Source organism: Bacteroidota bacterium (assembly GCA_036522515.1).
Lineage (GTDB): Bacteria > Bacteroidota > Ignavibacteria > UBA10030 > SZUA-254 > VBOC01.
Genome location: DATDFQ010000005.1, coordinates 1 through 57,671, shown reverse-complemented (window position 1 = coordinate 57,671; position 57,671 = coordinate 1). Strand labels below are relative to the sequence as shown.

53 protein-coding genes (1 of these 53 running past the window's edge) are annotated in these 57,671 nt (G+C 60.2%); 19 read left to right on the top strand and 34 right to left on the bottom strand.

All coding sequences use genetic code 11. The features are described from left to right. From VI215_00655 to VI215_00625, 7 genes are all read right to left on the bottom strand, one after another. Window positions 1–1,032, bottom strand: the 5' portion of a protein-coding gene (locus tag VI215_00655; GenBank protein HEY6190815.1) for an aminotransferase class I/II-fold pyridoxal phosphate-dependent enzyme. It extends 414 nt beyond the left edge of the window; 1,032 of the gene's 1,446 nt are visible here — the first part of the coding sequence; the start codon lies at window positions 1,030–1,032; its stop codon lies off the left edge, out of view. A 29-nt stretch (window positions 1,033–1,061) separates the two neighbouring features. Further along, a complete protein-coding gene (locus VI215_00650) occupies window positions 1,062–1,505 on the bottom strand; it encodes a TPM domain-containing protein (protein HEY6190814.1) in 444 nt (147 codons plus the stop codon). A 5-nt stretch (window positions 1,506–1,510) separates the two neighbouring features. Further along, window positions 1,511–2,272, bottom strand: a complete 762-nt coding sequence (locus VI215_00645) for a TPM domain-containing protein (GenBank protein ID HEY6190813.1) — start codon at window positions 2,270–2,272, stop codon at window positions 1,511–1,513. 2 nt (window positions 2,273–2,274) lie between these two features. After that, the gene (locus VI215_00640) at window positions 2,275–2,880 is read right to left on the bottom strand and encodes a LemA family protein (GenBank protein ID HEY6190812.1); all 606 of its coding nucleotides are present in this window, start codon (window positions 2,878–2,880) and stop codon (window positions 2,275–2,277) included. A gap of 350 nt (window positions 2,881–3,230) precedes the next feature. Next, on the bottom strand, window positions 3,231–5,198 hold the full coding sequence (locus VI215_00635) for a GspE/PulE family protein (GenBank protein ID HEY6190811.1): 1,968 nt from the start codon (window positions 5,196–5,198) through the stop codon (window positions 3,231–3,233). Between the two features lie 278 nt (window positions 5,199–5,476). After that, window positions 5,477–6,019 (bottom strand): hypothetical protein, encoded by a 543-nt coding sequence (locus tag VI215_00630; GenBank protein ID HEY6190810.1) that lies wholly within the window; start codon window positions 6,017–6,019, stop codon window positions 5,477–5,479. Between the two features lie 54 nt (window positions 6,020–6,073). Further along, window positions 6,074–6,832, bottom strand: a complete 759-nt coding sequence (locus VI215_00625) for a dienelactone hydrolase family protein (GenBank protein ID HEY6190809.1) — start codon at window positions 6,830–6,832, stop codon at window positions 6,074–6,076. Between the two features lie 200 nt (window positions 6,833–7,032). Here VI215_00625 and priA point away from each other — a divergent pair, with 200 nt between their 5' ends. Next, window positions 7,033–9,390 (top strand): primosomal protein N', encoded by a 2,358-nt coding sequence (gene priA, locus VI215_00620; GenBank protein HEY6190808.1) that lies wholly within the window; start codon window positions 7,033–7,035, stop codon window positions 9,388–9,390. Between the two features lie 30 nt (window positions 9,391–9,420). Here the strand turns inward: priA and VI215_00615 are convergent, their stop codons facing one another. Continuing rightward, window positions 9,421–9,624 carry a cold shock domain-containing protein gene (locus tag VI215_00615; protein ID HEY6190807.1) on the bottom strand — a complete coding sequence of 68 codons (204 nt, stop codon included), beginning with the start codon at window positions 9,622–9,624 and terminating at the stop codon, window positions 9,421–9,423. An 86-nt stretch (window positions 9,625–9,710) separates the two neighbouring features. After that, window positions 9,711–9,911, bottom strand: coding sequence for a cold-shock protein (locus VI215_00610; GenBank protein HEY6190806.1), 201 nt, complete (start codon window positions 9,909–9,911; stop codon window positions 9,711–9,713). Between the two features lie 520 nt (window positions 9,912–10,431). On the opposite strand from VI215_00610, the gene VI215_00605 reads away from it, so the two are divergent. The 9 genes from VI215_00605 to VI215_00565 all read left to right on the top strand — a co-directional run bounded on the left by VI215_00605 (window position 10,432) and on the right by VI215_00565 (window position 20,165). Then, the gene (locus VI215_00605; GenBank protein HEY6190805.1) at window positions 10,432–10,917 is read left to right on the top strand and encodes an adenosine-specific kinase; all 486 of its coding nucleotides are present in this window, start codon (window positions 10,432–10,434) and stop codon (window positions 10,915–10,917) included. 6 nt (window positions 10,918–10,923) lie between these two features. Next, entirely contained in the window at window positions 10,924–12,609 is a 1,686-nt protein-coding gene (gene hutU / locus VI215_00600) for a urocanate hydratase (protein ID HEY6190804.1), read from the top strand. Between the two features lie 113 nt (window positions 12,610–12,722). Continuing rightward, entirely contained in the window at window positions 12,723–13,856 is a 1,134-nt protein-coding gene (locus VI215_00595; GenBank protein HEY6190803.1) for a DUF5700 domain-containing putative Zn-dependent protease, read from the top strand. A 209-nt stretch (window positions 13,857–14,065) separates the two neighbouring features. Next, window positions 14,066–15,250, top strand: coding sequence for a hypothetical protein (locus VI215_00590; GenBank protein ID HEY6190802.1), 1,185 nt, complete (start codon window positions 14,066–14,068; stop codon window positions 15,248–15,250). Further along, window positions 15,247–16,554, top strand: coding sequence for a hypothetical protein (locus VI215_00585; protein ID HEY6190801.1), 1,308 nt, complete (start codon window positions 15,247–15,249; stop codon window positions 16,552–16,554). Before VI215_00590 ends, VI215_00585 begins: the two co-directional genes overlap by 4 nt. A 255-nt stretch (window positions 16,555–16,809) precedes the next feature. Beyond that, window positions 16,810–17,265, top strand: coding sequence for a GNAT family N-acetyltransferase (locus tag VI215_00580; protein HEY6190800.1), 456 nt, complete (start codon window positions 16,810–16,812; stop codon window positions 17,263–17,265). Between the two features lies 1 nt (window position 17,266). Next, window positions 17,267–18,514 carry an imidazolonepropionase gene (gene hutI, locus VI215_00575; GenBank protein HEY6190799.1) on the top strand — a complete coding sequence of 416 codons (1,248 nt, stop codon included), beginning with the start codon at window positions 17,267–17,269 and terminating at the stop codon, window positions 18,512–18,514. Then, complete coding sequence (ftcD, locus tag VI215_00570) at window positions 18,511–19,509, top strand: glutamate formimidoyltransferase (GenBank protein HEY6190798.1); 999 nt, start codon at window positions 18,511–18,513, stop codon at window positions 19,507–19,509. The genes hutI and ftcD overlap by 4 nt, the downstream gene beginning before the upstream one ends. A 23-nt stretch (window positions 19,510–19,532) precedes the next feature. Continuing rightward, window positions 19,533–20,165 (top strand): cyclodeaminase/cyclohydrolase family protein, encoded by a 633-nt coding sequence (locus VI215_00565; GenBank protein ID HEY6190797.1) that lies wholly within the window; start codon window positions 19,533–19,535, stop codon window positions 20,163–20,165. 207 nt (window positions 20,166–20,372) lie between these two features. Here the strand turns inward: VI215_00565 and VI215_00560 are convergent, their stop codons facing one another. The 23 genes from VI215_00560 to VI215_00450 all read right to left on the bottom strand — a co-directional run bounded on the left by VI215_00560 (window position 20,373) and on the right by VI215_00450 (window position 44,009). Further along, a complete protein-coding gene (locus VI215_00560) occupies window positions 20,373–21,104 on the bottom strand; it encodes an RsmE family RNA methyltransferase (GenBank protein HEY6190796.1) in 732 nt (243 codons plus the stop codon). Between the two features lie 8 nt (window positions 21,105–21,112). Continuing rightward, window positions 21,113–22,453, bottom strand: a complete 1,341-nt coding sequence (locus VI215_00555; protein ID HEY6190795.1) for a BamA/TamA family outer membrane protein — start codon at window positions 22,451–22,453, stop codon at window positions 21,113–21,115. After that, complete coding sequence (gene rnc, locus VI215_00550; GenBank protein HEY6190794.1) at window positions 22,450–23,217, bottom strand: ribonuclease III; 768 nt, start codon at window positions 23,215–23,217, stop codon at window positions 22,450–22,452. Before rnc ends, VI215_00555 begins: the two co-directional genes overlap by 4 nt. A 12-nt stretch (window positions 23,218–23,229) precedes the next feature. Then, entirely contained in the window at window positions 23,230–24,495 is a 1,266-nt protein-coding gene (gene fabF / locus VI215_00545; GenBank protein HEY6190793.1) for a beta-ketoacyl-ACP synthase II, read from the bottom strand. 39 nt (window positions 24,496–24,534) lie between these two features. After that, a complete protein-coding gene (locus VI215_00540; GenBank protein HEY6190792.1) occupies window positions 24,535–24,771 on the bottom strand; it encodes an acyl carrier protein in 237 nt (78 codons plus the stop codon). Between the two features lie 53 nt (window positions 24,772–24,824). Then, complete coding sequence (fabG, locus tag VI215_00535) at window positions 24,825–25,553, bottom strand: 3-oxoacyl-[acyl-carrier-protein] reductase (GenBank protein ID HEY6190791.1); 729 nt, start codon at window positions 25,551–25,553, stop codon at window positions 24,825–24,827. Window positions 25,554–25,575: 22 nt separating this feature from the next. After that, window positions 25,576–26,556: an ACP S-malonyltransferase gene (fabD, locus tag VI215_00530; protein HEY6190790.1), complete on the bottom strand. Its 981-nt coding sequence runs from the start codon at window positions 26,554–26,556 to the stop codon at window positions 25,576–25,578. Next, window positions 26,526–27,548, bottom strand: a complete 1,023-nt coding sequence (locus tag VI215_00525) for a beta-ketoacyl-ACP synthase III (protein HEY6190789.1) — start codon at window positions 27,546–27,548, stop codon at window positions 26,526–26,528. The genes fabD and VI215_00525 overlap by 31 nt, the downstream gene beginning before the upstream one ends. Then, window positions 27,545–28,564 (bottom strand): phosphate acyltransferase PlsX, encoded by a 1,020-nt coding sequence (gene plsX, locus VI215_00520; GenBank protein ID HEY6190788.1) that lies wholly within the window; start codon window positions 28,562–28,564, stop codon window positions 27,545–27,547. The genes VI215_00525 and plsX overlap by 4 nt, the downstream gene beginning before the upstream one ends. A gap of 105 nt (window positions 28,565–28,669) precedes the next feature. Further along, entirely contained in the window at window positions 28,670–28,852 is a 183-nt protein-coding gene (rpmF, locus tag VI215_00515; GenBank protein ID HEY6190787.1) for a 50S ribosomal protein L32, read from the bottom strand. Window positions 28,853–28,873: 21 nt separating this feature from the next. After that, window positions 28,874–29,398, bottom strand: a complete 525-nt coding sequence (locus tag VI215_00510) for a DUF177 domain-containing protein (protein ID HEY6190786.1) — start codon at window positions 29,396–29,398, stop codon at window positions 28,874–28,876. 333 nt (window positions 29,399–29,731) lie between these two features. Next, window positions 29,732–30,040 carry a DUF3276 family protein gene (locus VI215_00505; GenBank protein ID HEY6190785.1) on the bottom strand — a complete coding sequence of 103 codons (309 nt, stop codon included), beginning with the start codon at window positions 30,038–30,040 and terminating at the stop codon, window positions 29,732–29,734. Window positions 30,041–30,128: 88 nt separating this feature from the next. Beyond that, window positions 30,129–32,411 carry a two-component regulator propeller domain-containing protein gene (locus tag VI215_00500; protein HEY6190784.1) on the bottom strand — a complete coding sequence of 761 codons (2,283 nt, stop codon included), beginning with the start codon at window positions 32,409–32,411 and terminating at the stop codon, window positions 30,129–30,131. Window positions 32,412–32,438: 27 nt separating this feature from the next. Beyond that, window positions 32,439–32,918, bottom strand: coding sequence for a 6,7-dimethyl-8-ribityllumazine synthase (gene ribH / locus VI215_00495; protein ID HEY6190783.1), 480 nt, complete (start codon window positions 32,916–32,918; stop codon window positions 32,439–32,441). Between the two features lie 43 nt (window positions 32,919–32,961). Continuing rightward, window positions 32,962–33,789 (bottom strand): PHP domain-containing protein, encoded by an 828-nt coding sequence (locus VI215_00490; protein ID HEY6190782.1) that lies wholly within the window; start codon window positions 33,787–33,789, stop codon window positions 32,962–32,964. Between the two features lie 57 nt (window positions 33,790–33,846). Continuing rightward, window positions 33,847–34,572 carry a Crp/Fnr family transcriptional regulator gene (locus VI215_00485; protein HEY6190781.1) on the bottom strand — a complete coding sequence of 242 codons (726 nt, stop codon included), beginning with the start codon at window positions 34,570–34,572 and terminating at the stop codon, window positions 33,847–33,849. A 180-nt stretch (window positions 34,573–34,752) separates the two neighbouring features. Further along, entirely contained in the window at window positions 34,753–35,610 is an 858-nt protein-coding gene (locus VI215_00480) for a PEGA domain-containing protein (protein ID HEY6190780.1), read from the bottom strand. After that, the gene (locus VI215_00475) at window positions 35,607–36,761 is read right to left on the bottom strand and encodes a PQQ-binding-like beta-propeller repeat protein (protein ID HEY6190779.1); all 1,155 of its coding nucleotides are present in this window, start codon (window positions 36,759–36,761) and stop codon (window positions 35,607–35,609) included. Before VI215_00475 ends, VI215_00480 begins: the two co-directional genes overlap by 4 nt. A gap of 2 nt (window positions 36,762–36,763) precedes the next feature. Then, entirely contained in the window at window positions 36,764–39,607 is a 2,844-nt protein-coding gene (locus tag VI215_00470) for a BamA/TamA family outer membrane protein (GenBank protein HEY6190778.1), read from the bottom strand. 268 nt (window positions 39,608–39,875) lie between these two features. After that, on the bottom strand, window positions 39,876–40,928 hold the full coding sequence (locus tag VI215_00465; protein ID HEY6190777.1) for a bifunctional phosphoglucose/phosphomannose isomerase: 1,053 nt from the start codon (window positions 40,926–40,928) through the stop codon (window positions 39,876–39,878). Window positions 40,929–40,974: 46 nt separating this feature from the next. Continuing rightward, complete coding sequence (gene ptsP, locus VI215_00460) at window positions 40,975–42,747, bottom strand: phosphoenolpyruvate--protein phosphotransferase (protein HEY6190776.1); 1,773 nt, start codon at window positions 42,745–42,747, stop codon at window positions 40,975–40,977. A gap of 2 nt (window positions 42,748–42,749) precedes the next feature. Continuing rightward, window positions 42,750–43,016: an HPr family phosphocarrier protein gene (locus tag VI215_00455; GenBank protein HEY6190775.1), complete on the bottom strand. Its 267-nt coding sequence runs from the start codon at window positions 43,014–43,016 to the stop codon at window positions 42,750–42,752. Window positions 43,017–43,022: 6 nt separating this feature from the next. Beyond that, window positions 43,023–44,009 carry a polyprenyl synthetase family protein gene (locus VI215_00450; protein ID HEY6190774.1) on the bottom strand — a complete coding sequence of 329 codons (987 nt, stop codon included), beginning with the start codon at window positions 44,007–44,009 and terminating at the stop codon, window positions 43,023–43,025. Between the two features lie 204 nt (window positions 44,010–44,213). On the opposite strand from VI215_00450, the gene VI215_00445 reads away from it, so the two are divergent. Further along, complete coding sequence (locus VI215_00445; protein ID HEY6190773.1) at window positions 44,214–45,881, top strand: hypothetical protein; 1,668 nt, start codon at window positions 44,214–44,216, stop codon at window positions 45,879–45,881. A 4-nt stretch (window positions 45,882–45,885) separates the two neighbouring features. Then, window positions 45,886–46,710, top strand: coding sequence for a hypothetical protein (locus VI215_00440; protein ID HEY6190772.1), 825 nt, complete (start codon window positions 45,886–45,888; stop codon window positions 46,708–46,710). Window positions 46,711–46,716: 6 nt separating this feature from the next. On the opposite strand, the gene VI215_00435 is transcribed toward VI215_00440, so the two are convergent. Continuing rightward, window positions 46,717–47,361 (bottom strand): outer membrane beta-barrel protein, encoded by a 645-nt coding sequence (locus tag VI215_00435; GenBank protein HEY6190771.1) that lies wholly within the window; start codon window positions 47,359–47,361, stop codon window positions 46,717–46,719. 100 nt (window positions 47,362–47,461) lie between these two features. Beyond that, window positions 47,462–49,168: an NFACT RNA binding domain-containing protein gene (locus VI215_00430; protein HEY6190770.1), complete on the bottom strand. Its 1,707-nt coding sequence runs from the start codon at window positions 49,166–49,168 to the stop codon at window positions 47,462–47,464. 169 nt (window positions 49,169–49,337) lie between these two features. Between VI215_00430 and VI215_00425 the strand changes: the two genes are divergently transcribed. The 7 genes from VI215_00425 (at window position 49,338) to VI215_00395 (ending at window position 57,182) form a co-directional block, all read left to right on the top strand. Beyond that, window positions 49,338–50,207, top strand: coding sequence for a YicC/YloC family endoribonuclease (locus VI215_00425; GenBank protein HEY6190769.1), 870 nt, complete (start codon window positions 49,338–49,340; stop codon window positions 50,205–50,207). Window positions 50,208–50,223: 16 nt separating this feature from the next. Then, the gene (locus VI215_00420; protein HEY6190768.1) at window positions 50,224–50,550 is read left to right on the top strand and encodes a DNA-directed RNA polymerase subunit omega; all 327 of its coding nucleotides are present in this window, start codon (window positions 50,224–50,226) and stop codon (window positions 50,548–50,550) included. Window positions 50,551–50,685: 135 nt separating this feature from the next. Next, a complete protein-coding gene (gene coaBC, locus VI215_00415) occupies window positions 50,686–51,900 on the top strand; it encodes a bifunctional phosphopantothenoylcysteine decarboxylase/phosphopantothenate--cysteine ligase CoaBC (protein HEY6190767.1) in 1,215 nt (404 codons plus the stop codon). A gap of 70 nt (window positions 51,901–51,970) precedes the next feature. After that, window positions 51,971–52,714: a uracil-DNA glycosylase gene (locus VI215_00410; protein ID HEY6190766.1), complete on the top strand. Its 744-nt coding sequence runs from the start codon at window positions 51,971–51,973 to the stop codon at window positions 52,712–52,714. After that, window positions 52,714–55,449: a replicative DNA helicase gene (locus VI215_00405; GenBank protein HEY6190765.1), complete on the top strand. Its 2,736-nt coding sequence runs from the start codon at window positions 52,714–52,716 to the stop codon at window positions 55,447–55,449. The genes VI215_00410 and VI215_00405 overlap by 1 nt, the downstream gene beginning before the upstream one ends. A 56-nt stretch (window positions 55,450–55,505) precedes the next feature. Beyond that, window positions 55,506–56,327 (top strand): N-acetylmuramoyl-L-alanine amidase-like domain-containing protein, encoded by an 822-nt coding sequence (locus VI215_00400; GenBank protein ID HEY6190764.1) that lies wholly within the window; start codon window positions 55,506–55,508, stop codon window positions 56,325–56,327. Between the two features lie 474 nt (window positions 56,328–56,801). Further along, window positions 56,802–57,182 (top strand): hypothetical protein, encoded by a 381-nt coding sequence (locus VI215_00395; protein ID HEY6190763.1) that lies wholly within the window; start codon window positions 56,802–56,804, stop codon window positions 57,180–57,182. Window positions 57,183–57,671: the final 489 nt, after the last annotated feature.

The window sequence follows — 57,671 nt, the reverse complement described above, 5'->3', positions numbered from 1 at the left end:
AGAAAGCTCGTTATCCGACCGGCGGGCGTCCTGGAGATAATTCGCCTGGTACCAGAACGCGTCGTACAGGCTCTTCCTCTCTCTCACGAGGACCGCTCCCGAACCGTACGGGAGAAAAAGCCCTTTGTGGGGATCCATGACGAGAGAATCCGATTTCTCCATCCCTTTCAGGATTCCGTTCGCCTCGTCGCTCAGCACGAAAAATGCCCCGTAAGCGCCGTCCACATGGAACCAGAGTTTCCGCGCATTCGCGATCCCGGCGATCGCATCGAGCGGATCCACCGCGCCCGTATCGGTTGTTCCCGCCGACGCGATGACGAGCCACGGGTGCAATCCCTGTTGACGGTCTTCCGCGATCGACCGTTCGAGGCTGGCGGCGTCCATCCGGTGTTGCCGGTCGGTCGGCACGTGACGGAGGAGGCATTCTTTCAGGCCCGCGATCCGGATCGCCTTGTCCACCGAGTGATGCGCCTGTTCCGTCAGATAAATCGTCGAGCGTTCGAACTCTTTCGATTTCAGGCCCGACGCTTCCCTGGCGGCGACGATCCCCGCCAGATTGGCGATGCTCCCGCCGGATGTGAGATTCCCGCCCGCCCCCTTCGGATACCCGACGATTTCCGCCATCCAATCGGTCAGGAGATTTTCGATCAGGACCGCGCCGGGTCCGGCGAACATGATGCCGGCATAACGGTTTGTGACGTCGGCGAGATAATCCCCCAGCGCGGAAAGATAAATCCCGCCTCCGGGAATATAACCGAGGTGCCCGCCCGAGGCGGGGTTCAAACCCGGACGGTCGACGTGGTTCCTGAGGAGTTCGAGCAGCGCGTCGATCTTGAGAGGACTCTCCGAGATCGGTGAATCCAGGATGCCGGCGTCGTTGCCGTCCGGGACGACGTACGCGGGAAGATCGTAGATCGAATCGAGGAACCGGTCGGCGTATTGGACGACTGCGTCGACGAGGGTCGATCTCTCCTCGCCCCGCGGTTCGAGCCTGCGGGCGATTTCTTCCAATCGGGCTATCTGGTCGGGCATGGTATCGGGCGGGGTCGTTCGGTGTGTGATTAGTTTTCGAGGACGTCGTTCGCCAGATGGCCTCCGCCGCCGGCCGCGGGAGGAACATGTTCCGCAAGCACCCCTCCGACGCGGTCGATTGCGCTGGCGATTCCCTCGCGAAAGCCGCCTTTCCTGAAGTAGCCCGACATCTCCGAGGCGATCGAATCCCAGGTGCCCTCCTGCACTCTGGAGTGAATTCCCTCGTCGGCGATGATCTGGAACGCCCGCTCGGAGAGGAGGAGAAGAATCAGAACTCCCGTCCGTCCCGGCGTCCGGTCCATCAGCAGCCGGCGGAATTCTCCCAGGGCGAGGTCATGGAGCGACAACGAGCGTTCCTTCCAGCGGCGGCGGTGCCGCACGACGACCCGAATTTCACCGGAGGTCTTCGATTCCGCCGCGGCTATGCGCTCCGAGAGGAACTGCAGGTCGTCTTTGGTCAGATGGTTTCTCATGAATTCTACCAGCTTCCGCTCGCCCCCCCTCCGCCAAAGCTTCCGCCCCCTCCGCTGAAGCCGCCGCCACCGCCGCCGGATCCGCCGCCCCCGAACCCCCCGCCTCCGCCGAACCCTCCGAACCAGAAACCGCCGGAACGATATCCCCGTGATCCGACGTAATGTCTCCGTCCCGCACCGAAGATTCGATTGAGAATTCCGAACACGATAAAAATGAGGACGAAGAGAAGCGGCGTGAAACGCCGGATATCGGGCCTGTCCCCGGGGCTGCCCTTAAACTCCCCCTTTGTCGCCTTCATGATCGCCTCGATGCCGGCATCGATTCCTTCCGCGAATTTGCCCTGCCGGAACTTCGGCGCGATGACGCGGCGTATGATCTGGTCGCAGAGGGCGTCGGTGAGCACGCCTTCGAGTCCGTATCCGACTTCGATCCGCATGAGGCGGTCATCCTTGGCGATGATCAGAAGGACCCCGTTATCCCTTCCCTTTTTCCCGAACTTGTTCCGTTCCGCGACCCGCATCGAATACTCCTCGATGCTCTCCCCGTTCAGGGAAGGGACGATCAGGACGGCGATCTGGTTGGAGGTTGCCTGTTCGAATTCAGAGAGGGAACCTTCGAAATTCCGCGCCTCCCCCTCGGAGAGCGTCCCGGTCAGATCGGTGATCCTGCGGTGAAATTCCGGGACGGGAAGCTCGTTCTGCCGGGCGCGCGCGGAACCGGACGGAAGCGCGAAAAAGAGTATTGCAAAAAAGAGAACGGCTTTCACGCTCAGAACGTTACCTTCGGGACCTTCTCGGCCCCCGGTTCGGCCTGGAAGTAGGCCTTCTGGCCGAAGCCGGTCAGCCCCGCCATGAGGGAGGTCGGAAAGGAGCGGACCCGGACGTTATAGTCCTGCACCACCTCGTTGAACCTGCGACGCTCCGTGGCGATCCGGTTTTCGGTCCCCTCGAGTTGCGACTGGAGCTGGAGGAAATTCTCGTTTGCTTTCAGCTGGGGATAGTTCTCCGCGACGGCAAGGAGCCGGGAGAGCGCCGAAGTGAGCCCGGCCTGCGCCTCCTGGAACCGCTGGAAGGTCTGCGGGTTGTTCAAAATCTCGGGAGTCATCTGGAGTTTCCCGACGCTCGCGCGGGCCTCGGCGACATCGGTGAAGACCTGGCTCTCGTGCGCCGCGTACCCCTTCACGGTCTCGACAAGATTGGGGATCAGGTCGAGCCTCCGCTGATACTGGTTCTGCACCTGCGCCCACGCCTGGTTGACCGACTCGTCCATCTTCACGAGCGAATTATACATGCCGGTGGCCCACGCGACGAAGCTCAATCCGATAAACAGGATGACCCCGACGATAACAAGAATGACGATCGTTTTTCTCTGCATTGGAGCCCTCTCAATCGTAAAATGGTGTTGGAATGGCGATATCCGGAAGAAGGATAGGTAAATATAAGAATTTTTGGATTATCGTGACCCTCTTTAAAGTAGCGCCTCGTGTCCCTTGTACCACCCCCAATTCCGTCATGCTGACATGCTTCAGGTCAGCATCTTAATACGCTTTTAGAAAGATCCCGACCTAAAACATGTCGGGCTGACGAGCAGAGATGAAGATGACACACAGCCTGCCTCCTGTGGAAACAAAAAACCCGCTCCGGTTGCCCGGAGCGGGTTTATCGTGATGGAGTCTGGGAGGGTCGCTTGTCTACGAAGCGTCCAGAAACCATTTGCACGAACTCTTATTCTTCGAGGATGATTCCCTCGACGTTTTCCAGGGAAGTGATGCCCTGACGCACCAGATCCATGGCGGAATCCCGAAGCGTGCGCATCCCGCTCTGCAGCGCGAGGTTCCGGAGCGCGTCCTCGTCGATGAAGTCTCTCGACTTCAGGATGACTTTGCGGAGCTCCTTGTTCATCGCGAGGGCTTCGAAGATTCCGAGCCGGCCGCGATACCCGCGGATGCAATGCACGCACCCGACCGCCTTGTAGAACGACACGTTCGCGATATCCTCTTCCGTGAAACCGCAGTCCTTGAGCAAATCGACGTCGACATTGTCGTCCACCGTCTTGCACCGGTCGCACAGTTTGCGGATCAGCCGCTGGGCGATGACGATATTCACCGTATACGCCAGCAGGAACGGTTCGATCCCCATGTTGTACAAGCGCGTGATCGCGCTGACCGAGTCGTTTGTATGGAGCGTCGAAAAGATCAGGTGTCCGGTGTTGGCGAGCTTCACGGCGATCTCGGCCGTGATGCGGTCTCTCATTTCACCGACCATGACCACGTCCGGATCGTGGCGCAGGAGTCCGCGCAGCGCGCCCTCAAAGTCGAGCTTGTGGTTCAGCTTCACCTGCCGGCATCCTTCGATGAGGTATTCGACCGGATCCTCGATCGTGACGATATTGATGCCCGGGTCCATGATCGTCGAAATCGCGGCGACCTGCGAGGTCGTCTTTCCGCTTCCCGTGGGGCCCGTAAAGATGACGATGCCCTGGGGCCTGCGGATCGCCTTCATGAAGGCGTCTTTGGTCGCGTCCGGCATTCCGAGCCCTTCGACCCCGGTATTCTTGTCGCCGCTCCGGAGAACACGAATCACGATCGATTCAAGCTTGCTGCCCAGATCTGCGCTGTGGATCGGCATCGTCGAAAAACGGAACCTGATCGATTTGTTGTCGATCGTGCGCTGGGCGAATCCGTCCTGGGACAGAAGCCGTTCAAACCTGTCGAGGTTCTTCCCGCGATCCTTGACGACCGTGATGACCGCCTCGGACCGGACGTCGGTGATCGCGCTCCAGAGCGAGAGGCGTCCGTCGATACGGAAATGGAACTCGGTCCGGTGCGACGCTTTGGGAATGACGTGGATATCGCTCGCGCCGGTGCGCACGCCGTCGGCGAGGACTCCTTCGATCAGCTCGTTGAGCCTCCCGCGCCCCATCTCGTCCTCGAGGGTCTTCTCGATTTCCTTTTCGGTTTCCTGCCGGTCATAATCGGAGAACCCGTCCTCGGGCTCCACCCCGACCTCTTTCGCGCTCTGGTCGAACGCGAGCTGTCGCCAGAGCTCGGACCAGGCCGGCGTGGGGACATGCTTGATTTCGTACTTCAGAAATTTGAACGCCCGTGCGATGGTATGGACGGACGGATGGGTCGTGTCAGGAGTGATGATCGTAAGCTTGTCGTGGCCGTTGCTGAAGAGCTCGAACGGAAGGACCTTCAGCTTGACCGCCAGTTCGTAATTTGCCGGGGAGAGCCCGTCCAGGTGTTGCCGGATGAACTGCAGCCGGTCCTTGTTGCCGAACATCGGAGAGGGATCTACCGACTCGAACGAATAGAAGCGGGCGACGGTTTTCAACACCAGTTCGCGGTCGGCACCCAGGTCGTCGATCAGGATCTCGATGAACCGTTTCTTGCCCGCGCCTTTCCCCTGCGTCTCCAGTGCGGTTGCGATCTGCTCCTTGGTCGCGACGCCCTCGTCGAGGAGCGTCTGGATCAGGCGCGTAGCCCCCGGTTTCCTGGAGACAGCCTCTTCGGCCCCGTCCGGGCCTTTCGATACGGTAGCGCGCTTGACGGGTGTGCCCTCTCCTTCCGGAAGATTCTCAGAGTCGAACAGAACAGACTCGGTCTCTTCTTTCTTCTGACCCGTGAATTTCACAGACACCAGACCCCTCAGTGTGTTGTCTTTCTTTCCAGCTGTGTGTTGTGTAGACATAATACCCTCATTTCTGATCGTTACTTAATGTTAGGATGACATATTTCCTGCTTACAATGATAGCAACTTACCTCTCCCCAATCATGTGTACCGTGATGGGGGACACCGGATGTGACACGGGATAAGCGTTTCGCGCTATTTTTTTGGGATTCTGCGCAGAAGTCGCGGAAAGCCGGCCATTTACGCCAGGACACTTCTACCCGTGCGAGGGGGAGATATGCCCGATTTGGGCGGGGAAAGGGGGGTTACAGTGAGGGGGGGTGAATGTCTTCCCGGCGTTATTCGCCCGAAGATTCCTGCATTTCCAGGACGGAAGCGTCGATCATCTTTTGGGTCTCGTAGGCCTGGAGATCCCGGATCGTATGATGGATCCGCTGCATTGCGCCGTCGATCCGGTCGAGCCACCTCAGGATTTCCGTATCCTCCTGAAACCTCCGACGGATCTCCTGCGTGGTGACGCCGATGATCGCGAGAGGATTATTCACGTTGTCCTGGAGAAGCATTGTGATATCGGTGGCGAGCTGGCTGTAGATTTGCTGCCGGTCGAGGACGCGCTCCATCTTCCGGCGATGTTCCTGTTCCTTCTTGTACGACTTGCGGAAGCGCTGGACCTGTATCAGCGCGGCTGCCGCCGCCCAGAGGAAAATGAGCGAATCGAATTGCATGATATAGTCGAACCAGGTTTCTCCCGCATGGGAGTGCTTGAAAAAATTGACCGAGGTCAGAAGATAGTAGAGATAAATAATCACGCCCGCGATGACCACCGGGTAGGTTTCACCGAGAAATCTGATCTTGGCCCATAGTTTCAGGAGCAACTTCATGTTCAAACCCTGTAGGAGAGTGGACGATTAGTTATTCGAACCGGCATCGGCCGATCAGTGCTGCAATGTCCGGACAAAAAAAGCGTTGATCTTCGACCAGCCATCCTTTGCCGCATCCGGACGGAAGCCCGGCTTGTTCGTGTTGGCCGGATTCATGAACCCGTGTCCGGCGCCCGGATACTCGGTGGTGGCGATGTCTTTTCCCGCCGCCTTCGCGGCGGCTTCAAAATCCCTGACCATCTCCGGTGTTATTCCCGGATCCTCCTGCCCGAAGAGGCCGAGGACCGGGCAGGGGATTTTCGCCACCAGGGACGAATCCGTGACGAGCCTGCCATAACAGATGACGCACGCGGCGAGGTCGGGAATATTCAGGGCGGCCGCAAGGGAGTACCCGCCTCCCATGCACCAGCCGATCGAGCCGATCTTTTTGGGATCGACGTCCCCCCGCCCCTTGAGGTAGGCCGCCGCCGCGACCAGGTCGCGCGCCGCCCTGTCCTCCGGAAGTCCGCGCATCAGCTCGTGCGCGAGCTCTGGATCCGCCGCAACCTTCCCGCGGTAGAGGTCGACTGCGAGCGTCACATAGCCCCGGGAGGCCAGGTTTTTCGCGTTCTGTTTCACCCAGTCGGTGAGTCCCCACCATTCATGAATGACGATGATCGCCGGAAACGGTCCCTTTCCCGCCGGGACGGAGAGGAGAGAAATAACGGAATCTTTTCCGCTTACATAGCGTACGCTGCTTGAATTGACCTTCGGGAAGGCAGGGCCCGCGGCAAGCGCCGTAATCAAAAGAAGACCAAAGAGTGTGTTTTTCATACAAAAAACTCCGATTGTTCGTTCAGGATATTCATCAACCCTTCCCGAAAAGGTCGTGAAAATCAAAAGAGAATACAAATTGCGGGGTTGAAATGCAATAGGTGTTGTGATCTGCCCGATACCCCCTGTTGTTTGCTTCTCCCCCCATTTTTCGCGACATTTTAAGGACTTTTTCCTCAAGAACCCGGTCCACCGATACCGTGCCAGAGCTTTACGCCGACCTCGCAATTCCGGTTGCGGTTGACAAAGTATTCACCTACCTCGTCCCCGACGATCTTCGTCAATCGGTCCGGCCTGGTATGCGGGCGCTTGCTCCGTTCGGAGCGCGCGCCGTCACAGGCGTCATCATCCGGGTGGGCCCTTCGCCCGGAGTATCCCGGGAGACCCCGGGCCGGTACAAGTACATCCGCGAACTCCTCGATCCCGAGCCGGTCGTGAGCGACGATCTCCTGAATCTCTCCTCCTGGATCGCGAACTATTACATGGCGCCGCTCGGCGAGGTCCTCCGCTCCGTGCTGCCCGTCGATGCGACGAGGGGCCGGCCCCGAACGGAACCCGTCATACGGATCGACGAGAAGAAGAGGGCGGACTGGAGCCGGTGGCTTTCGGAAACCCCGGCCCGGCGTCTCGAGCGGCAGAAGGCCATCATCGGCGAACTCCTTTCAACGGAGACCGGAGAAGAAGTCGTCCGGGTCCGGAGCGTCCTGGAAAAAGCGGGGGCGTCGGGGCCCACTCTCAAGATCCTGGAGCGGAAGGGGCTGGTTTCGCTGGAACGGCGCGAGGTTTCCCGGATTTCAACCTATGATCTCTACCCCTCCTCCCTCGGCGCGCAACAAATTGTCCTGAATGCGGATCAAAGCGAGGCGATCGGGACGATCGGCTCGAGCGTGGCCCAGGGGGAATTCAAGACGTTTCTTCTCTTCGGAGTCACCGGGAGCGGAAAGACGCAGGTGTACATCGAAGCGATCCGCCCGGTCCTCGAACTCGGGAAGACGGTGATCGTGCTGGTGCCGGAAATCGCCCTCACGCCTCAAATCGTGCGGCGGTTCAAGCACCAGTTCGGGGAGCGGGTGGTCGCGCAACACAGCCGGATGTCGGCCGGTGAACGCTCCGATGTCTGGAGCGCGGTGCGCAGGGGAACAGTCTCGATCGTGATCGGTCCCCGCTCCGCGGTCTTCGCTCCGCTCAAGAACCTCGGCCTGATCGTCGTCGACGAGGAACAGGATTCCTCCTACAAGCAGCACGATCAATCGCCCCACTATAACGCCCGCGACGTGGCGATCATGCGCGCGAGCTTTTCCGGCGCCGTGGTCGTGCTCGGGTCGGCAACGCCCTCCTTCGAGTCGTACTCCAACGCGGCCCAGGGCAAGTACGGGCTTCTCCGGCTCCCGGAGCGGGTGGATAACGCCCGGTTGCCGGAGATCGAGATCGTGGATATGACGTTGGAGCGGAAGGCGAAGTTTGCCGCCTACCGGGCGGACCGGAAATCGGATTTCGTGCGGGACCCGGTCGACGCGCGGTTGAATCCCCGGAAGTTCCTGATGGGGTCGCTCTCCGGAATCCTCCGGGAAAAAATAGCCGACAGGATCGGCCGGAGGGAGGGGATCATTCTTCTGCAGAACCGGCGGGGCTTTTCACCGCTGATGGAATGTTTCAGCTGCGGCCACGTGGAGGTCTGCCCGAATTGCAGCATCTCGTTGACCTACCATGCCCAGGGGAAGACTCTTCGCTGCCATTATTGCGGGGTGGAGAAGCCGGCGCCCGATTCCTGCCCGAAGTGCGCGTCGGCCGATCTCGAGCACCGGGGATTCGGGACCCAGCGGGTGGAGGAGGAATTGCGCGAGCTGTTTCCCGGGGCCGTGCTCATGCGAATGGATAGGGATACGACGACGGGCCGGAACTCCCACGATCTGATTCTGCGAAAGTTCTCGGACGGGGAGGCCGACATTCTTCTCGGGACGCAGATGGTCGCGAAGGGGTTGGATTTTTCGCGCGTGACGCTCGTCGGCGTGATCTCCGCCGACACCCAGATGCTCCTTCCCGACTTTCGCTCGTCCGAGCGGACGTTTCAGCTTCTTGCCCAGGTGGCGGGACGCGCCGGACGGAGCAAGCTCCGCGGCGAGGTCATCATACAGACCTACCTGCCCGGGCACCCGACGCTCAGGCACGTCGTCGCGCATGATTTCACTTCATTCTACGAGAGCGAGGTGGGAGCGCGGGAACAGCTCGGGTACCCCCCTTTTTCACGCCTGGTGCTGATCGAATTCAAGGGGGAGGAGGAACGGGAAGTTCTCAGGAGGGCCGCCGGGGTGGCGGAATCATTGCGCCGTCACAGGCGCCACGTGATCACCCTCGGGCCGGCGATTCCACCGATCGCGCGGCTGAAGGGGTTGTTCCGGTGCCATGTTCTGATGAAAGACTTGAAGAAACAGGATCCGTCCGGCCGGGCGTTTCGCCGGGCGCTAGCGGATGCTCTGGGAGAATACGAGAAATCGGCGGGGGGGAAAAACAGCTCGGTGAAAATGACTATCGATGTCGATCCTGCCGGGATGATGTGACGTCGGAGACCTGACCGTGCCCCGGTGCGTTTAGACGCGCACGATGTTGTAGGCCCGCTTCCCTTTTTGTTCCTGCTTCAGCTCGAACTGGACATTGTCTCCCTGAACCAGAACGTCGCGAAAACCCGTATTCTTCACGTTGCTCTTATGAAAGAAGATTTCTTCTCCCTGTTCCGTCGTAATAAAACCGAAGCCCTTTGTCGGATTAAAAAACTTCACGGTGCCTTGTGTCATACGCCCATGCTCCTTCTCAATAGAAAAAAGTAGAAAAAACCCCAGTCGGTTTTGAGGCCGGCTGGGGTTGATGCTATGGAGTTACATCAGATCTTCTGTACGTTAGCAGCCTGTAACCCCTTGGGTCCTTTTTCGACGTCAAACTGGACTTTGTCGCCTTCGTTCAGGGTCTTGTACCCCTCGCCGACGATCGCCTTGAAATGGACGAATACATCTTCGCCATTCTGACGTGAAATGAAGCCATAACCCTTGGCTCCGTTGAACCACTTCACGGTTCCTTGCTCCATGAATAGTACCCTTTCAAGAAAGAGTGATTGGATAATGTACCCGAGGCTCCGCTCCGATAGCGTCCCGAGACGTGACACTCTCCGGACGCTCGGCTTAACCAGATCTTTTTGGCTTTTTACGCATCCGCCCCATTGCAGGTGTGGCAACCATCGCTCCGAGTGTTTCTCATCGGCACCTGATCACCTCACAATGAAGCTTTTACTTGCGATGACGAATCTCGTGGTACGTTCAATGGAGATTGAACCGTTCACGGGGATTACATCTGCAGCTACAACGTAAAAGCGTGGCATTGCCACCCCCTTCCGAAAAAACCAGACTTCGGGGGCAAAAACGGTGTACTGTTAATTGGCACTACAAAGATAAGGAATTTCCCGGACTGAGGCAACTTTTTTCTTACCGCGCCATCCCCCCGGCCGGCCTGGGATTGTGCCGAAATTCCCTCAAATGCTTGATTTTTGGGCAAAAATATGCGTAACTTGATCTAGCGAACCGCTCAGGGAACCGCCCAGAGGAACGATCATGGAACTGAAGACCGTAGTCATCGACAAACCCGCCGACCTCAATTGCATCCTCGGCCAGTCGCATTTTATCAAGACCGTTGAGGACCTCTACGAGGCGATCGTGAACACGAACCCGGCCATGCGATTCGGGCTCGCGTTTTGCGAGTCGTCGGGCCCCGCGCTCGTCCGTTCGGTGGGCAACGAGGAGCGGCTCCTCGACCTGGCGAAGCGGAACGCAATGGCCCTCGGGTGCGGCCACGTTTTTATTATTATGATGGAGGGGGGCTTTCCGGTGAATATTCTGAACGCGATCAAGAGCGTCCCCGAGGTCTGCCAGATTTTCTGCGCCACGGCAAACCCTCTCGAGGTGGTCGTCGCGGAAACGGAGCAGGGAAGGGGAATTCTCGGGGTGATCGACGGCATAAAACCGAAAGGACTCGAGTCGGACGCCGACATCCGGACGCGGATCGAGTTCCTGAGAAAAATCGGCTATAAACTGAGTTGATGCGATATGAATGAAGAGACGACGGTGCTGGCCCCGGTTCAGAAGCGGACGATCCGCGCGCCGCGCGGAAGCGGGCTGAGTTGCAAGGGATGGCTTCAGGAAGCGGCGCTGCGCATGCTGATGAACAATCTCGATCCCGAGGTCGCTGAGAAACCGGACGAGCTGATCGTCTACGGAGGGACCGGAAAAGCCGCGCGCAACTGGGAGTGCTACGATGCCATCGTCCGCAGCCTCAAGGAACTGGAAAACGACGAGACGCTTCTCGTCCAGTCGGGAAAACCGGTCGGGATCTTCAAGACGTACCCCGACGCGCCGCGGGTCCTGATCTCGAACGCGATGCTGGTCCCCCACTGGGCCACCTGGGACGAATTTCGGAGGCTCGAGGCGCTCGGACTGACGATGTTCGGACAGATGACCGCCGGGAGCTGGATCTACATCGGGACACAGGGGATCCTCCAGGGGACGTACGAAACATTCGCCGCCCTTGCGAACAGGGATTTCGGCGGCTCGCTGGCCGGCAGGTTCCTCGTGACGGCGGGGCTTGGCGGCATGGGGGGAGCCCAACCTCTTGCCGCAACGATGAACGGTGCCGCCTGTCTTGTCGTCGAAGCCGACCGCTCGCGCATCGAGAGGCGTCTCAAGACCGGTTACGTCGACGAGATGGCGGAGACGCTCGACGAGGCGCTCCTCTCGCTGATGACCGCGAAGGAATTGAAGGAAGCCCGCTCAGTCGCCCTCCTCGGGAACGCCGCGGAGGTGCTGCCGGAGTTGTTCGCCCGGAACATCCCCGTCGACATCCTGACGGACCAGACTTCGGCCCACGACACGCTTCAGGGATATGTCCCGGCGCATCTTCCCTATGAAGAAGCCCTGCGCCTCCGCGTCTCGGACCCGGCGGAATATCAGCGGCGCGCGCGCGAATCGATCGCCGAGCATGTCGGCGCCATGCTGAAATTCCGGAAGCGCGGCACGGTCGTGTTCGATTACGGAAACAACATCCGGGGGGAGGCCCTCGCCGGGGGCGTCGCCGGCGCGTTCGACATCCCCGGGTTCGTGCCCGAATTCATACGCCCGCTGTTCTGCGAGGGAAAGGGTCCCTTCCGGTGGGCGGCGCTCTCGGGGGATCCGGAGGACATTTACCGCACCGACCGGGCGGTGGTGGAGGCATTTCCTGAAAACAAGCCTCTCTGCCGCTGGATCGAAAAGGCGCGAACACAGGTCAGGTTCCAGGGTCTCCCGTCGAGGATCTGCTGGCTGGGGTACGGAGAACGGGCGAAGATGGGCCGGATCTTCAACGATCTTGTGGCGCGGGGGGAAGTGAAAGCGCCCATCGTCATCGGAAGAGATCATCTCGATTGCGGCTCGGTCGCGTCTCCCAACCGCGAAACGGAAAAAATGATGGACGGAAGCGACGCGATCGCCGACTGGCCCATCCTCAACGCCCTGTTGAACGCGGTCGGCGGCGCGAGCTGGGTCAGCGTTCACCACGGGGGCGGCGTCGGAATCGGCATGTCGATTCATGCGGGAATGGTGATCGTGGCGGACGGGACGAAGGAAGCCGGGCGGAGGCTCGAGCGCGTCCTCACCTACGACCCCGGATCGGGAGTCCTCCGGCACGCGGACGCGGGGTATGACCGCGCGATCGAAGTCGCGTCGCAACACGGGCTGAAGATTCCTCTTCCCCGCAGATGATCGCGTGGACCAGCGGTCGCTCACTTTGTGACTGTCATCCTGAGCGCAGCGAAGGATCTCCATTGGTTCGGAGTCCAAGAAACAAGATCCTTCGGTCGCTACGCTCCCTCAGGATGACAACCAATAGGAGTGTCGCTGTTTCATTTCTTATAGGTCTTGCGGTATGCGCTTCCCACGTCCCGCTCCTCTCGCAGACAAATCCCAAATTCAATGTCTCACTCCGTGTCGACTACACTGCCGCCCAGCAGATGCTCGACCTCTTCAGCGATGAGCCCGTCAATACCACCTCTCTCGCCGCCCTGCGGGGGAATCTCATCGCCGCCTCCACCACCGGCCTGATCGCCGACCGGGGAGGCGTCGCCGGCCTCCTCCGGAATTATCTCGACTCGCTCCGGTATCACCAGATCATCCGGGACGATGTCTATCACCTCGAGAGCGCGCGGAAGAGCGCGCCCGAGATCAGGAGCCTCCTCGTGGAGATGCAGAAGGGGACCTTCAGCCGCAGGGTCATCGCGACCGTCGAGCAGATCTTCCCGGCGGAGGCGGAGGTGTCGATCGACATCCCGCTCTACGCCGTCGCCCTCGGGCATGAGAACGTCGACGCCTACGTGCGTCGCATCCGGTGGGAGGGGGACGTGCCGAAATTCGTGGGGGAGGGAGAAGGGGAGCTGACCATCGTGGTCAACCTGTCGCAGTCGGTGAAATACGGCCCCGATCTTCAGGAACGGTATCTCACTCTCCTCGGCGTCGTCGCGCACGAAGTGTTCCACGCGGCGTTCGGCGCCTACAAAGACGGGTCCCGCTCCTGGCGGCGCTACCAGCGGACCCACACCCGCCCCTTCGACGCCCTTCTCGACCTCACCCAGAACGAAGGGATCGCGTATTATCTCTCTCTCGACCAGCGGGGGCACGGGTATCTTCCGCGTGATTGGTCCGCGAAGATGGGGGAAACCTTCAAGACATTCAACGAGAATGCGGCGGAATTGCTCTCCTCAAGCCTCCGGCCGGAGCGTGCGGCGGAGTTGATCCGGAACGCGAACCTGAGCGGCTACTGGGAAAGTTACGGAGCGATGACCGGCATGTTCATGGCCCGTGAGATCGATCTGCGGCTCGGGAGGGGAGCTCTGATTCAAACGATTTCAGAGGGTCCTCTCGACATGCTGGCGAAATATGCCGGCCTGACCGACCGGGACGACAGACTCCCGAAGCTCTCGGATCAGATAATTCGGGAAATAGCCCGAAAATAAGCTGAAAACAGGTTGATTTCAGCGGTTTCACCCTTCCCCTTCAAAACCCTCCCGTAAGCGTATTTTTCTCACCTGAAAAGAAGAGAAATGTGGACTTCGAGGAAAATTTTAGTATATTCTCTTCCAATATAACCGTACAGAGGGCTTGAGGCTTATACAGGTTTTTTAAAGTGAAACAGTAGCCACGTCAACCAAAAGTGAGTAACTCATTGGCAAACATAAATCTCTTCCAAAAAGACGAAGATAGGCTGAAACTTGGCCTTCAGGGGGTCTATCCCGATCGGCTCATAGAACCCGTCAAGGGGAAAGGGGATTCCCACCACCCCGTGAACGAGGCGATGACGCGCCCATGGCTCAAACATTATTTCATCATGCAGGTGCTTCGCGACACGAAGTCGCAGGATGAAACCATCGCGCGCGACAACAACCTGATCGAGATCCTCAAATCGACGCTCCCGCTCCCCGAGAACTCGTTCACCGAAAGCACGATGAGTTCCTGGCAGATGTTTCTCGGGAGCACGTTCCGGGACGCCGATACTCCGTGGTATAACGGCATCCGGAAGGTGCTCGTGCCCGACCGCTTCTACTCGGCGATCGAGCAGCTCGAGCTGGAGATTCCCTCGTCGAATCCGGGGCACGGTCATCAGTTTCTGGATCATACCCGGACGGTGAGGAAACTCCCCCGCGTCCCGATCAAGCTCTTCATCGCGCTCGGGGGAAACGAGAAGGAGCTGTTGATCGAGATCCTCCGGCAGGTGGTGATGAACAATCCCCATAACACCGACGCGGCGCTCCTCGTCTATTCGTTCCTGAAGGCGTGGAACCGGAGCCCCGAGTTCCTCGAGCTGGCGCGCCAGGAGGGGAGAGCGGAGCTCGAAGAATGGTACTACTGGATCGAAGGCGACATGAAGAGCCTCGGCGCGCTCCGCCGGGAAGCGGGCGACCACACCACCTCGTTTTTCATTTATGACCGGGCGTTCCTCACCGCCCCGGAGTACAAGGAAATCGCCGACTGGTTCCTGAAGGAAAGCGAATTCAAGTCGGCCTACCATTTCTATTTCAAGGCCAAGGAATTTGAGACCTCCCTCGAGCTGCTGCAGAACATCAGCCCGAAGGAATTCGGCGAGCTGACGAACCTCCGGCGGCTCTCCAGGGGCGAAAAGACGATCGAGGCCGGGGCCGATATCTCCCGGTTCGCGGCACTCTACGAAGAAGAAATGGAAACGCTCCGGGGATTCGCGAGAATCCGCTCCGCCGAGACGTACAAGCAGATCACCGTGAAGGCGCGTCAGCATTTCGACCGCGAGACGATTGAAACCAAATACGCGTTCGGCGAGCTCTCTGACAACGAGTATCACCGCCTCATCGACCAGCTCGCGGAGCGGAAGCAATGAGCGACCACATGTCCGAAAAGCTCGGCATGGAGCGCTGTATGAGCTGCGACCACCGCTGGATCGATTACGAGCGCGTCCGCGGCACCTGCTATCTCTGCGGAAGCACGAACATCTCGGAATGCGTTTCGCTCCGCGACGTGCGCGATGCGATCGCGTCGCTGCGCAAGGAGGACAAACGCTACCTCGACACCCACGCGAAGCGCACGATCATCCTGAAACAGCGGTACCGCGAGATCGCCGAGCTCTCGCTGCAGCGGGCGCAGGAAGTGTACGGCAAGGTGAAGGAGCATTACGAGAAAGGCAACCTGTCGGACAAGGTCGTGGACCAGCTCATCATCGCCTTCCGCCTCTTCTCGGAGCTGGGCCTGCATAAGTCCGCCGCCTCGGTCGCGTACATGGCGGCGATGGGCTACGCGCAGCGGGGCGTGGAGAAAGAGGTCCGGGTTGTGGACGATCTCACCGATCTTGTCGCGGCGAGGCAATGGTTCATGCGCCTGGGAGCGAAGGACTGGGAAGCCGCGATCAATCTTCACATCGGCGAGAAGGCGCTCTCGACCATCAGCAACGACCCCAACCTTCTGCAGATGATGACGCAGGTGTCCCTCTGGCATTTCTACAAGGCGAGGGATTTTTTCTTTGAGCGGCACAATCCGAGGATGGTCGAGAGGATCCAGTTCGACCTCGAGCGGGCGGCGCAGCTCCTGAACACCTATTCGCAGGAGGTGTCGCAGATCGAGGCGGCGAAGATCGGCGCCCGGTCGACCCTGAAGCACGGGGAACACCTCCGCAGGGGGCTCGAATCGATGGGTCAATCGGTGCACGACGGTTTGCGCGCGCTCGGCGAGCATATCGAGAGTTACGGGGGAAGCGTCGGCAGGGCCCTGCAATCCTCCTCCGCCGCGTTCGGGGCGAACGTCACGAACGCCATGTACACGATCGCTGCCTCGGGCAAGTCGCGCGGCCGGTCGCTCGACCGGCGGATGTCGGAGGTGGGGCAGCTGATCTCCACCACCGCGCGCGAGGTCCCCGAGGGATTTTTCCAGCCGGTGAGGGAGCTCGGCGCGAAATTTGCGATCGGGGCGGTGGGAGCCGGGCTTTCGAGCGATTTGACGCACGAACCGACTGTCATCAATCTCGCGGAGAGCGTCCTCTCCGAGGTCAAAAAGTCCCAGGAGAGCTTCAAGCACCTGGACGAACCGGCGATCAAGCTGACGGGCACGCTCCTCGATACGCTCGTCTCGAAGGGCATCACGAAAGTGGTCGAGCAGCTCGAAGAGGCCAAGGCCGGCCAGAAAAACCCTTAATTGTCATCCTGAGCACAAAGTTGTCATCCTGAGCGCAGCGAAGGATCTCAAGAACAACTCCCAAACGCACCAGGGCCTCTGCGCTTCCTGCGTCCACGCACGGCGAACCGGCAACGCGAAGGGCCCGGGCTTTATCCTGTGCGGCCTGTCAAAGAGTGATCCCTCATTTCCCAAGTATCCAAGGTTGCCCGTCATGAAGTGCCCGGGATTCGAACGCCTGACCCCCCCGAACGAAGAGCCCCGCCGGGATCCCGCATGAACCGGACCGTCATCCGGCCCCTGAGCCGCCCGCACGGCAAGGCCTTCCTCTCGCTCGTCAACGCGCTCGCCGACTACGAAAAGCTGAAGCGGCCGGGCCGCGCGGCGCAGTCGCGCCTCCTGAGGGACGCGCTCGGGAAGAGAAAACGCTTCGACGCGTTTCTTGCGTTCGCGGACGGTAGGGCTGCGGGCTACGCGATCGTCTTCGAAACGTACTCTTCTTTCCGCGCGCGGCCGACGCTCTACCTGGAAGACCTCTTCGTCCTCCCGGAATTCCGCAAGAAGAAAATCGGCTACTCGCTCTTCCGGAAATGCCTCTCCGAAGCGAAACGGCGGGGGTGCGGACGGATGGAATGGATGGTGCTCGACTGGAACACGCCCGCGATCCGGTTTTACAGGAAACTCAACGCAACCTGGATGAAGGAGTGGATGCTGTTCCGCATCGACCTGTAGCATGAAGCTCGCGCTCATCAATATAAAACAGCTCGTCACCGTTTCCTCGGAAGGCCGGCGCTTCAACGCAGGGAAAGAGATGGGATCCCTCGGCTGCATCGAGAACGCCGCCGTCCTCATCGAGAACGACGAGTTCAGCTGGATCGGCCGGATGGAGGACCTGACGATGAGCAGCCTCGGCGAATCGGACGTCCTCGATTGCCTCGACTGCGTCGTGATGCCCGGATTCGTGGATTCGCACACCCACACGGTCTTCGCCGGAAGCCGCGAGGAGGAATTTGCCATGCGATCGGCGGGAGCGACCTACCGCGAAATCGCCGAGCGGGGCGGGGGGATCCTCAGCACGGTCCGGAGCGTCCGCGAGACGTCGAAGAAAGAGCTGAAGAAGAACGCGCGGAAATGGATGAACGCGATGATGATCCACGGAACGACCACGGTGGAGATCAAGAGCGGGTACGGCCTCGACACCGATAATGAAATCAAGCTCCTGGAAGCCATCCGGGAGCTCGACAAGGAAGAGGTGATGACCGTTGCCTCCACATTCCTCGGGGCCCACGCGATCCCGCCCGAATTTCTGGAGGACAGGCGGGGGTACGTCGACATGATCCTGAGCAAGATGCTCCCCTATGTCGGATCGAAGCAGCTTGCCACTTTCTGCGACGTCTTCTGCGAGGAGGGATACTTCGACCCCGGAGAATCCCGGTCGATCCTCCTCCAGGGAAAACAATTCGGCCTCCTGCCGAAAATCCACGCCGACCAGCTCTCCGGCCGGGGAGGGGCGGAGCTCGCGGCCGAGGTGGGCGCTGTGTCGGCGGATCACCTCGAGCGTGTCAGCGACGCGGGCATCGCGGCCCTCGCGCGGGCGGAAGTCGTCGCGGTCCTTTTGCCCTGCGTCTCGTTTTTTCTTAATGAACCCTACGCGCCCGCCCGCAGGATCATCGACGCTGGAGTCCCGGTGGCGCTTGCGTCGGATTTCAACCCCGGATCGTGCATGACCTACAGCATGCCGCTCGTCATGACCGCCGCCTGCACGCACATGAAGATGTCGCCCGAGGAGGCGATCACGGCGTCGACCCTGAACGCCGCGGCCGCGCTCAACCTGTCGCGCGAGCGGGGCAGCATCGAGATCGGCAAGAAGGCCGATGCGGTCGTCCTGAGAATTCCCCATTATCGCTATCTCCCTTATCACTTCGGCGAGAACCACGTCGAAAAGGTCGTCAAGAACGGCGTCGTTCTGGAGCTCCGATGACCCGGCTCGTTGAGTGCGTTCCCAATTTCAGCGAAGGGCGGAACCGGGATTCGATCGAGGCGATCTCGGCGGCCATCCGCGCCACAGGCGGCGTCAAGCTGCTCAGCGTGGAGCCCGACAAGGACTACAACCGGTGCGTCGTGACGTTCGTCGGCGAGCCGGAGGCCGCCGTGGAAGCGGCGTTCGCGGCGACGAAGAAGGCGGGGGAAGTGATCGACATGAGGCAGCACAAGGGCGAGCACCCCCGGCTCGGCGCCACCGATGTCGTCCCGTTCGTCCCCGTCTCCGGAGTCACGATGAAGGAATGCGTCGGGCTGGCCCGGGCGTACGGGAAACGGGTCGGAGCGGAGCTCGGGATTCCGGTCTACCTCTACGAGGAGGCGGCCTCGGCGCCGGAACGAAAAAACCTGGCGGACGTGCGGAGGGGGGAGTATGAAGGGTTGGCGGAGAAGCTGAAGGATCCCGCCTGGAAGCCGGATTACGGCGGGACAGACTTCAATGCGAAGTCGGGGGGAACGGCCGCGGGCGCCCGGTTTTTCCTCATCGCGTATAACGTCAACCTCGGGTCCGACAGAAAGGACATCGCCCACGAGATCGCCCTGCGAATCCGGGAGAGCGGAAGAACCCTCAAGAACGAATCAGGGGCCCCGGTGCGGATCGCCGGCTCGCTGAAGTCGGTGAAGGCGATGGGTGTGCTGCTCGAACGGCTGAACATCGCCCAGGTGTCGATCAACCTCACGAATTTCAACGTGACGCCGCCGCACGTCGCCTTTGAAGCGGTGAAGAAGGAGGCGGAGACGCTCGGCACCGGCGTGACGGGGAGTGAAATTGTCGGATTGGTCCCGAAGGAAGCGCTCCTTCTGGCCGGCTCCCACTACGCCGACGGCCTCCCTCTCAATGAGTCGCAACTGATCGGACGGGCGATCGAGCGGCTCGGATTGAACGAGATCGACACGTTCGATCCAAAAAAGAAAATCATCGAATTCATGATCTAACGCCCTTAACCGGAGAAACATCTATGCTCACTGAAAATACGGTCTCACGATTTCTGGAAGAACTCGCTTCAAATTCACCCGCTCCCGGCGGCGGAAGCGCCGCGGCGCTGGCCGGAGCCGTCGGGGCCGCGCTCACCTCGATGGTCTGCCGCCTGACGATCGGCAAGAAGAAATACGAGAAGGTCGAGCCGGAGATGAAGAGTCTCCTGAAAAAGGCAGAAGAGTCGCGGCTCTTTCTCACGCGCATGATCGACCGTGACGCGGAAGCGTTCGACAAGGTCATGGAGGCGTACGGGCTCCCGAAGGAGACGGAGGACCAGAAAGCCCTCCGCTCCGCCGCGATTCAGGGAGCGACCAAGGAAGCGGCGCTCGTTCCGCTGGAACTGATGAAGCACGTGATCGACGCGTTCGCGCTGGCGCGCGCGGCGGCTGAGAAGGGGAATTCAAATTCGGTGAGCGATGCGGGGGTGAGCGCGGTGATGCTCCATGCCGCCTGCGAGAGCGCGGCCCTCAACGTGCAAATCAACCTGAGCGCCATCACCGACACGGAATTCGTCGGCTGGAGAACCGAGGAAGTCACCACCCTCCGTCGCACGAGCGCGGGGCACCTCGAGCAGATCCTCGCGATCGTCTCCCGAAGGATCGCAGGGGGCTGATTGTCATCCTGAGTCCCGCCTGCGCGGGATAAACTCCGCGAAGGATCTCCCCGGTCTGACGAACGGGATCCTTCGGTCGCTACGCTCCCTCAGGATGACAATTAATCTCGTTCCCACGCTCTGCGTGGGAACGCATGCCGCGGCGCTCTGCGCCGCAACGAGGTATCTAGCGTAGGTAGCCGCAGGCTTTAGCCTGCGGACCGCGACCTAAAGGTCGCGGGTACCCCTGCCTCTTCCAAGAATAGCCAGCGTCGCAAGGGCGATAGCCGCCGTTTCGGTTCGCAACCGGCGGTCTCCCAGATAGACCGGCTTGAATCCCTCCCCAACACAGAGTTCGACCTCGGCTTCGCTGAAGCCCCCCTCCGGACCCACGAGGATCAGCGTTGGTCCCGGTCCCGTCAGGATGGGCCCGGGTGGAGCCGGCGATGCAGGCGCTTCGCTATGCGCGATGATTCTACTCTGAAACGTCGTTGCGGTTCGCAGAAGGTCTTCGAGCCCGGTCAATTCATGAACCCTCGGAAGGCAGGAGCGTCCGCTCTGCTTCATCGCCGCAAGCGCCAATTTCTGCCAGCGGTCGGTCTTCGCGTGATTCGGGATCGTCCGCTCCGTCCGGAGAGGAATGATTCCGACAACGCCGACCTCCGTCGTCTTTTCCACGAGAAAATCGAACTTGGAGGGATTCTTCAGGATCGCGACGGCGAGCGTCACCCTGATTTCCGTCTCATGATAATTCCGGAACGACTTCCGGATCGCGCCGCGGGCGGAATGCTTCGTGACCTCTTCGAGGATCACATCATGTGCGTTTCCGTTCCCGTCGACCACCATCACCTCATCCCCCGCCTTCTTTCGCATGACATGGACCAGATGGGCGAGCTCTTCCCCGTCGATGATCACCGACCTGCCGTCGATCCGCCCGGGGGGTGCGTAGAAGTAGTCCATCGTCCGGGTTAGAAGGATGCGCCGAAGTCGAGTATGAACTCGCCTCGCCGCACCTCGTTGAGAGCGTATTCTAGACGGAGGACAGCGCTGTAAGGAAGGAGGAAATCGATCCCCGCGCCGTAACCTTTCACAAACCGGTCGAGCGCCACGGGGGTTCCGCGGAACCAGACCGTCCCCGCGTCCCCGAAGAGGGCGGCGGTGATTCCGAACCGCCAGACGGAGAATTCTGAGGGGAGGGCGTGGACGCGGAAATAGACCGGCGATAGGAGCGTGTAATGGAGCTCGGTTGAGAACCCGAGCATGCTTTCCCCCTCGTACACCTCCTTGAAATGCCCCCGGATGCGCTCGCCGTAACCGAAGTAGACATGGTTGTAACTCGGAGTCCTTCCCCCGGCGGCGAGGTCGGTAAAGAGTCTTGCCGCGAGCACGACGTCCCGCGCCACGGGCTGGTATCCCCGCACGTCGGCCGCATAGCGCACAATATCCAGGTCGGCTCCCGGCCAGCCGATCTTGCTGATCGTCGCGCCGGCGAATGCACCCGACCCCGGATACTCTCCGATATCGCGCGAATCGTAGGAGTACCCGATCCTCCCGATCGGAAAACGGTCGATCCCTTCCGGCGAGATGGTGGGGATCGGAAGGTAGTTGCCGATATCGACGACCTGGTACCCTGCCTCGATCCAGAGCGTGTGATAGATGTCGAAACGCCTGCCATAGCGTCCGGAAACCGCATAGTGGCGCTCGTCGAAGTTGTCCGTTCCCGCCTGAGCGAGGATGCTCCGGTTTCTGACCTTGCTGTAGGAGAGCTGGCCTTCGATGAATTGGGTCCCCTCCGCGTTGAGAAACGGGTTGCGGTAGGAGAGGCCGACCGAGGGGTCGAAGCCCAGGATGAGCGAGGCGTTCAGTTTTTCATTCCGTCCGCGGAAATTCGTGTGCACGATCCCGACCCCAAAAAAGATCCTCCCCCAATCCCTGTCCCTGATTCCGAAAATGGGGTAGGGGAAAATGTACCACCGTTCGCTGACCTCGATCACGAGATGGGCGAACCCTGCGGCCGACGGCTCGACCCGCATCTGGACCTCGTTGAAGAGGCGCAGGCTGTAAATCCTGTTCCTGTCGTACTCGAGAAGGTTCCGGGTGATCGCGAGCCCCGGCTTGAGCGTCATCTCCCGCAGGATCACAAAACCCTTCGTATGGACGTTTCCGACGATCCGCACCGTATCGACGGTCCAGATCGAATCGGGGACCTCCTGGAGGGGAATCGATGCGAGGCTGTCCTGGGCCCGGCCGGTGGAAATGGCGCAGCAGAGAAGGAGAAGTACGAAAGGGAGAGCGGCCGATCCGGTCACGGTGGATTCAATTGTTGGAGGGCCTTCTCCGCCGCGGCCTGCTCGGCGTCTTTCTTGTTTTTGCCGGTGCCGGAGCCGTAGGAGGTTTTGCCGATGAACACCTCGACGGTGAACGTCCGGTCGTGATCGGGGCCCACCTCGGTGACCGTGATGTACCGCGGGACGCCGAGGCTGCCGGCCTGGGCCTGCTCGAGGAGCTGGCTCTTGAAGTTCTCATCCTCGGTTCTCACGAGCCCCTCCTCGAGGGCCTTCAGGATCGTGCGTTCGACGAACCGGCTCGCGTGATCGGAACCCCGGTCGAGGTAGATGGCCCCGATGATCGCTTCATAGGCGTCTGCCAGGATCGTCTCCATTCCCTTTTCGGCGACCTGGAACGCGCTCGGGCTCATCAGGATGAAGTCCGCAAGGTGCAGCTGGCGGGCGTAGACGCCGAGGGCCTTCCGGTTGACGAGACGCGACCGGATCTTCGTGAGCTCGCCCTCCGCCGCGCCGGCGTGGTGGCGGTAGAGGTAGACCGCGGCGGCGAGGTTCAGGACCGCGTCGCCGAGGAACTCGAGGCGTTCGTTGGAAGGGGTGTTCTCATACCCGCTCACCTGCAGGAACGACCGGTGGGAAAGCGCCTGGAAAAAGAGACGCCGGTCGCGGATGGAGTAACCGAGGATGCGTTCAAGCCCGCGGTAGTCGACTCTCGAATCGGGAGTATCTGCCCCGGAAACTCTCCCGGAAAATCCTATCCACCTCAGGAGATGGCGCAGTACTGCCATAAAATGCCGGAGCTAGTTTTTCTGGTATGCTCTGAAAAGTAACGAAGCGTTGTGTCCGCCGAAGCCGAACGTGTTGCTGATTGCGATGTTGACGGTCGCCTGAACGGCCTTGTTCGGGACGTACTGCAGATCGCACTCGGGATCGGGAAACTCATAGTTGATCGTCGGAGGGACGAGATTGTGGTAGGTCGTCAGCACCGTGATGATCGCCTCGATCGCTCCCGCGGCGCCCAGCAGGTGGCCCGTCATCGATTTCGTGGAGCTGATCAGGAGCTTTTGGGCGTGCTCGCCGAACACGGTCTTGATGGCCTGCGTTTCCGACTTGTCGTTGAACGGGGTCGAGGTGCCGTGCGCGTTGATATACTCGACCTCCTCGGGGCGCACTCCGGCGTCCCTGAGGCAGAGTCGCATCGAGCGGATGGCGCCTTCGCCGCCGGGCGCGGGCGCGGTGATGTGGTACGCATCCCCGGTCAACCCGATGCCGCACAGCTCGCCGTAGATCCTCGCGCCGCGGTTGAGGGCGTGCTCGAGCTCCTCGAGAATCATCATCCCCGCCCCCTCGCCCATCACAAACCCGTCGCGCTTGGCGTCGAACGGACGGCTCGCCTTCTGGGGCTCGTCGTTCCTCGTCGAGAGAGCCTTCATCGCGTTGAAGCCCCCGACTCCCATCGGGCAGATTGCCGCCTCAGAACCGCCCGTAAACATCACCGAGGCGTCTCCCCGCTGGATCAGCATGTAGGCGTCGGCGATCGCGTGGGAGGAGGTGGCGCAGGCGGAGGTTGTGGCGTAGTTCGGACCCTTGACCTGGAACCGCATCGAGATGTAACCGGCTGCGATATCGGCGATCATCATCGGCACGAAGAAGGGGCTGATCCGGTGGGGCCCGCCCGTCTCGTACATCGTGTGCATCTGCCGGTGCCAGGTCCACATCCCCCCGATTCCGGACCCGAAAATGACCCCGATCTGCTCGCGGTCTTCCTTCTCGAGGTTGAGGCAGGAGTCCTTCACCGCCATCTCGGCGCACGCCATGGCATACTGGGTGAAGAGGTCCATCCGGTTGATGGTCTTCTTGTCGATGAACTCGAGAGGGTTGAACCCCTTGACCTCGCAGGCGATCTTCGTGTCGTACCCGCTGGCGTCAAAACTGCTGATGATCCCGGCGCCGCATTTTCCGGCGACCGAATTCTCCCAGAATTGCTGCGCGCCGATCCCGATCGGGGTCACGGCCCCCATCCCGGTCACAACGACGCGCCGGCGTCTGTCGCGGTTCGTGTTCATCTTGGCTCCCTGTTGAATCGCATCATCATCCTGCGCGCATTAATGCGCCTTCGGAGTCAGATACCGGATCGCGTCTCCGACGGTCGCGATTTTCTCCGCGTCTTCGTCGGGGATCTGCAGATTGAAGGCCTTCTCAAACTCCATGACGAGTTCGACCGTGTCCAATGAGTCCGCACCGAGATCGTTGGTGAACGACGCTTCCGGTGTGACCTGCGAGGCCTCGACCCCGAGCTTGTTCATGATGATCTCTTTGACCTTCGCTTCTACATCTGCCATTGTGGTGCTCCTTTTGAGTGGTGGATGCGTTGAGTGTGTCCGTTCGCGGGCGATTACAGGGCCAGCCCGCCGTCGATGCAAATCACCTGGCCTGTCATGTACTGCGCGTCGGGAGAGGCGAGAAAGCTGACGACTCCTGCGACTTCCTCCGGACTCCCGGTCCGTTTTAACGGGATGCTCTCGGCCAGCTTCTGACGTTGCGCGTCGTTCAGCTTGGCCGTCATTTCTGTTTCCACGAATCCCGGGGCGACGGCGTTCACCTGAATGTTGCGCGAGCCGACCTCCTTTGCGAGCGATTTCGTGAACCCGATGATGCCGGCTTTCGAGGCCGCGTAGTTGGCCTGGCCCGCGTTGCCGGTGATGCCCGCGATCGATGTCACATTAATGATCCTGCCGGAACGCTGGCTCATCATGGGATGCAGCGCCGCTTTCGAAAAATTGAACACGCTCTTCAGGTTCGTTCCGATGACGTCATCCCAGTCGCTCTCGCTCATCCTCACAAGCAACCCGTCCCGCGTGATGCCCGCGTTATTGACCAGAATGTCGAGCCGCTTGTGCCGGGCGACGATTTCGTCCACGATCTTCTTTGACGGCTCGAATTGCGCGGCATCCGACTGGTAGGCCGCCGATTCGCGGCCCAGCGCCTTGATCCCGTCGACCACTTCCTGCGCGCCCGCGCCCGAGCTCCTGTAGGAGATCATCACGTGCGCGCCCTCCCCGGCGAGCCTGAGCGCGATCGCGCGGCCGATGCCCCGCGATCCGCCGGTGACCAACGCGATCATCTGGTCGAGTTTTCCCACCGGCTCAGGCAGGAACGGTCTGTCGGGCGTCGGCGATCGTCTCGATTCCGCTTACATTCACAGATCCGTCGATCCGTTTCACCAGGTTCTGGAGGACCTTTCCCGGGCCGATCTCGACGAATGCCGCGGCCCCGTCCCCGATCATCCGGACAACCGATTCCTCCCACCGCACGGGGGAGGTGAGCTGCTCCTCGAGAAGCCGTCTGATCTCTCCGGCCTGCTGCACCGGGCGGGCGGAGACGTTGGCGTAGACCGGAACCTTCGCGTCGCGTATCGCCGACGTTTCGAGGGCGGTTCTTAATCCCTCGCGGGCTCCCTCCATGAGGGGCGAATGGAACGCCCCGCTCACGACAAGCTCTTTGACGAGTTTCGCCCCGCGCGCTTTGGCCAGCTCCATCGCCTTTTTCACCCCCGCCACGGAGCCGCTGATGACGATCTGTCCCGGAGAGTTGAAATTGGCGCACTGCACGACCCCTTCGGCTTCCGCTTCACGGCAAATTGCCGTAAGGATCCCGGGCTGGAGCCCGACGACCGCCGCCATCGTGCCGCGGTCCCTCTCGCCGGCCTGCTGCATCAGCTCGCCGCGCAGCTTGACGAGGTTCAAACCGTCTTCGAAGCTCATCGCCCCCGCATAGACCAGCGCGGAGTATTCGCCGAGCGAGTGGCCCGCGGCCATCGCCGCGTCCGGGTGTTCCAACAGCCGGCTGAGGACGACGCTGTGAAGAAAGATCGCCGGCTGGGTCACGTTCGTTTGCTTCAACCGCTCCTCTGGTCCTTCGAAAGAAATCGCGCTCAGCGAATAGCCCATGAGCTCGTCGGCCCGCCCGTACAATTGCCGCGCGACGGAGCTCTGCTCGAACAGGTTTTTTCCCATTCCGACGTACTGGGACCCCTGGCCCGGAAAGATGTATGCGGTTTTTGCCATGTCGGTGTGCCGGCCGCCGGAACGGCCGCTCAGGAATTGCCCGGATGATTGATTCCCCATCGCAAGAGCACGGCTCCCCAGGTGTAACCGGCTCCGAAACTGGAGAGGATCACGGTATGCCCGCGCCGCAATTTTCCGCATTGCCACCATTCGGAGAGGCAGAGGGGGATCGTCGCCGCGGTCGTGTTGCCGTACCGGTCGATATTGATCATCACTTTCGAGGCGTCGAGCCCCATCCGCTCGCGGCACGCGTCGATGATGCGCAGGTTCGCCTGATGCGGGACGAGGAAATCGACGTCGTCGCCGGTCAGGTTGTTCCGTTTCATGATTTCCTCCGAGACGTCCGCCATGCCGAGCACCGCCACCTTGAAAACGGACTTGCCGTCCTGGAAAAGGTAATGCATTTTCCGGTCGACGGTCTCGTGGGTCGGCGGGTTGAGGCTCCCTCCCCCCTTCATGTGGAGGGCGGGTCCGCCCGATCCGTCCACGTAGAGCTTGTGGTCCAGGATGCCGATCGACTCGTCTTCGCTCGGTTCGAGAAGCACCGCTCCGGCCGCGTCGCCGAAGAGGATGCAGGTGTTGCGATCGGTGTAGTCCGTGATCGAGCTCATCTTGTCGGAGCCGACCACGAGCACTTTCTTGTAGGCGCCCGACCTGACCAGCTGCTCGCCGACGACAAGCGCGTAGAGAAAGCCGGAACAGGCGGCGGAGAGGTCGAACCCCCACGCGTTTTTCGCGCCGATCTTCTCCTGGATGAGGCACGCGGTCGAGGGGAAAAACATATCCGGAGTCACGGAGGCCACGACGATCACGTCGATTTCCTCCGGGCCGATTCCCCGGTTCTTCAGCGCATTCTCGGCGGCGCGCGCTCCCATGTCCGAGGTGGCGCCCGTCTCCAGGATCCGGCGCTCCCGGATCCCGGTGCGCGTGACGATCCATTCGTCGGTCGTGTCGACCATCGTTTCAAGGTCCGCGTTCGAAAGGACGCGTTCCGGAACGTAGTGGCCGACCGCGGTGATCGCCACCCGGGTCAGTTTGTTTCCGTTGTTCATCGGGCCGCCGCCACCGACTCGCGGATGGTCCCGGTAATGTTCTTGCGCACCATTTCTTCAGCCTTGAGGATCATGTTTTTGAACGCTTTCGGAGTCGATTTGCCGTGGCCGATGATCGAAACGCCGTTGACTCCCAGGAGCGGCACTCCCCCGTACTCCTGGTAATCGAAGTCCTTCATCACCGACCGGAGCGTCCTGCTCATCATGCCCACCCACACTTTCTGGAACACGTTCCGGGCGGCGAGGTTGCGAAATTTTGTCTTGAGAAGGCGGGGAACCGACTCGGCGAATTTCAACAGGACGTTCCCCACAAACCCGTCGCACACGACGACATTCGCTTCTCCCTTGAGGATGTCCCGCCCTTCGACGTTGCCCACAAAGTTCAGACGGCTCCTGGAGAGAAGCTCATAGGTTTCCAGGGTCAGGGCGTTTCCCTTTGTGCTCTCCTCGCCGATGCTGAGGAGCCCCACGGTCGGGTTCGGAAGCATCAGCATTTCGCGGGCGTAGATGCTCCCCATGATCGCGAACTCGTAAAGGTGCTGGGGCTTGCAGTCGATATTCGCTCCGGCATCGAGAAGGAGGCAAACGCCCCGTTCGGAGGGGAAGAATGCGCCGATCGTCGGTCTGCCGATGCCCTCGATGCGGCCGAGAATCAACGTGGAGGCCGACATGACGGCCCCGGTGTGGCCGGCGCTCACGAACGCGTCCGCCGCCCCGTCTTTGTTCAGGGAGACCCCGACGGCGATGGAGGAGTCCTTCTTCTCTCTGACCGCCGACATCGCTCCGTCGCTCATTGTGATGACCTGGGGGGCGTCGATAATCCTGCACCGGTGCCCGTTTTCGCCGAGGCCGTGGAGCTCATCCCTCAGGATCGATTCGGGTCCGACAAACAACACGTCGAACCGGTTCCCCGATGCCCGCAACGCTTCCATGGCGCCGGCGACGACGTTGTGCGGCGCGAAGTCGCCACCCATGGCATCGACGGCGATTCGTATGTGTGACTGTGCTGTGGCCAAAAACCTCTAGGCGGAAACCCGGGAAGCGGAACTTCTCCTGCGAAAGGAACGAACCGCCGCTTCAGCCGCGGCAGGAACACCGAAGGAGAGCTGCATCGGCGCTACTTATGACTCTTTCGGAATAATAATCGAGCGTCCATGGTAGTACCCGCAGTTCGGGCACGCACGGTGGAGGAGTTTTTGTTCGTGGCAATTCGGGCACTCGGCGACGGAGGGGGCCGTTGCCTTGTAATGCGTGCGCCGTTTGGCTCCGCGGGATTTCGAATGACGACGTTTTGGATTTGGCATTTCTATTCTTTCCGTGTATGATCAATGATTCAATAATCCCTCGAGCCCCCGCCATTGCGGGTTGTCCGTCTCTACGCTGCAGTCGCACGTGTTGAAGTTGCGGTTCGTGCCGCACCGGGGACAGAGCCCTTTGCAATCTTCCTTGCACAGCAACTTCAACGGAACCGATAACACGACCACCTGCCGCACGTCTTCCGCCAGATCGATGCTCGAAGTGTCCACGCCTATGACCTGAACTTCGTCAGGAGGGTACCGGGAGGATTCGAGCTCGTCGAAGACGTACAACATGTTATACCTCGACGAGAGAGGCTGACTGAAATCTTCAAGACACCGGTCGCACTGGAACACCCCGCTGCTTTTCACTTCCGCCCTGAGGTTGAGCTGCCGGGCGGTTTTGTCGAGGACCGCGTCCACCTCCACATCCGGGCCGAAATTCGAATCCAGGCCGATTTCCGCGGTCCTGGCCTTCAGATGGTATTCGTGGAGTCCGTTGGAGAGCTGCGAAATTCTGATCTTGAGCTCGGCTCCCGATTTCGCCGGTTTCATAGGGACTCCAATTGCCTCGGGGCTCTCGAAATTAGGGGTATTCAAGAAAACTGAGAATAATATAGATAATAATAGAGCGATAGTCAAGAAATCGAAGGCGCGGAGGCTTGAATTCAGCGCGTTTTGAAGCATTCGAAGGAGAGGGTGGAGGGAGGCGATGTGGTCGTTGTTGTAGGGGCGGCGCATGCGCCGCCCGGACAGGCGGTTACCTCGTTCCCACGCTCTGCGTGGGAACGGGATCCGCGGCGCTCTGCGCCGCAACGAGGTTGGGACGCGGAGCGTCCCGTTATGCATTCCGCCGCAGAGCGGCGGAACGAGGGGTTCTACCGGTCCTCAGGCAGGCGCGCCGACTTCCAGAACGGCCGACGGGGATTCCTCCGGCCGCCCGATCTTCTCGAGCAGTTCGTTCTCGACATGCGTGACCGTTTCCGTCAACGCGTCGGCAAATTTCTTGAAGTCCTCTTTGTAGAGGAAGAGCTTGTGCTTTTCATACTTCTCCTCCCCGACGCGCCGGCTCTCGGTAATGATGACGTAGAAATCCTTGGCCGACTTCGTCGCCTTCACATCGAAGAAATAGGTTCGCTTCCCGGCGCGCACCCTCTTCGTGAAGACGTTTTCATTGCTGGTATCAACATTATCCATATGCACATCCCTCTCCGATAAAGTTGGTTTGTCGAACAAAAAGCGGTTTTGATGTCGAACTCGTGGAGCGCTTTCCCCGGTCCCCGATTCACCTCCTTATGACTGCCACCTTGCCGGTGGCGACTTGAGATCCTGCGTCGGAATACGCGACCACAAGGTAAATCCCGGTCGAGACGAGTTGACCCCGGCAGTCGGTTCCGTCCCAGAAACCCACCCTCCCTCCGGGTGTCGCAACCTCGCGAATGAGATGGCCGTCGGCGCTGAGAATCTTGAGCAGAGAGCCGGCCGTCAGGCCGTCGACGACGAGAGAGCGGGCCGAGGGGAGGTAAAACGGATTCGGGGCGAACGCCAGCGACTCGTACTCGGATTTCGGGGCGGCGGCGGCTGTCCCGAGGCTCGAGAGCCCCTTTTCCGTGCCGAAGTAGACCGTTCCGTTGTTTCTGTCGATCGCCATCGAAGCCACGTCGTCGTCGAGCAGCTTCCCGCCTGTGCTCGAGACGGTATAATGCGCCAGGATCGACGTCCCGTCGGGCGAAAAGACGAACACCCCGTTCCTCGTGCCCAGCCACTTGTTGTTCAGAGGGTCCACGACGATCGCCTGGATCACCTGGTCGCGGACCGCCGGGTAATAAGGGGCAATATGGGGTTTCGGGTCGCTCGGATCGAAGATAATCGTCACCCCTTCATCGGTCCCGATCCAGAGGTCGCCGTCGTTATCGATCGCTTCCGAATAGACTTTGTCGCTGGTCAGGCCGTCCGAGATGACGATCCTTCCCCATCCGTTGCTCGTCCCCGGGATCTGCAGCCCTTCGTTATAATAGTAATACCCCGAACCCCGGTTTGCGACGAACGGCTCGAACCTGCTCGTATTCGTGAACCACTTTGTTCCGTAAAAATCGATGACGACGTCGGTCAACGTGATCACCGGATTCCTCGTGGACAATCCGAGCGCGTAGCTCAACGACGAATCCGGATTGAATTTCACGACCGCGGTATCGCCGGCGGGGGTCCGGACGGTGATCCATGTGACTCCGGCCTGATCGGTCGCCGCCCCGCCCGTCACCGCGAACGGAGCGTTGGGAGGGACAGTCGGAAGCGCCGCCGGAATTCCGGAAGCGCCGTTCAGCACCTTCTTCACATTCCCGGCTTCATCCACGAGCGCGATCCCCTGGCCCCAGTTGCTGACCCACTTGGCGCCGTTGCGTCCGAGACTGACCTTATAATAGTTGTCGCTTCCGAGCCGCGCGTCCTGCTCCGCCGTATAGGAACGCCATCTCTTTCCGTCGTAGCTCATGAATCCCTCGCCTCCGGAGATTCCGGTCCCCGACCAGACGACGCCGTTCCGGTCCACAGCCAGTCCGACGAACTCATTCGACGGGGGTCCGGGAGGGGTGATCGCGGCCGGCGTGAAACCGGTCCTGAAAATGATCAGGCCGTTCGCCGTCCCGAGAAACCTGTTTCCGCCCATGGCGACGAGAGCCGACTGGAATCCCGTCGCGACGGCATAGGGAGCGGTACCGGGGGAGTAGGCCATCAGGCCGGAGTTCGAGATGAAATAGAGGCTGGAGCAGTCGACGCAGGGCTGGCGGCCCGTGGAAAGATCCGCAACATTGATCCCGGCGGTGCCGCCGACGATATTCCAGGACGGGCCCCCGGAGGAGGCGAGCCCGGAACCGGTCGCCGCGAAGAGGGAGTCGAACGCGACCGCGAGCCGGCGCACGCTGTTGGAGGGGAGTCCCTGGGCCGTCGTCGTGACCAGCCATGACTCCGGCGCGGACGGATTGGGATTTGAAACGGGGGTCGATGCCAGCCCGCCGAGAGTCGAAACCCAGAGGTTTCCCCCGAATTCGGCGAGATCGGTGGCATTTCCGACGAGGACGTTCGGGCCTGCGCCGAACCGGGTGTAGGTGTCCTCGAATTCCATTCGCCCGATTGAAAAGAGGCTGACGCCGATTTCGGAGAGAATCACCAGGGTGTCGCCCATGACCTTGAGCCTGTTGACGGACTTCCGGGGGACCTGTTTGATGAAAAGATCGGTGACGTACTCCCATGTGTCCGTGGAGGGGCGGTACCGGTGGAGATAACCGTTCGACGCCCCCACCCAAACCGTGCCGCTGCCGTCGACCGCGACGGCGGTCAGATCGTTGGTCCGCAGTCCTTCGGAGGTGGTAAACTCGCGAAAGCTCTGATCCGCGTCCCGGTAGGAATACATCCCTCCCCCCGTGACGACCCAGACGACCTGCCGGCCCTGGTCCCACGCGAGGTCGCGGATGTCGCGCTTCGCGGTGAAGGTCTTCCAATCGCCCACGCCTCCGGACGCCAGACAGATACCCGTGCACACCAGCACCATCACCCGCAGCACACCCGCCACGCTACCTCACAATCCGAATGACCGAAGTTATTTTTTCTTACCGGAGATTTTTTTCTGCAGGTCAGCAAGCTCGATCGCCGCAAGCGCGGCGTCCCAGCCTTTGTTGCCTCCTTTGGCTCCCGCGCGTTCGACCGCCTGCTCCAGCGAATCGGTGGTCAGCACGCCGAAGACGATCGGAAGCCCCGTTTCCATCGCCGCGCGGGCGATTCCGCCCGTCACGGCATACGCGATGTACTCAAAATGTGGGGTCTCGCCCCTGATGATGCAGCCGAGGCAAATGACCGCATCGAATTTGCCGCTCTTCGCGAGCTTCGCCGCGATCCGGGGGATCTCGAACGCCCCGGGGCAATAGACGACCTCGATTGATTTTTCGCGGGCCCCGTGCCTGCGGAGGCAGTCGAGAGCGGCGTCGAGGAGCCTCGTGGTGATGAATTCGTTGAACCGGCTGGCGACGATCGCGAACGAATAGGGCGATGCCGAGAGCGTTCCTTCATGGATGGTAGCCATTGCCGACGAGGAGGTTCTGCCGTAGGGTGAAGGCGTCCGGGGCTCAGTTGGCGAAGAGCCGGCGGCGCATGATATCGACGGCCGCCGAGGAAATGCCGAAGCGCCCGATAATCTCATCGTCGCCTTTCAACCCCCCGTGAAAATCCGATCCTCCGCATTCCATGAGGCAATACTCGTTCACGATTCCGCGGTAATAGCTGACAAGTTCGGGAGTGTGGCTCGGATGGATGACTTCGATGCCGTCCAGGCCAGAGTCGATGAGCCGTGCGAGAAGCGTGTCGTTCAGCGAGCGGCCCGGGTGCGCCAGGAAGGAGAGTCCCCCCGCGCTTGCGATCAGCCTCACGGTCTCCTCGGGCGAAAACTCTTCCTTCCGCTCGTAGGCGGGCCGTCCGTCACCCAGGTATTTGCTGAACGCCTGGCGGTACGATTCCGCGTGCCCTTCGTTTACCATCGCGGTCGCGATATGAGGGCGCCCGATCGCGTTTCCCGCGGCGTTCGCAAGGACCGTTTCGATGTTGAGGGGAATATTCATCCTGTTGAGTTTTCCGACGATCCGCTCGGCCCGGCGCAACCGTTTCTCGCGGAAGACGGCAAGCGATTCGAGGAGGGATTTGTTGCGGTAGTCCATGAAATAGCCCAGGATGTGGACCTCGAGTTGATCGAGGTTTGCGCTCAGTTCCATCCCCGGGATGACCTCAAGATCGAACTCTTTCCCGATCGCCACCGCCTCCTCGATCGCCCCGACGCTGTCGTGGTCGGTGATGCTGATGATGTCGAGACCGGCGCCCCTGGCCTTCTTGATCAACTCGTAGGGTGAGAGCGCGCCGTCCGAATAGGTGGTATGTAAATGAAGGTCTGCCTTTGTTTCCACGATTCCCTCCCGGGTCGAATCGGTCCGGAGTAAGTGAAGTGCCGGTTCAAAAAGCTCTCAGATGTAGAGGTTCTTGAACTTCTCGTAGTCGTTGATGATCAGCTTGTTGCCCTGGAGCTCCAGGTGGGCCTTCTTGATGAACATGTGGACCACACGGGAAATAGTTTCCCGCGAGGTGCCCGCCATGTTCGCGAGGTCCTGCTGGAGCGGGAGCTCATCGATTTCCACGCGACCCTTGCGGATCGTCCCGATGTCGTCGGCAAGCTGAAGAATGACGTTCGCTACCCGTCCCGCGGCATCTTTCAGAGAGAGGCTCTTGATCTGCGCATCCGCTTTCCGGAGCCTCATCGTCAATTCTTTCAGCAGGGAGATCGCAACCGCCGGGACATCCTGCATCAATTTCAGGAAGTCCCTCCGGTGGATCATAAACAACTCCGCTTTGGTGATTGCCACGACGCTCGCCGAGCGGGCGAGTCCGTCGAGGATGGACATCTCTCCGAAGAAATCATTCTCCCCCAAAATGGAGAGAATGACCTCGCGCCCGTCGTCGTCGGTTCTCACAATCTTCACTTTGCCGGAGATGATGACGAACAGCGCGGCGCCGGTCTCTTCTTCGAGGAGGATGATGCTCCCCTTCTTGTACTTCTTGCGCACGCCGACCCGGACGATTTTTGTCAACTCGGCCCCCTCGATATCGCTGAATATCGGCACGTTCCGGATAAACTCCATGGCTTCCCCAAGATCCGCCGGAAGCTGAGGCTGCGCGACGCTCGGCAGGTTCATAAACGGACCCGCGAGGGATGTGGGTTGATGGCCTTCATACTCTTGGTTCTCTCCAAATGTGCCAAATAATATAGTGTGGATGGCCTTGAAAGTCAAGTCTAAACGGCAGATCAGGCAGGGTGGCAGCTTCCGCTAAAATCGGGTATAATGAGAACCTGAGTGCCGTTGGCTGACTTTCTGTCAACGCGCGAGGAGAAAATAGGCAAGCGTCACCAGGCTCAACTCGCTCGCCGCCAGGGAGATCCCCGACGCCAGGTCGAGACGGTGCACCTGATCGAGGCTACCCTGATTCCCCGTGCGGGAGTAGTCATCGTAGTAGTTGTCGGCTCTGATCTTGAAGTACGCCGCCGCCGCTCCGGTCAGAACGGTCGCGCCCGTGGTGAGGAAGATGGGAAACGAGCTCTTCGACCGCTCGCCGGACAGGTAGACCAGCTGCTGGTCTGCGAGAGTCGGGCCGCCGGCCCCGTTGCCGGGCCCAATGCGCGGATGCAGGAGAATATGGACCGACCGCTCGCCCCCCGTGAAGGCCACGGCCGCCTCCTCATACCCGGGCCTGGCCACGGTGATCAGGTCCCGGGTGGGTGTCAGTTGGAGATCGACGGGTGTTTCGCCCACCGGGATTCCGTTGCGGCGGACCGTCGCGCCGTATGGTTCGGTCGCGATATGGTAGAGAGGAGCGAACTCAACCGTGCGGACGAGGTGGTCGCCCGGATGGACCATCAATGTTTCAAGCACGGCCGCCGAGAGCCACCGGTCGGCGTCCGGCGGGACATAGTGAAACGTGTGCATCCCCTCGGAAAGTCCCGCCGCCGGAAACGGCGTTGCTCCGAGGTACTGGCTGTCGGCGTAGACGCGGACGCCCGGGACGGATGTCCGGATTTCCACGGTGGAGTGCGAGACGGCTGTCGTGTCGGTCTGCAGTGTCGAGTCCGCCTGCCGGGAGGCGTCCGCCTGCCCCGAAGTGTCCTGGCCCCACGCGGAGGCCATCAGTCCGGTGTGGAGGATTGCAACGAGCAGGATGGCTCGGGCGAGTCTCACCGGGTCTCCGATTGTTTGAACGCGAGGACCGACCTGTCTTCCGCAAGGACAAACAGCATGTCCTTCCATGCGACCGGCATGGTTTTAATCCGCCCCTCGGTCTGATATTTCCAGAGCAGCTCTCCGGTGGCGGCGGCGTACGCATACAACGTCTTGTCGAGGCATCCGATGTAGACGACGCTTCCGGAAACGAGCGGGGGAGAATTCAGCACGCTGTTCGTAACAGACCGCCAGACGATGCTTCCGGTTTCCGCGTCCAGGCAATAAACGTACCGCCCCGCTGTGCCCACAAAGACTGACCGGTCGTTGACCGCCTGGGAAGTAAATATCCTGGCCCCGAGGGGCTGCTTCCAGACGCGTTTCCCGGTCTCAGCATCGAAGGCGTAGAACGAGTTATCGAGGGAGCCGACAAAAACCTTCCCCCTGGCGACAGAGGGCGACGCCACGATGCTCCCGTCGGTCTTCGCGCTCCACCGGAGTTTTCCGTCCGCCGCGCCGACGGCATAGACCTCCCCGTCGTCTCCTCCGAAGATGACGGATGTTCCGTCGCTGGCCGGGGAAGAGCGGATCATTCTCGTCCGGACCCGCGGCGGGAGCTTGAATGTCCATTCGACCTGGCCGTTGGCGGCCTGCACGCTGGAGAGCGTCCCTTCCGTCGACGTGACGTACAACCTCCCGCCCATCAGGAGGGGGGAGGATTCGATATCCCCGACCTTCGCGCGCCAATCGATCGTCCCGGTCACAAGGTTGTAGCCGAGAAGACTCTCCTCGCTGCGGGAAACCGCGACATACATCTCGCTATGGTCGATCACCGGCGTGCCGATCAGGGAGGTTCCAAAATTGTAATTGCCCGCGGTTTGGCCGGTACGGAGATCGATGGCCTGGACCTCCCCGTGGAGGGTCCCGACAAACAGGTAATCTCCGGCGATCGCCCCGGAGTAGGGTCCAAACCCCGCGGATGCGTCGTTTTCCCAGAGCATGGTGAGCGGGGGATTGACCTCGGCGCGCGACGCATTCGTGCGGCCGATGGTGCCGCCGTACATGGTCCAGTCATCGGCGGACGGGACCGGGCCCTGCTGAAGGCGGAGGTAGCTGCAGCCCGCGAGGCCGATGAAGCACGAGAGGAGACCGAGCCGGAGGGAAATTCGCATGGTCAGAAGTCCCATCCGAAAAAGAATTGGTGGAACAACCCGGTTTGCAGCTTTGTGAAGTTCTCTTCGATCCGTTTTCCAAGATCATACCGCAGGACCAGCGCCCCGCCGAGGTTCAGGCGGGCTCCGGCGCCGATGCTTCCGAGCGTCTGCAGGTACTCGTCGTCCCACGCGTTTCCCGCGTCGAAAAAGAGCGCTCCCCGGATCCCCACCAGCGTCAATCCCCCGAACGGGAACCTGATCGCGACCTGATCGAGGAACGGGAATCTCAATTCGTTGCTCGCCAGCCAGAGCTTCTTGCCGCGGAGGGAGAACCGGTCGTACCCCCGGAGGTCCCAGCTTCCTCCCATGAAGAATCTGCGCGCCTCCTTTCCGTCGTTGTAGAAGAGCCAGAGCCTGAGCGCGTAGGCGGAGCGCTCGGCGAGGCGGAAATACTGCCGGTAGTCGAATATGACCGAATAGTAGTTCGCGTTCGAGTACTGGATGTCGGTCGTGTAGCCGAGCGTGACGTTGAACCGGTTCCCGTCGAGCGGCCCGCTGGGGCCCCACAGGGAATTATCGTGCGTGAACGAGATCGAGTTCGAAAGGAACAGCGCGTGCCGGGCGAGGTCGAGGTTTGACTGCTCGACGCCGGCGATCCCCAGGTCCGACGCGTCCTTCTGCGAGTTGCTCAGGCTGATGTCCGCGGCGATTCGTTTGAACCGGGAGATCGGATAACTCAGCGTGAAGTAGCCGCCGAAGACCCGCTCGAAAAAGAACTGGTCCGGGTCGGTGAGATCGTAGCGCCGCCCGCTGAACCGGTAGATCCCGTACGCGAAGCTCGTGCGCTGCTGGAGGGAAATTCTTGAAATGGCGATATTGAAGCTCGAAAGAAGCTCATCCGAGGCCTGGGCGGTATTATAGAGGAGGAAGTAGTACTGCTCGTTCCCGAGAAGGTCGCTGAGGGCGAGGAACGCCCCCCCGTTCGTCCCGAACACGGGGTCGGTCGCGATCTGGCTCTGGGCGATATCCAGGCTGTACTCGCCGGTGTAGCGAAGCGTTTTCACCTCCGACTCCCCCGCGATCGTTCCGGGTGACCAGGGCTTCTCTTTCACCACGAAGTCCATCGGGACTCTGGTCGCGGACGAATCATATGCCGCATAGATCCCGGGGACGGCCCGGATCTGGAAGCGGAAATTCTCGAACGCGGCGAAGATCATCGTGCTGTCCTCCCACGTCGGATCGAACGCGGCGGTCGTGAATTCGGTGACTTTGCGCATTTCCGCCGGCCGCGCGCCCGCGCTGTCGATCTTCATCATCCAGACGTTGCGCGCCCCTCCGCGGTCGCAGGTGAAGATCATCGCGCGCCCGTCGGGCGACCAGCGGGGCGCGGAATACGTCTCGTTGCCGTAGGTCAGATAGCGTATCTGCTCCGTCTTGACGTCGTAGAGGAACAGGTTGTATTTCCCGTGTTCCCCGTACGGGGTCCGGTCGGAAGAAAAGACGATTGTTTCGCCCGACGGGGACCAGTCCGGGTCGCGGTCGTCGTAGACGTCGTTTGTCAGCCGCGTCAGGACGCTTCGTTCGGTGTCCCACACGTAGAGATCGCTTGTGCCGGACTTGTCGACGGCGTTGAAGACGATCCGTTTACCGTCGGGAGACCAGGAGGGCGAGCCGAGAACGACGAGGTCCTTGAAGTGGTAGGTCTCGACGATCTTCTCGGCGGCGAGGTCGTAGAGATGGAGCGCGTCGTTTTCCCCGCTCTTGGTGATGAAGGCGAGGATCCCGCCCGCGGAGACGTCCAGTTTGCTCTGGAAGATGTGAAACGCTTCGAACTCGTCGGTCTTTTCCCCCTCGATGATCGTAACCGGTTTCCGCTCCGCCCCGCTGTCGAGGGAAACGCGGAAGATGCTCGTATACCCGGTGTGGTTACCGATGAAGTAGAGCTCCTTCTTGTCGCCCCGCTTCGCGTAGACCGGTTTCGAATTGAACCCCTCCATCACGATCGGTTTGGAGGCCGCGCTCGGCTGGTCGGACGCCGCGAGAAGGGGATAATACTTTTTCTTGAGCGCGTAGGTCCAGTCTTCGTCGAACTGGCGGTAATTCCGGTCGATCGTCAGCTTGAAAATCTCGTCGAACGAGCCGGACTTCCAGAAGTTCTCCATCAACAGGAGAATTTTTTCCTCTCCGTACCGTTCCGAGATGAACTGGAGGATGTTCTGCCCCTCCTTGTACATCAGGAATGTTCCGAAGATCTGGTCCATGTCGCTCAGCGGCACGAGGTAATTGCTGACGACTGCGTCGCGGATGACCATCTCCGCCTGGTCGTCCCAGTCGGTCGACCAGTACTCCGCAAGGCCTTCCACGAACCAGAGCGGGGGCAAATGGTCCTGCGACATGCGGTGATCGGAGAGGATCCGGTTGATCTTGCTGTGCATGAACACGTGCGTCAGCTCGTGCCGGATCACGTGCCGGAAATCCCACATCGAGCCGTCGTAGGGAATCACGACGCGCCCTTTCAAAAACTCGAAGAACCCGCCGGTTCCTTCCGAAACGAACCCCGGAGTCGTGTTGGTCTGCTGGAAGTGAAGGTGGGAGCTGTAAAAAATCAGAGGGATGCGGTTGGTGACGTTATGGCTGAACTTTTGCTCGAGCACCTTGTAGCTCTCTTCCGCGAGAAACGCGCCGCGCTCGGCGAGGTCCACCATCTCGGGATAGTAATAGATGTCGAAATGCTCCGTCTTCAGCACATGCCAGTCGAAATCGGTGTACTGGACCTTGTTCTCGCCGAAGTAGAAGAACTGCGCCCGGGAGGTGGTGACGAGGAGAAACAGCAGGAGGGAATATGGGATCAGCCGGCGGCACATACCTAACTCTTCATTTTCAAGTTAGCAGTTTCGCGAGAAATATGCAATCTCCGGTGGTATCGGGCGGCCTCCCCGCCCCTACAAACGCAAGCGACCTGAAGGTCGCGCCTACCGATGCCTCGGGTTTGGTAGCCGCAGCCTTCAGGCTGCGTGAACCCGGTACAATGCCCGCAACCTAAAGGTTGCGGCTACCGATTCCGCCACCGTTGCAGTTTCCGATGCCGGCACCGTTGCCACATGGTAGGCGCAGCCTTCAGGCTGCGCGCTTCTACCTGGCCTTCCCCAGCTCCCATTTCAAATAATCGATGATCTTGACGGGGGTCGGGTCCATGCCGTTCAGCATCGCGAGATAAAAGCTCACCCAGTCGCCCAGGTGGACCAGGTAGAAGAGTCTCGCGAGGAGGGAGTTCCCCTCGCTCGTGATTTCGGTGATGCTCGAGGCGTATTCGCTGACCACGCTCTTCGTAATGTCGATCCGCATGCCCACGCGTTTGTGATCCTGACGGTCCCGGAGAAAAATAACCGCCATTTCGTTCATCTGCCGGCGCAGGACCCTCCAGCCCACGAGCTCGTTATGGTTCATCTCCGGAAGCACGTTTCCGAAAGCGAGGACCTTGGCGTTCTCGGCGAGCTGCCCCCTCCACCGGACGCCGACCGCGTCCAACCGGTCCGCGGCGGAGTAGATCACCGGCAGTTTGCCGTAGAGTTTCTGGGCAATCTGAAGCGCCGGGTTGCGCTTCGGCTCGAGCGAATTAAATCTCCTCGATGAGCGTTCGAGGAGGGCGAGCGTTTCCCGCAGGTCTTTCTCCCGCGCCCGGACGAATTTCATTTTGACGAGGGCGATGAGCATCGGAAAGAACGAGTATCCGAGAGCGGCCCTCGGCGGGAGCCGCTTGGGGATGGAAATGACCGTCTGCCTGAATTTCCGCGCGAGCCGGGCGGTTTCGCCGTTTGTGCTGATGCAGAGGACCCGGGCCTTTCGTTTCCTTGCGTCCAGATGCGCCGAGACCGTCTCCTCGGTGTCGCCCGAATAGCTCGAAACGATCACGAGCGATCCCGGGCCGACGAACTCCGGCAGCACGTAGTTGCGGTTGACGATAAACGGGACGCGGAGTTCCGCGGCGAGATAGGAGCGGAGCAGATCGCCGGCGATGGCCGAACCCCCGAGTCCGGTGACGACGACGTTGTCGATCCCCCGGCTGTCGATCGGCACGGCGCTCCGCTTCGCGATGGCGACGGCCTCCCGGGCCTGGAGCGGGAACGCCGCAAGAAGTTCACGCATGCCCGATTTGTCGTACAGATCAACGGTTGATTGGTTCATGGCAGAATGTTCCTCGATTGGTGATGCGGAGAGCGCCGCCGCCGCGTCAGGGCGCGGGATCGTTGTCCAACGGCAGGTCGGGAATTTCCTCCCTGAGAAAGTTTCGCAGGTACGATTCCGACTCCTCCGCGGTCGGGAACTTCAGAACTTCGGCCGCGATCTCCCGAAGACGATCGTACCGCAACGACCGCACGATTTTCTTGATTTCGGGAAGGATCCCCGGTACGACGCTCATTTCATCGATCCCGAATCCGATCAAGAGGGGCACGGCCAGGGGGTTTCCCGCCATTTCTCCGCAAATCCCCACCCATTTCTTTTCCTTGTGTCCCGCGTTGATGATAAATTTTATGGTCGTGAGGACCCCGGGGTCGAAGGTCTGGTAAAGCTTCGACACGAGGCTGTTTCCGCGGTCGACCGCGAGGAGGTACTGGATCAGATCGTTCGAGCCGATGCTCAGGAAATCCACTTCCGCCGCAATCATCCTCGCATTGAGGGCGGCCGAGGGGACCTCGATCATGACCCCGAGCTTGATCTGTTCGTCAAATTTGATCCCTTCGCGCTTCAGGTCCGATTTTGCCTGACCGACGAACTCCTTCGCCTTCCGCACCTCGCCGATGGTCGTGATCATCGGGAACATGACGGCGAGATTCCCGTGGGCGCTGGCGCGGAGCATCGCCCGGAGCTGGTTCATGAACAGGTCGGGCCGGTCGAAACAGATACGGATGCCCCTCCAGCCGAGGAACGGGTTCGATTCCTCCGCTGTCTCGGGAGCGATCTTGTCTCCGCCGATATCGAAGGTCCGCATGATGACCCGGTTGGGGGCAAGCCGCTCGACGACCTTCTTGTACTCGAGGTATTGCTCCTCCTCCGACGGGATCTCGTCCAGACCTATGAGCAGGCTCTCCGTACGGTACAATCCCACTCCTTGCGAGCCCTGCAGAAGGACGTATTCCAGCTCCTCGGGAAGTTCTATATTCGCAGAGAGCTCGATGCTGTGGTTATCGGCCGTGGTCGCGGGAAGGTCCCGCAGTTCGGAAAGTCTCGCCTCGAACGTCAGAAGGTGTTCACGCTTCCGCTCGAGCTCCTGGACGCGTTCTTTGGAAGGATTGATCACGACCGTGCCGCTGTACCCGTCGACCACGATCAGGTCGCCCGTCTCCGCTTCCCGGCTGATATCTCCGAGTCCGACCACCGCCGGAATCTTGAGCGAGCGGGAGAAGAGCGCGGCGTGCGATGTGACTCCGCCCTTATCGGTGGCATATCCGAGGACATGGTTCCGGCTGAGGATGATCGCGTCCGCCGTCGTGAGCTCATGCGCGATCACGATGACGGATTCTTCGAGCCGTGAGACGAGTTTTTCCTGGTGCAGGCTTCGGATGACCCGGTGTTTCAGGTCCTCGATGTCGTGCGCCCGTTCATGCATGTACTCGGCGTTGGCCTCCATCATGAGACTGGCGTACTTTCCGATTTCATCGCTTACGATGAACTCGGCGTTCTTCCGCTCCCGCCTGATACGGTTGACGACGGCGTCGAGCAGGACCCGGTCTTCCAGGATCATGATCTGGGCTTCGAAGATTCTCGCCTTCGCATCGCCGACTTTCTGGCGGGCGAAGAGGAGGATCTTGTTCAGCTCCCGGGACGCCTTCTCGACGGCCCTGGTCAGCCGCTCGATTTCCGGCTCGACGTCGCCGGCCGCGACCTCGCGCTCCTCGACCCGCGGAATGGTCTTCGTGAAGAGATAGACCCGTCCGATCGCGATCCCCGGAGATGCCGCAATCCCGTTGAGAACGACCTCCCTCGCCGGCGTCTTATCGGGCATTTTCATTCCTCGTCGAACCCGCTTTCGAAGAGAGCCACCACGGCGTTCGCCGCCTCCTCTTCGTCGTTTCCCGAAAACCGGAGAAGAAGTTTCGACCCCTGTTCCGCCGCAAGCGTCATCACGCCGATGATGCTTTTGCCGTTGATCTCCATGTCGTCCTTGAATATGAGGAATTCGGAGTTGAACTTCGAAGCCGTCTTGACCAGCGTGGCCGCAGGCCGCGTGTGCAGGCCCGTCCGGTTCTTGATCACCACCTCACGCTCGATCATCAGGCGCTAGGACGCTCTGTCGAGAAGCCGGTGCGAGAGCCAGAGGAGGAGTTCTTTTCCCCTTCCCGGTTTGATCGGCCTCAGCGATTCCTGCGCGCGGGCCGTGCTCCGCTCGATGGCGCGTTCGGCCGCCTCAATTGTGCCGGTGCGAACGTAGATGCCGCGGACGCGGTCGACCACGCGGGTGGTAATGCCGTTTCTTGTCCGAAGGGAGCTCAGGAAGGAGCGGTCGCCCCCCCGCGCGCGCCCGAGCGCCGTGAGAAACAGGTAGGTTTTCTTCCGTTCCCTGATGTCGCTCCCGATCTTTTTGCCGAACTGATCCTCGCTCCCGACGGCGTCGAGGAGATCGTCCCGGATCTGGAAGGCTCTCCCGAGGTGTTCTCCGAATGCGCGGAGTGCGGCGACTTCCCCCCGCGTTCCGCCTCCGACCAGGCCGCCGATCTCCGTGGCGGCTGCGATCATCCTGCCGGTTTTCTTCCCGATCATCGACAGATATTCCTCCAGGGAAACGTCCTTCCGGATCTCGAACTCCTTGTCGAGCGCCTGTCCCTCGCAGACCTCGATGAACGATTCGGTGAAGACGACGAGAATTTCCTTCAGGCGGCGTGTGTCGGTCCTGAGAAGGGAACGGTACGCCAGGGCGACAAGCTCGTCTCCCGAAAGAATGGCGATATTCGGGTTCCACCGCTCGTGCACCGTCGCCCTTCCCCTCCGGAGCTCGGAGTTGTCCATGACGTCGTCGTGGACGAGCGTGAAGTTGTGGAGAATTTCCATCGCCGCCGCCGTGTCCAGCGCGCGGCGGGGATTGCCCCCCACGGCTTCACACGAGAAGAGGACGAGGAGAGACCGGATCCGTTTTCCCCGTCCGGAAAGGACGTAGCGAATGGGCCGGGAGACTGAGACGGGCGTGTTGTGATCGGCGAGCGACCGCAGTTTTTCTTCGACGCGAACTCTGTAGGCGTCGTAGACCCGCCCGGGATTTGTATGCTTCAATGGCCTGGCGATGGCGAAAGGTGTATAATTGGGACGGGAGCCGCTCTCTATGCGGGTATAATAAGAAAAGAGGGTATGAGAAGCAAGGGAACTGCGGGAATTTGAGCCGTTTTGGGGAGTGCTTGAACCTTTTGAAATAAATTTTTCCTATCTTACGCTCCGGAAAATGGACTCCATAACCCACTCCTGAACCCATAAACCCCGATGCTCCGCCGCGTCCTCGTTCTGGTGACTGCCGCTGCGCTCTTGGTTGCGGAGTATTCCTGCAAGCAGAAGGCGGACCAACAGGTGGCTAAGAAAACGACTGTCGATTCGAAGAACGAGCTCTATGTCTACCTCGACACACTCGAGCGGAGATACGAGCATGCGTGCGAGCGGATGGGGCTCGCCAACTGGAACAGCTACTCGCAGGAAGCGCCGTTCGACCTGGATGGCGCGAAAGCGGAATTTGCCGGAATTTTCGGCGACACGACGGCCCGCTCCATCATCGAAACGTGGCGGGGGAGGTCATCCTCCCTGTCCGACAAGCCGCTCGCCCGCAGGCTGGAGCTCTGGCACCGGTGCTTCATCGGCGGGGCGATCTATGCCGATCACGGGATCGCCGGGATCGAGAACCGTCTTCAGCAAACGATCACCGGCTTCAAGCTGAAGATGGGCGATTCGCTCCTGACGCGGGCCCAGGTGAGCAACCGGTTGAGGCAGGAGAGGAAACAGCAACAGCGGCACAAACTCTGGTCGCTCACGTCCCAGATCTCCGCGTCCGCCGGAGAAGACCTCGTCAGGCTCGTCAAACTCAGGAACGAAAAGGCCCGCGAACTCGGTTTTCCTAATTACTATTCCCTTGCTCTTCGGCTCCAGGCGATCGACGAGGCCTGGCTCCTCAGGACGATGAACGAGCTCGAAGAGCAAACCCGCGCGCCGCTGGAGGACTTCATGGCTACCGCGCGGGAGAAGATGCACGCGGAGACGTTCGAAGCGTGGGATTTCGACTACGCCCTCCGGGAAGCCGTCCAGCTGCCCGACAGGTACTTTCTCCCGGAATCGGTGTTCGCGATCATCCACGAATTTCAGAAGAGCATCGGCTTCGATGTCGATTCGCTCCCCATCCGGGAGGTGGTGAAGGACATTCCGTACGGCGGGCTGAGCCTCGCGATCCGCATCCCGTCCGACTCGAGGTTCCTGGTGAATCCGACGAAGGGGAAGGGCTTCTATGCGGTCGCCTTCCATGAGTATGGCCACTCTCTGAAGGCGGTCCACACCCGGGTCGAGTATCCGATCCTCAGGGGGTACGAGTGGATTCCCGGCGCCCAGTGCGCCGCGTACGAAGAGGGCGTGGCCGATATGCACGGGGAGTTTACGGACGATTCGCTCTGGATCTCCGGCTACACCGATGTGAAGCCCAGGCAGATCGAGCGCTATATCAAGAACCGGTCGATTCCCGCGCTTTGCCGGCTCCGCCGGTTGATGAAGGACTTTTTCTTCGAGTACCGGATGTATCAGGATCCGGGCCAGGATCTCGGGGCGCTGGAACGGGAGATGTTCAAGAAGTATATGCTCGTCGATCTCGACCCGGGGGAGCCCGCCCAGTTCGCGGCGTCGATCTGGTACGTGTCGTACCCCTGCTACTACCAGAACTATGTTCTGGCGGGAATGATTGCGACGCAACTTCAGGAAGCGCTTTCCAGCAAGTTCGGTGAACAGAAGAGCCGCAATCCTCATCTGGCGGAGTGGATGATCGCCCATCTCTATGCGTCGGGCGAATCGGAAGAATGGACGGACCGGATCCGGGATGCCACGGGCAAGTCGCTTGAGAGCGGCGCCTACCTCCGGAAGCTCGGCATCGACGTGACCAGGAATATTACGAGGGATTGAACCGATGAGATGTGCGTTCACGTTGCTTTGCGTCGTGCTTCTTGCCGCGGCATCGCTGGAAGCCCAGCAAAGCGGCATCCTTGATTTCTATCCGCATGCGGATACGGTATGCCAGTTCCCGCCCATCGGGAAAGACCTTGCGATCGTCTGCTCGAAAAAGGTTTCACGGAGGTACGTCACTTTTGTGGGGTTACAGGGGGATACCAGGGTGCTGCTCGCGGCCGTTACGCTCAAACCCCTTCCGGATCCGCGGAAATCGATCTCGCTCTCCGTGGAATTCCAGGGGATTAACCCGAACCCGGGAAAGACATCGACCTGGGCGTACCTCTACGACCGGAATGGCGACGGAGCGATCGATTACCTCGCCCTTGTCGGGGGAGCGGCCGCCTACAAGCCGGCGGATTTTCCCGAGGGTTTTCCGGAACGGACCAAACCGATGGATTACGACCAGGCCGATTACTACGTGGGCCACTGCAGAATCGTGTTCAACCATTGGGCGGACGACAACTACGACGGGGTCCTGGACGCGGCGGTCCAGATCGACATGGATCCGGACAGGGAGTGGGTGGACCGACAGATCGTCGTGCGAAGCAGCGGGTTCGACGGCAAGTTCGACGATGTCTGGGCGTTCCGGGGGGCGATGGGAGACGATCGGGACAGCGTGAATCACACAATCACGAGCGTCCCGTTCCACCCGATCGGCAAGCCGCGCGCCGAAATCAACGCGGCGGCGTTCAACGAGAAGACAGGCATCCTCCGGCTGCTGAACCAGGCGGCGAAGGAATGCGGGTTGACCCGGGAGAACTTTTATCCCGAGCCACCCGAATGAGGCGGACTATTTGTTCAGAAGACGGTAGGTAAACCCGCCGGAAAGCGGAAAGTATTGCCGTGTGGGATCGATCACCCCGAGCGTCGATTTCCCCTGGACGAAGAATGCGATCGATTCGGTGACGGGAACCTCGATCCCCACCCCGACCGACCATGCGAACGCCGACGCGCTCTGCCCCGAAACGGTGAATGCCGTGTCGCCGGAACAGGTGATCGCCCCTTCGGAGAGATGGAGATAGCCGAACCCGATCAGAAAATAGGGGGCAAGGCTCCTTCGTGAAGGCGAAAAAGTTCCCTTGTACGAAAACATGATGTTGAAGACGCTGGTCGGATTCCTGGAGAGCGCGACGTTCTTTTGCACCAGATTGAGTTTCGTCCGGAAGGCGGCCACGTCAAAAGCCCATCTCGAATATTCCACCGTGGCGAGCAGCGTACTGTAGCCGATCGAGCCGGGGTTCGTCGAATATCCGAACCCGGCGCCGGCGTTCCATCCCTTTTTCCAGTAATCCTTGAAATGATCCGGAAGGTACGGCAGAGAAACTCCCCCTGAGAGAGAAATCTCGGGAGTCTTCACCGTTGAACTATCGTCCTGCGCGTGCAGGCACGTGAGAAGACTCGAGCTGATCAGAATAAGGAGTAAAACACGCTTCATGACAGATTCCCTCTTTAAATGAGAAAGCAATGACGCCGGTAATTACCCAACGGGGGGGTTCGCTCAAGGAGCAAGAGTATACGAAGTTTTCCGCCCTTTTTCAAGGAAGGCGGGGCTTGACAAAGACTATTTCTTCACGTTCCAGTGTGACGGTGCCCGCCGGAGCCCCCCGGGGTTTGTGGACATATTTTCGCTCGCAATAGGCGACGGGTACGTTGCTCGCCTTTCTCATTTTGCTGTAGTACGCGGCGATGCATGCCGCCTCCCGGATCGCCTCGCGCGGAACTTGCTGTCCCTTCTGGACCTTGAGGACCGTGTGGGAACCGCTGGCCCCGCGCGCATGGAACCAGAGATCGTTCGGCTTGGCGAAGCGGGTCGTCAGCAGGTCGTTGTTGGCGCTGCTTTTCCCCACCAGGACCTGGAAGCCGCCGGTGATTTCGAATGTCCTGAACGGGAGCTTCTCCTTCCCGCCGCTTTGTTCCGGAAGCCCGGTTGTCTTCAGGCCGCTCGCGTACTCCTTCTTGAAGGCCGCGACTTCGGCATCCGTCCGGGAGGCGTCAAGGCGCTGAAGCATTTCTTCAAAGTGATTGACCTTTCCTTCCAGTTGTGCGATGCGCTTCTCCGTTTCGGAAAGGGCCGCCCGCAACTTTTTCGCCTTCCCGAAGTATTCTTCCGCGTTCCGCGCCGGAGTGAATGCCGGATTGAGCACAACGGTGACGGTCTCACCCGCAAGGTAGGGATCCGACACGTCGACCCAGCCCGCTCCTTTCTCAACCAGGTGCAGATTCCCCATGAGCAGCCGGCCCATCCGTTCGTACTCCTCGGCCCGCCACGATTCGGCCGCCGCGGCGCGCGCGAGATTCAGCGCGCGGTTGCCCCGCTCGATCTCCTTTGTGATCGCGCCGAACAGTTCGTCCTTTTCCGATTCCGAAGAGCGGGTCCGGGAGGTTTTTCCGATGAACGATTTGATCGCGCGGTGTATGCTGTCGAACCGCTCCGGCTGCATGTCCGCGAGATGCCGGAGGGGAATCGCCGAGAGGACCACCGGCGTCGCCCCCCGAACGTAGACGTACGTTCCGTCCGTTTTCCCTTCTTCCCGCCGCTCCCCCTCTTCCATCGCGGCGATCATCCCCCGAACCTCCCGATGGAGGCGGTCCAGTCCCTCGTCGGCGAGGTCGCGCACGGGAGTGTCCTCGCCCACGCCCGCGCGGATGAGCGCCTCGCGCGCGAACACGGTCCCGAGAACGGGCACCGCAGCCTTCAGCGCCTGGAAGAGAAGCGGCGGGGACGCGTTCCTCAACGATTCCCGGAACGGGAGAGGATTCTCCAGGATCGAAGCGTCGAACTTCCGTTCGTCCAGCCGGAGGATGGTTCCCTGCAGTTTCTTGCGGTTCTTGAAGGCATTGAGGATTTTCAGGTCTTCGCCGGTCAGGTAGATATTGCTCGCAGCGCTGTCATACAATCTGACGTAGAGAAAGCGGCGGTCCCGGAAGGCGAACCTCAGGGTTCTGTCGAAGGGAAGAAGCGAGACGCGATCGACGACCGAACCGGTGAGCTCCTCGAACAGATCCACCGAATTCCTCCTTGCGCGGGAATTCTGTTCCTCCACGAAGAGGTAATTGAGACGCGGATTGACGGAAATGTGCAGGGAAGACCGGCTCTGCGGGAGATCCGCCCCCGGGGTCCGGTCGACGCGGATAATCAACTCGTCCTTCTGCTGTGTGAAGATTTCGGCGATGGCAGAAGACCGGAGGAGCGTATCGAGCTCGCGGGTGAGTGCGACCAGCGTGAAGTAGTGTGTGACCATACGCGGGAGAGGGGCACCGGGATATGTTGTGGCTCCAATATAGAGAAAAAGTGCGCGATTCTCAATCCTGCTCCCCGGAGGGAATGTTTTCCTTGACCACTGATCAAATATTTTGTACCTTGGTGGGGGTTGGCACCTCAGAAGGCCGTGTTTTTCCATGATTTCAAGCATGACGGGATATGGGCGGGGAGAAGTAACCGAGAAACGGATCACCGCTTTCGCGGATCTGCGCAGTGTGAACAACCGGTTTCTCGAAGTGACTGCCCGGCTCCCGCGAACCCTCTCCATGCGCGAGAACGAGCTGAAGGAGCTGGTCCGCACCAAGTTTTCCCGCGGCAAAGTGAATCTCGTCGTCACGATCACGCGCGAGAACGACAGCGAGGCGCCCGTCAAAATCAATCCCGCAGCGGCAAAAGCCTACGTCAAGCTGCTGAACAGCCTCCGGAAGACCGCCGGCATCAAGGAGCGGATCACGCTCGATCATCTGTTGAAGTTTCCCGAGGTCCTGGAGATCGACGTATTCGACTCCGGCGACGAGCTCGAGTGGTCGGTGGCCCGGAAGGCGATCGCCGCCGCGCTCGACGATGCCGAAAACATGCGCAGGCAGGAGGGAAGCGAGCTGATGAAGGACCTTCTCGCCCGGATCGCCAGCCTGGACTCGAGCATCGGGCAGATCGAACGGGTCGCGAAAGACCTGATTCCGCTGGAGCGCAGCCGGCTGGAAGAGCGTTTGAAGCAGCTCCTGTCCGATACGAAGGTCATCGACTCGCGGCGGCTCGAACTCGAAGTCGCGCTCTTCGTCGACAAGCTTGACGTGACGGAGGAATGCGTCCGGTTCCGAAGCCACACAAAGTTTTTCAGAAACGCCATGGACGGCGAAGAAAGCGCGGGGCGCCGCCTCAATTTCCTTGTTCAGGAGATGAACCGCGAGGTGAACACGGTCGGTTCCAAGGCCGGCAGCGCGGAGATCGCGCACAAGGTTGTCGCCATGAAGGAAGAACTCGAGAAAATCCGAGAACAGTTGCAGAACATCGAATAAACCGGAGAGCACCAGAATGCCCATTAAGCCCATCGACATTGAAGAACTGACCAGCCGCGCGGAAAACATCTACGAAGCGATCGTGATACTCCTGAAGCGCGCCCGCCAGATCAACGAAGAACAAAAGATCGAATTCAACCAGCGGATTGAAATGCTGCAATCGCGCGTCTTCGAACCGGAGGATGAAACGGAGCAGCCCCAGACGAACCCGGATCAGATTCTGGTCGCCCAGGAGTTCGAGCAGCGTCCCAAGCCGACAGAAATCGCCATCGGGGAATTGATGGACGAAAAGCTATCGCACCGGTACAAGGAGGAAGATCCACCGCCGTTCGCGGCCGTCTAACCACTTGTCATTCTGAGGAGCGAAGCGACGAAGAATCTCCTGGATCCTTCCCGGAGTTTACACCGAGCGACGCGAACGTGCCCAGGATGACAGACCGTTTCAAAGGCCGTCGAAGGGTGGGAGCCCTGTTGACCCATGCTGAAAAACAAGCACATCCTTCTCGGGGTCACGGGCGGAATAGCCGCATACAAGATCCCGTTTCTCGTTCGTGAGCTGAAAAAAGCCGGAGCGGCTGTCCGCGTCGTCATGACGGAGGCCGCAACGCAGTTTGTGACCCCCCTCGTCCTCTCCACCCTTTCGGGCGGAAAGGTCGTCGTCGGCACGTTTCCGGACGCGGCTTCGGGCGCAATCGATGCGGGAACATGGCACATCGAGCTCGGCCGCTGGGCCGACCTGATGCTGATCGCCCCCGCTACCGCCAATCTCGCGGCCAAGCTCGCCCACGGATACGCCGATGACGCTGTTTCGACTCTGGCGCTGGCGGCCCGCTGTCCCCTTGTCATTTCGCCCGCGATGGATGCCGACATGCTCCGGCACAGCGCGACTCAGGAGAATCTGACCCGGCTCCGCGAATTGGGCTACACGGTGCTTCCGCCGGAGGAAGGCGAACTGGCGAGCGGGTTGACCGGACCCGGACGGCTGCCCGAGATTTCGGCGATCGTTCGCGCTCTGGATGAGGTGCTCGGTTCTGCCCGCCGGGATTTGCGGGGGAAGAGAATTCTGATCACAGCCGGCCCCACCCGCGAGGCGATCGACCCGGTGAGGTTTCTCGGAAACCGGTCCTCGGGAAAGATGGGATTCGCTCTGGCGAACGCGGCGGCCCTGCGCGGAGCGGAGGTGACTCTCGTTTCGGGAGCCGTCTCGATCCCGGCGCCCCGGAATGTGCGCCTGATCGGCGTCGAAACGGCGGACCAGATGCTCGGCGCCGTGACGAAGGAATTCGGGAAATCGCATGCGCTGATCATGGCGGCTGCGGTATCCGATTTCAAGCCGGCGCAGATCTCGCGCGGGAAGATCAAGAAAGAGAAGCTGGGAACCGACGGCATGACGTTGCGCCTGGAACGAACGCCCGACATTCTCGGAACCCTTTCGGCCAAAAAACACGGCGCCGTCGTCGTGGGATTCGCCCTGGAGACCGACAACGGCCTCCGGAATGCGAAGACGAAACTGAAGGAGAAGAAGCTTGACCTCATTGTTCTGAATAATCCGCTGACGGACGGGGCGGGATTCAATTCGGATACCAATGTGGTCACCATCATCTCGAAGTCGGGAAAAGTCGAGCGCCTGGCAAAGATGCAGAAGTTCGACGTGGCAAATCGTATTCTGGACCGGCTCTCAAAAATGTTGTAATCGTACGGCGCCGCCCGCGGCCAAAGCCGGGGAAGCGCCGGGAATCTGCAGGATCCTCCCCTGGCGACGAATGAAATCAAATGAAGTATCGGATGTTCTCGACAAGGCGCGGGCCTACCTGATGCAGCAGCGCGATCTCTTTGGAAATATTGTCTATACCGAGGAATCCGGAAAGAAGATCGCCGGCGGGGCGGCGAAGCAGCCGGACTCCGCAGTGGGCATTCCCGACGAGCCGTGGGCCGGCGCGGTGTCTCCGGCGGAACTGTACGGCCAGATTCATGAATGCCTGAAGTGTCCGTTGGGACAGACCCGGATCAAATTCGTCTTCGGGACCGGGAATACGAACGCGGACATCATGTTTATCGGCGAGGCGCCGGGGGCGGACGAAGATGCGCAGGGCGAACCGTTCGTCGGAAGGGCGGGACAGCTCCTCAACAAGATTATCGAGGCGATCGGGATGAAGCGGGAGGAAGTCTATATTTGCAACATCCTCAAGTGCCGCCCGCCGCAGAACCGCGACCCGTTGCCCTCCGAGATGGAGACATGCTCGCCCTACCTTCTGAAACAGATCGATCTCATCAAACCGAAGTTCATCGTCTGTCTCGGACGGATCTCCGCCCAATGGCTTCTCCGGACGAACGAAACCCTCTCCGCGCTCAGGGGCCGCACGCACGAATTCCACGGAGCGACGCTGATCGTGACGTATCATCCGGCGGCGCTCCTGCGCAACCCGGCCTGGAAACGGCCGGCCTGGGAGGATATGAAAGTGCTTATGGAACTCCATGAAAAACGGAAACAACAACAGGCGTCGTGATGGCAAACGGTACGAGTGAAATCCAGACGGCCCCTCCTTCAGCGGCATTGCAACCGGTGAACGCTCCTCCGGCCGGACGCACCCCGCCCCAGGCGGTAGACGTCGAAAAGGCGATTCTCGGGGCGATGCTTATCGACAAGGAAGCCGTTCCAAAGGCTCTCGAAGTGCTCGATGCCACCAGCTTCTATCATCCGACGCACCAGAGGTTGTTCGGGTCGATGGTCTCGCTGTTTGAGAAGGGGGACGCGATCGATGCGGTCACCGTGGTCGAAGAGCTCAGGCGGAAAGGATCGCTCAATCCCGCCGAGGATCCGGTCTATGTCACCGAGCTGACGATGAATGTGACGAGCTCGGCGAACATCGAATATCACGCCCGGATCGTCCTGGAAAAGGCGCTGATGCGAAGCCTCATTACAGCGTCCTCCGCGGTCGCAGCAAGGGCGTACAACGAAACCGAGGATGCCCTCGACCTGCTCGACGAGGCCGAGGCGAAAATTTTTCAAATTTCGGAACGCAGGCTGAAGAGAGCGTTCACCCCCATCAACCGCGCCCTGCACGAGACGTTTGCGATGCTGGAAGAGATTCACGGCAAGCACAGCGGCGTGACCGGGGTCCCGAGCGGCTTCCCGTCGCTCGACGAGAAAACGGGGGGATTCCAGAATTCCGATCTGATCATCATGGCGGGAAGGCCCAGCCAGGGAAAGACCGCCCTCGCGCTTGCAGTCGCCCGCAACGCGGCCCTGCACCCGGAAAAGAAAACGAGCGTGGCGATCTTCAGCCTCGAGATGTCCGAACAGCAGCTCATTATCCGCATGCTCTCGGCCGAGGCACGGGTCAACGCCCACCAGTTGCGGACCGGAAAGCTACCGGACGAGAACTGGAAATACCTCAGCAGGAACGTGGGGAAGCTCGCAGAAGCGAAGATTTTCATCGACGATTCGGCGGCGCTCAGCATCCTCGAGTTGCGGGCGAAGGCGCGCCGGCTCAAGGCGGAACACAATATCGGCCTCGTGATCGTCGATTATCTGCAGCTCGTGGCCGGTCCGAAGAGCGCCGAGTCGCGCGAACGCGAAATCTCGATGATCTCCCGGTCGCTCAAAGCCCTTGCGAAAGAGTTGAACATACCGGTCATCGCGCTTTCCCAATTGAACCGGACCCTCGAATCCCGCGGTGACAAGCGCCCCGTCCTTTCAGATCTTCGCGAATGTGTCACAGGGGAAACTCTCGTTTATCTTGCCGACGGACGCCGGATCCCGATCCGGGAACTTTCCGGGCAGCAAATGGAAGTATTCACAATGACCAGGGAGGGACGAATTGGAACTGCCTTCTGTGATGCGGTCTGGCCTGTCGGAATCAAACCGGTCATGAAGGTGACTCTCTCCAGTGGCCGGTCTATCCGTGCAACGGACAAGCACCGCCTCTACACTATCAACGGCTGGTGTGAAGTCAAAGATTTGGCGATAGGCGATCGCTTGGGAATTGCCCGGAGCATTCCTGAGCCTGACGCGAGAGTTGAGCGCTGGCCCGACGAACGGTTGACACTCCTGGGCCAATTGATCGGGGATGGAAGCTACTTGAGCGGTCAACCATTGCGTTACACGACGGGTTCCGAAGATAATAGTGACGCGGTACGGAATGCAGCTTTGCAGGAGTTTGGCACAAAGGTTACCCGATATCCCGGGAGAAGGAGTTGGCATCAGTTGTTGTTGAGCGGAAACGGCAATCGTTGGCACCCAGAAGGCGTGAATAGGTGGCTCCGGGAATTGGGCATCTTCAACCAACGATCGTATCAGAAGAGAGTCCCGCGAGCCATATACCAATTGACCAATGATGAGATAGCCCTCTTCCTAAGACATCTCTGGGCGACCGACGGATGTATTCATTCCCGTACCGGCGGCTCAAGCACAATATACTATGCCACGAACAGTCAGGGCTTGGCTTACGATGTTGCGGCGTTGCTCCTTCGATTCGGAATCGTTGCGCGCATTCGCAGCACCCGGAAGGCCCAATATAGGCCGGGCTATCAGGTGATCATTACAGGAGTCGACGCTTTCTTGAAATTCCTCGGAAGCGTGGGAACGTTTGGACCGCGGCGCATGCAGGGCGACAGGTTGGCTGCGACATTGGAAGGTGTTGATTCCAATACAAATGTTGACACGATACCGGTCGAAGTATTTGATCTTGTGCGGGCAAGAATGAAAGAGCGGGGCATCTCGCAGCGAGAGATGACGCATCGCCGCGGAACGTCGTACGGGGGAACTTCCCATTTCAAATTTGCGCCCTCGCGCTCAACGCTGCTCTCATACGCCGAATTACTGGATGATCCATTCCTCGGAGAATGTGCGACCAACGACCTGTTCTGGGATCGGATTGTTTCAATCGAGCCTGACGGTGAGGAAGAGGTGTTTGACCTTACCGTGCCAGGCACGGCATCCTGGCTCGCAGATGGAATTGTCAGTCATAATTCGGGAGCCATCGAGCAGGACGCGGACGTGGTGATATTTGTCCACCGGCCCGAGACGTACAACATCAAGGAAGTGCGGGACGTCGACGGTACGACGATCGACGCCGAAGGGATCGCGGAGATCATCATAGGCAAGCAGCGGAACGGCCCCACCGGCCAGGCGCTCCTCACGTTTGTCAAAGACTACGCCGGCTTCGAGCGCAGAGCTCCCCGGGCCCTCGAGAGCTACCTTCCACCCGCTCCGGTGGTCGAAGGAGAACCGCCCTTCTGAGGAACTCCCGGACGATCGGATTTCATGCCGGGAGGTGCCTCGCCGTCATCCTTCCGGTGCTCGTTCTGGGCTCTGGAACCTCTTTCGCCCAATCGGAAGACGCCCTCATCTGCAACAAGCTCTTTTCCTACGCGTTCGAACACGCCCTCATCAAGAAACCCATCGGCGACCTCATCGTTGCGGTTGGCGGTCAATTCCTCGGTAAGCCGTACGAAGCGCACACGCTCGACACACCCGGTGAGGAACGCCTTGTGGTGGACGTGCATAGCTTTGATTGTGTCACGCTGGTCGAAGACGCCTGCGCGCTAGCCCGGTGCATCAAACAAAACCGTCTCACCTTCGACACGTTCCGGTCCGAGCTCCAATCGCTACGGTACCGCGGCGGGGCGATCCGGGGATACGCCAGCAGGCTCCATTACTTCACCGAGTGGATCGCAGACAACGAGAAAAAGGGGCTCGTGAAGGACGTGTCGAAAGAGCTCGGAGGGACGCCTTACCGGAAGACCATCGACTTCATGACCTCCCATCGCGCCTCTTATCCGAAACTCTCGGAAGATTCCGCTTATTCAGCATTGCGGAGCATCGAGGATTCGCTTTCGGCACGCGCCCTCTACCACATCCCGCGCTCCCAGATATCCAGGCTTCAATCGGGGATCCGGAACGGCGACATTATCGCCATCACCACGGACCTTCCCGGCCTCGATGTCAGCCACACCGGCATCGCGGTCCGGACCGAGGACGGAACGCTTCACTACATGCACGCTCCGAATGTCCATGGGATCGTCCAGATCTCCCGGGAAACCCTGGAGGCGCACATCAGGAAATTCCGCTCCTACACCGGTATCATCGTTATCCGCCCGATCGAACCGGGGGAATGATTCCGCCCGCGTAACTGACCCGCCGCCACCCCCCTTCATTTCCACCCACCCGACACGTTTTGGGCCGGGATTACCTTTCAGTTCCAGCTATTCTCGCCATTGGAATCCTCCCCGGGATGCCACACGATGGGATTCAGCGGCGAGGCGGCACCCCCCCCTCGGACATTTAATCGGGTAAATTGCCACATCAGTGACGCAGAGCACCAAGATCATGACCCAATCTTAATTAAATTTAACAGATCGCCATCGTGAGATAGTGCTCCAGCCGGACGAGGAGGATCATCGGAACTCGGATGAATCTACCCTCCCATCGTCAATCAAAACTCAAGAAAAGATCGAAGGGTGAGGGAATGTGCGTTCCCGCCGCCTTTCTGACCATTAATCCACCGCTGGCGAAGCAAGTTCTCGGGACATCTCTTGCCGACCCCGGCTTGGGACACCCTACTCTAACTCATCGCCAAAGAAAGAAATCATATGGGACAGCAACAAATTTTACTCATTCTTCTCGGCGTGATCGTTATTGCAATCGCGATCGCGGTGGGGATCACACAATCGAGTGCCCATTCCACGCGCGCGAACGAAGACGGCATTACGACTTCGCTTGTTTCGATCGCCTCGGACGCGTTTCAGTACAAGATTCGACCTGGAACTCTGGGGGGCGGAAGCGGATCATACCTCGGGTACCAAGTACCCAGACAACTCGCCCAGGACGACAACGGCACCTACGCGGTCAGTGTGCCAGGAAATGCAGGCCACATCTCCTTCACAGGGACAAGCGTGCTCAATACAGCCTGGGTGGCCACGCTCACGGCGGACGATTCCGGGAGGACCACATTGACGTTCAACGGCTGGTAGAAGTCACAGGTTGTAATCGCGCATGATTCTGAAGAATGCAACAGCGGTCGGAAAGGTGAAACGAATGAACACGGTTCTCAGCATGGCGGGAATCGGCGCTTAGCAAGCGTTGCCCTCCTGACCTAACATCCTGAACATCTGTAAGGGCCTGATCCCGCGATTGCGGGATCAGGCTTTTTTAACCTCCCCTTGCCGGGCAACCGGTGTCTTGGTGGTGGGTAAATTTCAACAGCCAAGCAGAACACCCGCAGCCTAAAGGCTGCGGCTACCAAGCCCGAGGCATCGGTAGGCGCGACCTTCAGGTCGCGTAACGAGATGCGAACGAAACTCAGACCGTAGGAGGTGTCATCGTTGGTTTGGATTCCGCCGGGGATTTCTGTACCTTTTAACACCAAAATGTCCCGTTTGCCCCGAATGACGGAGTAGGCGGGACGAACTTTATTCCCAAATGAAGAACATCTGCATACTCGGGTCGACGGGCTCCATCGG

Excerpts from the sequence above, each read along its gene's own strand:
- VI215_00650 (HEY6190814.1), bottom strand. The coding sequence starts at position 1,505 with ATGAGAAACCATCTGACCAAAGACGACCTGCAGTTCCTCTCGGAGCGC.
- VI215_00640 (HEY6190812.1), bottom strand. The coding sequence starts at position 2,880 with ATGCAGAGAAAAACGATCGTCATTCTTGTTATCGTCGGGGTCATCCTG.
- VI215_00635 (HEY6190811.1), bottom strand. The coding sequence starts at position 5,198 with ATGTCTACACAACACACAGCTGGAAAGAAAGACAACACACTGAGGGGT.
- VI215_00630 (HEY6190810.1), bottom strand. The coding sequence starts at position 6,019 with ATGAAGTTGCTCCTGAAACTATGGGCCAAGATCAGATTTCTCGGTGAA.
- VI215_00625 (HEY6190809.1), bottom strand. The coding sequence starts at position 6,832 with ATGAAAAACACACTCTTTGGTCTTCTTTTGATTACGGCGCTTGCCGCG.
- VI215_00615 (HEY6190807.1), bottom strand. The coding sequence starts at position 9,624 with ATGACACAAGGCACCGTGAAGTTTTTTAATCCGACAAAGGGCTTCGGT.
- VI215_00610 (HEY6190806.1), bottom strand. The coding sequence starts at position 9,911 with ATGGAGCAAGGAACCGTGAAGTGGTTCAACGGAGCCAAGGGTTATGGC.
- VI215_00605 (HEY6190805.1), top strand. The coding sequence starts at position 10,432 with ATGGAACTGAAGACCGTAGTCATCGACAAACCCGCCGACCTCAATTGC.
- hutU (HEY6190804.1), top strand. The coding sequence starts at position 10,924 with ATGAATGAAGAGACGACGGTGCTGGCCCCGGTTCAGAAGCGGACGATC.
- VI215_00595 (HEY6190803.1), top strand. The coding sequence starts at position 12,723 with ATGACAACCAATAGGAGTGTCGCTGTTTCATTTCTTATAGGTCTTGCG.
- VI215_00585 (HEY6190801.1), top strand. The coding sequence starts at position 15,247 with ATGAGCGACCACATGTCCGAAAAGCTCGGCATGGAGCGCTGTATGAGC.
- VI215_00580 (HEY6190800.1), top strand. The coding sequence starts at position 16,810 with ATGAACCGGACCGTCATCCGGCCCCTGAGCCGCCCGCACGGCAAGGCC.
- hutI (HEY6190799.1), top strand. The coding sequence starts at position 17,267 with ATGAAGCTCGCGCTCATCAATATAAAACAGCTCGTCACCGTTTCCTCG.
- ftcD (HEY6190798.1), top strand. The coding sequence starts at position 18,511 with ATGACCCGGCTCGTTGAGTGCGTTCCCAATTTCAGCGAAGGGCGGAAC.
- VI215_00565 (HEY6190797.1), top strand. The coding sequence starts at position 19,533 with ATGCTCACTGAAAATACGGTCTCACGATTTCTGGAAGAACTCGCTTCA.
- VI215_00560 (HEY6190796.1), bottom strand. The coding sequence starts at position 21,104 with ATGGACTACTTCTACGCACCCCCCGGGCGGATCGACGGCAGGTCGGTG.
- rnc (HEY6190794.1), bottom strand. The coding sequence starts at position 23,217 with ATGGCAGTACTGCGCCATCTCCTGAGGTGGATAGGATTTTCCGGGAGA.
- fabF (HEY6190793.1), bottom strand. The coding sequence starts at position 24,495 with ATGAACACGAACCGCGACAGACGCCGGCGCGTCGTTGTGACCGGGATG.
- VI215_00540 (HEY6190792.1), bottom strand. The coding sequence starts at position 24,771 with ATGGCAGATGTAGAAGCGAAGGTCAAAGAGATCATCATGAACAAGCTC.
- fabG (HEY6190791.1), bottom strand. The coding sequence starts at position 25,553 with ATGATCGCGTTGGTCACCGGCGGATCGCGGGGCATCGGCCGCGCGATC.
- fabD (HEY6190790.1), bottom strand. The coding sequence starts at position 26,556 with ATGGGGAATCAATCATCCGGGCAATTCCTGAGCGGCCGTTCCGGCGGC.
- VI215_00525 (HEY6190789.1), bottom strand. The coding sequence starts at position 27,548 with ATGAACAACGGAAACAAACTGACCCGGGTGGCGATCACCGCGGTCGGC.
- rpmF (HEY6190787.1), bottom strand. The coding sequence starts at position 28,852 with ATGCCAAATCCAAAACGTCGTCATTCGAAATCCCGCGGAGCCAAACGG.
- VI215_00510 (HEY6190786.1), bottom strand. The coding sequence starts at position 29,398 with ATGAAACCGGCGAAATCGGGAGCCGAGCTCAAGATCAGAATTTCGCAG.
- VI215_00505 (HEY6190785.1), bottom strand. The coding sequence starts at position 30,040 with ATGGATAATGTTGATACCAGCAATGAAAACGTCTTCACGAAGAGGGTG.
- ribH (HEY6190783.1), bottom strand. The coding sequence starts at position 32,918 with ATGGCTACCATCCATGAAGGAACGCTCTCGGCATCGCCCTATTCGTTC.
- VI215_00485 (HEY6190781.1), bottom strand. The coding sequence starts at position 34,572 with ATGAACCTGCCGAGCGTCGCGCAGCCTCAGCTTCCGGCGGATCTTGGG.
- VI215_00475 (HEY6190779.1), bottom strand. The coding sequence starts at position 36,761 with ATGCGAATTTCCCTCCGGCTCGGTCTCCTCTCGTGCTTCATCGGCCTC.
- VI215_00470 (HEY6190778.1), bottom strand. The coding sequence starts at position 39,607 with ATGTGCCGCCGGCTGATCCCATATTCCCTCCTGCTGTTTCTCCTCGTC.
- VI215_00465 (HEY6190777.1), bottom strand. The coding sequence starts at position 40,928 with ATGAACCAATCAACCGTTGATCTGTACGACAAATCGGGCATGCGTGAA.
- ptsP (HEY6190776.1), bottom strand. The coding sequence starts at position 42,747 with ATGCCCGATAAGACGCCGGCGAGGGAGGTCGTTCTCAACGGGATTGCG.
- VI215_00455 (HEY6190775.1), bottom strand. The coding sequence starts at position 43,016 with ATGATCGAGCGTGAGGTGGTGATCAAGAACCGGACGGGCCTGCACACG.
- VI215_00445 (HEY6190773.1), top strand. The coding sequence starts at position 44,214 with ATGCTCCGCCGCGTCCTCGTTCTGGTGACTGCCGCTGCGCTCTTGGTT.
- VI215_00440 (HEY6190772.1), top strand. The coding sequence starts at position 45,886 with ATGAGATGTGCGTTCACGTTGCTTTGCGTCGTGCTTCTTGCCGCGGCA.
- VI215_00435 (HEY6190771.1), bottom strand. The coding sequence starts at position 47,361 with ATGAAGCGTGTTTTACTCCTTATTCTGATCAGCTCGAGTCTTCTCACG.
- VI215_00430 (HEY6190770.1), bottom strand. The coding sequence starts at position 49,168 with ATGGTCACACACTACTTCACGCTGGTCGCACTCACCCGCGAGCTCGAT.
- VI215_00425 (HEY6190769.1), top strand. The coding sequence starts at position 49,338 with ATGACGGGATATGGGCGGGGAGAAGTAACCGAGAAACGGATCACCGCT.
- VI215_00420 (HEY6190768.1), top strand. The coding sequence starts at position 50,224 with ATGCCCATTAAGCCCATCGACATTGAAGAACTGACCAGCCGCGCGGAA.
- coaBC (HEY6190767.1), top strand. The coding sequence starts at position 50,686 with ATGCTGAAAAACAAGCACATCCTTCTCGGGGTCACGGGCGGAATAGCC.
- VI215_00410 (HEY6190766.1), top strand. The coding sequence starts at position 51,971 with ATGAAATCAAATGAAGTATCGGATGTTCTCGACAAGGCGCGGGCCTAC.
- VI215_00405 (HEY6190765.1), top strand. The coding sequence starts at position 52,714 with ATGGCAAACGGTACGAGTGAAATCCAGACGGCCCCTCCTTCAGCGGCA.
- VI215_00395 (HEY6190763.1), top strand. The coding sequence starts at position 56,802 with ATGGGACAGCAACAAATTTTACTCATTCTTCTCGGCGTGATCGTTATT.